The 57,671-nt window shown below is 38.6% G+C and carries 58 protein-coding genes and 3 pseudogenes (2 of these 61 running past the window's edge); 38 read left to right on the top strand and 23 right to left on the bottom strand.

Going from position 1 to position 57,671, the window contains the following annotated elements:
• From rpsA to MKP09_RS15965, 8 genes are all read left to right on the top strand, one after another.
• Nucleotides 1-1,843 carry the 3' portion of a 30S ribosomal protein S1 gene (rpsA, locus tag MKP09_RS16000; RefSeq protein WP_240831055.1) on the top strand. 125 nt of this gene lie to the left of the window's left edge, so only the last 1,843 of its 1,968 coding nucleotides appear in the window; the start codon falls outside the window, past its left edge; its stop codon occupies nt 1,841-1,843.
• 161 nt (nt 1,844-2,004) lie between these two features.
• Nucleotides 2,005-3,105 carry a putative sugar nucleotidyl transferase gene (locus MKP09_RS15995; protein WP_240831054.1) on the top strand — a complete coding sequence of 367 codons (1,101 nt, stop codon included), beginning with the start codon at nt 2,005-2,007 and terminating at the stop codon, nt 3,103-3,105.
• Nucleotides 3,102-3,863 carry a triose-phosphate isomerase gene (gene tpiA, locus MKP09_RS15990; protein ID WP_240831052.1) on the top strand — a complete coding sequence of 254 codons (762 nt, stop codon included), beginning with the start codon at nt 3,102-3,104 and terminating at the stop codon, nt 3,861-3,863. The genes MKP09_RS15995 and tpiA overlap by 4 nt, the downstream gene beginning before the upstream one ends.
• 136 nt (nt 3,864-3,999) lie before the next feature.
• Nucleotides 4,000-4,269 (top strand): hypothetical protein, encoded by a 270-nt coding sequence (locus MKP09_RS15985; protein ID WP_240831050.1) that lies wholly within the window; start codon nt 4,000-4,002, stop codon nt 4,267-4,269.
• A gap of 185 nt (nt 4,270-4,454) precedes the next feature.
• Nucleotides 4,455-4,886 carry a hypothetical protein gene (locus tag MKP09_RS15980; protein WP_240831049.1) on the top strand — a complete coding sequence of 144 codons (432 nt, stop codon included), beginning with the start codon at nt 4,455-4,457 and terminating at the stop codon, nt 4,884-4,886.
• Nucleotides 4,829-5,209, top strand: a complete 381-nt coding sequence (locus MKP09_RS15975; RefSeq protein WP_317235391.1) for a glycosyltransferase — start codon at nt 4,829-4,831, stop codon at nt 5,207-5,209. The genes MKP09_RS15980 and MKP09_RS15975 overlap by 58 nt, the downstream gene beginning before the upstream one ends.
• A gap of 1,516 nt (nt 5,210-6,725) precedes the next feature.
• Nucleotides 6,726-7,481: a methyltransferase domain-containing protein gene (locus MKP09_RS15970; protein ID WP_317235390.1), complete on the top strand. Its 756-nt coding sequence runs from the start codon at nt 6,726-6,728 to the stop codon at nt 7,479-7,481.
• A 67-nt stretch (nt 7,482-7,548) separates the two neighbouring features.
• Nucleotides 7,549-8,661, top strand: a complete 1,113-nt coding sequence (locus MKP09_RS15965; protein WP_394801091.1) for an NAD-dependent epimerase — start codon at nt 7,549-7,551, stop codon at nt 8,659-8,661.
• A 23-nt stretch (nt 8,662-8,684) separates the two neighbouring features.
• Here MKP09_RS15965 and MKP09_RS15960 read toward each other — a convergent pair whose 3' ends face one another.
• From MKP09_RS15960 to pyrG, 8 genes and pseudogenes are all read right to left on the bottom strand, one after another.
• Nucleotides 8,685-9,551 carry a sugar phosphate isomerase/epimerase family protein gene (locus tag MKP09_RS15960; protein ID WP_240831041.1) on the bottom strand — a complete coding sequence of 289 codons (867 nt, stop codon included), beginning with the start codon at nt 9,549-9,551 and terminating at the stop codon, nt 8,685-8,687.
• Nucleotides 9,552-9,786: 235 nt separating this feature from the next.
• Nucleotides 9,787-10,176 (bottom strand): TIM barrel protein, encoded by a 390-nt coding sequence (locus MKP09_RS15955; RefSeq protein ID WP_394801086.1) that lies wholly within the window; start codon nt 10,174-10,176, stop codon nt 9,787-9,789.
• Nucleotides 10,167-10,667 carry a twin-arginine translocation signal domain-containing protein gene (locus MKP09_RS15950; protein ID WP_240831039.1) on the bottom strand — a complete coding sequence of 167 codons (501 nt, stop codon included), beginning with the start codon at nt 10,665-10,667 and terminating at the stop codon, nt 10,167-10,169. The genes MKP09_RS15955 and MKP09_RS15950 overlap by 10 nt, the downstream gene beginning before the upstream one ends.
• The gene (locus tag MKP09_RS15945) at nt 10,660-11,751 is read right to left on the bottom strand and encodes an MFS transporter (RefSeq protein WP_262915436.1); all 1,092 of its coding nucleotides are present in this window, start codon (nt 11,749-11,751) and stop codon (nt 10,660-10,662) included. The genes MKP09_RS15950 and MKP09_RS15945 overlap by 8 nt, the downstream gene beginning before the upstream one ends.
• A gap of 55 nt (nt 11,752-11,806) precedes the next feature.
• On the bottom strand, nt 11,807-11,863 hold the full coding sequence (locus MKP09_RS26375) for a hypothetical protein (protein WP_262915472.1): 57 nt from the start codon (nt 11,861-11,863) through the stop codon (nt 11,807-11,809).
• A 105-nt stretch (nt 11,864-11,968) separates the two neighbouring features.
• Nucleotides 11,969-12,199 (bottom strand): hypothetical protein, encoded by a 231-nt coding sequence (locus MKP09_RS15940; protein ID WP_240831037.1) that lies wholly within the window; start codon nt 12,197-12,199, stop codon nt 11,969-11,971.
• A complete protein-coding gene (locus MKP09_RS15935; RefSeq protein WP_240831035.1) occupies nt 12,183-13,241 on the bottom strand; it encodes an MFS transporter in 1,059 nt (352 codons plus the stop codon). Before MKP09_RS15935 ends, MKP09_RS15940 begins: the two co-directional genes overlap by 17 nt.
• Nucleotides 13,242-13,481: 240 nt before the next feature.
• Nucleotides 13,482-15,124 (bottom strand): annotated as a pseudogene (gene pyrG / locus MKP09_RS15930) (CTP synthase).
• 407 nt (nt 15,125-15,531) lie between these two features.
• On the opposite strand from pyrG, the gene MKP09_RS15925 reads away from it, so the two are divergent.
• The 6 genes from MKP09_RS15925 to MKP09_RS15900 all read left to right on the top strand — a co-directional run bounded on the left by MKP09_RS15925 (nt 15,532) and on the right by MKP09_RS15900 (nt 20,894).
• Nucleotides 15,532-16,833 (top strand): spondin domain-containing protein, encoded by a 1,302-nt coding sequence (locus MKP09_RS15925; protein WP_240831033.1) that lies wholly within the window; start codon nt 15,532-15,534, stop codon nt 16,831-16,833.
• A 105-nt stretch (nt 16,834-16,938) separates the two neighbouring features.
• On the top strand, nt 16,939-17,784 hold the full coding sequence (locus MKP09_RS27465) for a helix-turn-helix domain-containing protein (protein ID WP_240831030.1): 846 nt from the start codon (nt 16,939-16,941) through the stop codon (nt 17,782-17,784).
• Between the two features lie 22 nt (nt 17,785-17,806).
• A complete protein-coding gene (locus MKP09_RS15915; protein ID WP_240831029.1) occupies nt 17,807-18,445 on the top strand; it encodes a peroxiredoxin-like family protein in 639 nt (212 codons plus the stop codon).
• Nucleotides 18,446-18,688: 243 nt separating this feature from the next.
• A complete protein-coding gene (locus tag MKP09_RS15910; protein WP_262915435.1) occupies nt 18,689-19,645 on the top strand; it encodes a PAS domain-containing protein in 957 nt (318 codons plus the stop codon).
• Entirely contained in the window at nt 19,630-20,484 is an 855-nt protein-coding gene (locus tag MKP09_RS26365) for a sensor histidine kinase (RefSeq protein WP_262915434.1), read from the top strand. Before MKP09_RS15910 ends, MKP09_RS26365 begins: the two co-directional genes overlap by 16 nt.
• Complete coding sequence (locus MKP09_RS15900) at nt 20,481-20,894, top strand: response regulator (RefSeq protein ID WP_240831027.1); 414 nt, start codon at nt 20,481-20,483, stop codon at nt 20,892-20,894. Before MKP09_RS26365 ends, MKP09_RS15900 begins: the two co-directional genes overlap by 4 nt.
• Nucleotides 20,895-20,911: 17 nt before the next feature.
• On the opposite strand, the gene proC is transcribed toward MKP09_RS15900, so the two are convergent.
• The gene (gene proC / locus MKP09_RS15895) at nt 20,912-21,709 is read right to left on the bottom strand and encodes a pyrroline-5-carboxylate reductase (RefSeq protein WP_240831025.1); all 798 of its coding nucleotides are present in this window, start codon (nt 21,707-21,709) and stop codon (nt 20,912-20,914) included.
• A 142-nt stretch (nt 21,710-21,851) separates the two neighbouring features.
• Complete coding sequence (purL, locus tag MKP09_RS15890) at nt 21,852-24,083, bottom strand: phosphoribosylformylglycinamidine synthase subunit PurL (RefSeq protein WP_240831013.1); 2,232 nt, start codon at nt 24,081-24,083, stop codon at nt 21,852-21,854.
• A 392-nt stretch (nt 24,084-24,475) separates the two neighbouring features.
• On the opposite strand from purL, the gene MKP09_RS15885 reads away from it, so the two are divergent.
• Nucleotides 24,476-25,591, top strand: coding sequence for a formylglycine-generating enzyme family protein (locus MKP09_RS15885; RefSeq protein WP_240831012.1), 1,116 nt, complete (start codon nt 24,476-24,478; stop codon nt 25,589-25,591).
• Nucleotides 25,592-25,743: 152 nt separating this feature from the next.
• Here MKP09_RS15885 and ubiE read toward each other — a convergent pair whose 3' ends face one another.
• Complete coding sequence (gene ubiE / locus MKP09_RS15880; RefSeq protein ID WP_240831010.1) at nt 25,744-26,508, bottom strand: bifunctional demethylmenaquinone methyltransferase/2-methoxy-6-polyprenyl-1,4-benzoquinol methylase UbiE; 765 nt, start codon at nt 26,506-26,508, stop codon at nt 25,744-25,746.
• A 301-nt stretch (nt 26,509-26,809) separates the two neighbouring features.
• On the opposite strand from ubiE, the gene MKP09_RS15875 reads away from it, so the two are divergent.
• The 4 genes from MKP09_RS15875 (at nt 26,810) to MKP09_RS15860 (ending at nt 29,668) form a co-directional block, all read left to right on the top strand.
• Nucleotides 26,810-27,751 carry a substrate-binding domain-containing protein gene (locus MKP09_RS15875; protein ID WP_240831008.1) on the top strand — a complete coding sequence of 314 codons (942 nt, stop codon included), beginning with the start codon at nt 26,810-26,812 and terminating at the stop codon, nt 27,749-27,751.
• Between the two features lie 83 nt (nt 27,752-27,834).
• Nucleotides 27,835-28,485, top strand: a complete 651-nt coding sequence (yihA, locus tag MKP09_RS15870) for a ribosome biogenesis GTP-binding protein YihA/YsxC (protein WP_240831005.1) — start codon at nt 27,835-27,837, stop codon at nt 28,483-28,485.
• A 116-nt stretch (nt 28,486-28,601) separates the two neighbouring features.
• The gene (locus MKP09_RS15865; protein ID WP_240831002.1) at nt 28,602-29,267 is read left to right on the top strand and encodes a hypothetical protein; all 666 of its coding nucleotides are present in this window, start codon (nt 28,602-28,604) and stop codon (nt 29,265-29,267) included.
• The gene (locus MKP09_RS15860; RefSeq protein WP_240831000.1) at nt 29,246-29,668 is read left to right on the top strand and encodes a DUF4856 domain-containing protein; all 423 of its coding nucleotides are present in this window, start codon (nt 29,246-29,248) and stop codon (nt 29,666-29,668) included. The genes MKP09_RS15865 and MKP09_RS15860 overlap by 22 nt, the downstream gene beginning before the upstream one ends.
• On the opposite strand, the gene MKP09_RS15855 is transcribed toward MKP09_RS15860, so the two are convergent.
• From MKP09_RS15855 to MKP09_RS15845, 3 genes are all read right to left on the bottom strand, one after another.
• Nucleotides 29,663-30,799: a MutS-related protein gene (locus MKP09_RS15855; protein ID WP_240830998.1), complete on the bottom strand. Its 1,137-nt coding sequence runs from the start codon at nt 30,797-30,799 to the stop codon at nt 29,663-29,665. The genes MKP09_RS15860 and MKP09_RS15855 overlap by 6 nt on opposite strands.
• A complete protein-coding gene (locus tag MKP09_RS15850; RefSeq protein ID WP_240830996.1) occupies nt 30,784-30,981 on the bottom strand; it encodes a hypothetical protein in 198 nt (65 codons plus the stop codon). The genes MKP09_RS15855 and MKP09_RS15850 overlap by 16 nt, the downstream gene beginning before the upstream one ends.
• Nucleotides 30,982-31,222: 241 nt before the next feature.
• The gene (locus tag MKP09_RS15845; protein ID WP_240830994.1) at nt 31,223-32,509 is read right to left on the bottom strand and encodes a dihydroorotase; all 1,287 of its coding nucleotides are present in this window, start codon (nt 32,507-32,509) and stop codon (nt 31,223-31,225) included.
• A gap of 169 nt (nt 32,510-32,678) precedes the next feature.
• Here MKP09_RS15845 and MKP09_RS15840 point away from each other — a divergent pair, with 169 nt between their 5' ends.
• A complete protein-coding gene (locus MKP09_RS15840; RefSeq protein ID WP_240830988.1) occupies nt 32,679-34,373 on the top strand; it encodes a hypothetical protein in 1,695 nt (564 codons plus the stop codon).
• Nucleotides 34,374-34,461: 88 nt separating this feature from the next.
• Nucleotides 34,462-35,043, top strand: a complete 582-nt coding sequence (locus MKP09_RS15835) for a DUF922 domain-containing protein (protein WP_240830986.1) — start codon at nt 34,462-34,464, stop codon at nt 35,041-35,043.
• Between the two features lie 6 nt (nt 35,044-35,049).
• Here MKP09_RS15835 and MKP09_RS15830 read toward each other — a convergent pair whose 3' ends face one another.
• From MKP09_RS15830 to MKP09_RS15815, 4 genes are all read right to left on the bottom strand, one after another.
• A complete protein-coding gene (locus MKP09_RS15830) occupies nt 35,050-36,411 on the bottom strand; it encodes a pyridoxal-phosphate dependent enzyme (protein ID WP_240830984.1) in 1,362 nt (453 codons plus the stop codon).
• Between the two features lie 86 nt (nt 36,412-36,497).
• Complete coding sequence (locus tag MKP09_RS15825; RefSeq protein ID WP_240830982.1) at nt 36,498-37,094, bottom strand: DUF8443 domain-containing protein; 597 nt, start codon at nt 37,092-37,094, stop codon at nt 36,498-36,500.
• Nucleotides 37,091-37,690: a S41 family peptidase gene (locus tag MKP09_RS15820; protein ID WP_240830980.1), complete on the bottom strand. Its 600-nt coding sequence runs from the start codon at nt 37,688-37,690 to the stop codon at nt 37,091-37,093. The genes MKP09_RS15825 and MKP09_RS15820 overlap by 4 nt, the downstream gene beginning before the upstream one ends.
• On the bottom strand, nt 37,690-38,082 hold the full coding sequence (locus tag MKP09_RS15815) for a S41 family peptidase (protein ID WP_240830978.1): 393 nt from the start codon (nt 38,080-38,082) through the stop codon (nt 37,690-37,692). Before MKP09_RS15815 ends, MKP09_RS15820 begins: the two co-directional genes overlap by 1 nt.
• 200 nt (nt 38,083-38,282) lie before the next feature.
• Between MKP09_RS15815 and MKP09_RS15810 the strand changes: the two genes are divergently transcribed.
• From MKP09_RS15810 to MKP09_RS15785, 6 genes are all read left to right on the top strand, one after another.
• Nucleotides 38,283-38,462, top strand: coding sequence for a hypothetical protein (locus MKP09_RS15810; protein ID WP_240830976.1), 180 nt, complete (start codon nt 38,283-38,285; stop codon nt 38,460-38,462).
• 291 nt (nt 38,463-38,753) lie between these two features.
• Nucleotides 38,754-39,128, top strand: coding sequence for a hypothetical protein (locus tag MKP09_RS15805; RefSeq protein ID WP_240830974.1), 375 nt, complete (start codon nt 38,754-38,756; stop codon nt 39,126-39,128).
• Nucleotides 39,129-39,261: 133 nt separating this feature from the next.
• Nucleotides 39,262-39,489: an N-acetylmuramic acid 6-phosphate etherase family protein gene (locus MKP09_RS15800; protein WP_240830973.1), complete on the top strand. Its 228-nt coding sequence runs from the start codon at nt 39,262-39,264 to the stop codon at nt 39,487-39,489.
• Nucleotides 39,453-40,073, top strand: a complete 621-nt coding sequence (locus tag MKP09_RS15795) for an N-acetylmuramic acid 6-phosphate etherase (RefSeq protein ID WP_317235389.1) — start codon at nt 39,453-39,455, stop codon at nt 40,071-40,073. The genes MKP09_RS15800 and MKP09_RS15795 overlap by 37 nt, the downstream gene beginning before the upstream one ends.
• Before the next feature lie 119 nt (nt 40,074-40,192).
• Entirely contained in the window at nt 40,193-41,353 is a 1,161-nt protein-coding gene (locus MKP09_RS15790; protein ID WP_240830972.1) for a Gfo/Idh/MocA family protein, read from the top strand.
• A gap of 14 nt (nt 41,354-41,367) precedes the next feature.
• A complete protein-coding gene (locus MKP09_RS15785) occupies nt 41,368-41,598 on the top strand; it encodes a hypothetical protein (protein WP_240830965.1) in 231 nt (76 codons plus the stop codon).
• 59 nt (nt 41,599-41,657) lie between these two features.
• Here the strand turns inward: MKP09_RS15785 and rpsT are convergent, their stop codons facing one another.
• Nucleotides 41,658-41,915: a 30S ribosomal protein S20 gene (rpsT, locus tag MKP09_RS15780; protein WP_240830963.1), complete on the bottom strand. Its 258-nt coding sequence runs from the start codon at nt 41,913-41,915 to the stop codon at nt 41,658-41,660.
• Between the two features lie 265 nt (nt 41,916-42,180).
• Between rpsT and MKP09_RS15775 the strand changes: the two genes are divergently transcribed.
• From MKP09_RS15775 to MKP09_RS15765, 3 genes are read left to right on the top strand one after another with little or no spacing between them, the layout of a single operon-like run.
• Complete coding sequence (locus tag MKP09_RS15775; RefSeq protein WP_240830962.1) at nt 42,181-43,845, top strand: thiamine pyrophosphate-dependent enzyme; 1,665 nt, start codon at nt 42,181-42,183, stop codon at nt 43,843-43,845.
• Entirely contained in the window at nt 43,746-44,642 is an 897-nt protein-coding gene (locus MKP09_RS15770; RefSeq protein WP_240830960.1) for a hypothetical protein, read from the top strand. The genes MKP09_RS15775 and MKP09_RS15770 overlap by 100 nt, the downstream gene beginning before the upstream one ends.
• A complete protein-coding gene (locus MKP09_RS15765; protein WP_240830959.1) occupies nt 44,603-44,935 on the top strand; it encodes a hypothetical protein in 333 nt (110 codons plus the stop codon). Before MKP09_RS15770 ends, MKP09_RS15765 begins: the two co-directional genes overlap by 40 nt.
• A gap of 82 nt (nt 44,936-45,017) precedes the next feature.
• Here MKP09_RS15765 and MKP09_RS15760 read toward each other — a convergent pair whose 3' ends face one another.
• The gene (locus MKP09_RS15760; RefSeq protein WP_240830958.1) at nt 45,018-45,665 is read right to left on the bottom strand and encodes a response regulator transcription factor; all 648 of its coding nucleotides are present in this window, start codon (nt 45,663-45,665) and stop codon (nt 45,018-45,020) included.
• Nucleotides 45,666-45,830: 165 nt separating this feature from the next.
• On the opposite strand from MKP09_RS15760, the gene MKP09_RS15755 reads away from it, so the two are divergent.
• The 8 genes and pseudogenes from MKP09_RS15755 to MKP09_RS15715 all read left to right on the top strand — a co-directional run bounded on the left by MKP09_RS15755 (nt 45,831) and on the right by MKP09_RS15715 (nt 55,792).
• Nucleotides 45,831-46,508, top strand: coding sequence for a biotin/lipoyl-containing protein (locus MKP09_RS15755; RefSeq protein ID WP_240830957.1), 678 nt, complete (start codon nt 45,831-45,833; stop codon nt 46,506-46,508).
• Between the two features lie 23 nt (nt 46,509-46,531).
• A complete protein-coding gene (gene sucB, locus MKP09_RS15750; protein ID WP_317235388.1) occupies nt 46,532-47,392 on the top strand; it encodes a dihydrolipoyllysine-residue succinyltransferase in 861 nt (286 codons plus the stop codon).
• 187 nt (nt 47,393-47,579) lie between these two features.
• Nucleotides 47,580-48,728, top strand: coding sequence for a methyltransferase domain-containing protein (locus MKP09_RS15745; protein ID WP_240830956.1), 1,149 nt, complete (start codon nt 47,580-47,582; stop codon nt 48,726-48,728).
• A 130-nt stretch (nt 48,729-48,858) separates the two neighbouring features.
• Nucleotides 48,859-49,865: pseudogene (locus MKP09_RS15740) on the top strand (DUF1549 domain-containing protein); the annotation flags it as partial.
• A gap of 36 nt (nt 49,866-49,901) precedes the next feature.
• Entirely contained in the window at nt 49,902-51,584 is a 1,683-nt protein-coding gene (locus MKP09_RS27460; protein WP_317235387.1) for a DUF1553 domain-containing protein, read from the top strand.
• A gap of 140 nt (nt 51,585-51,724) precedes the next feature.
• Nucleotides 51,725-53,232 (top strand): annotated as a pseudogene (locus MKP09_RS28230) (DUF1501 domain-containing protein).
• A 155-nt stretch (nt 53,233-53,387) separates the two neighbouring features.
• Nucleotides 53,388-54,320 carry a sugar phosphate isomerase/epimerase family protein gene (locus tag MKP09_RS15720; protein WP_240830952.1) on the top strand — a complete coding sequence of 311 codons (933 nt, stop codon included), beginning with the start codon at nt 53,388-53,390 and terminating at the stop codon, nt 54,318-54,320.
• Between the two features lie 53 nt (nt 54,321-54,373).
• On the top strand, nt 54,374-55,792 hold the full coding sequence (locus MKP09_RS15715; RefSeq protein WP_240830950.1) for a c-type cytochrome domain-containing protein: 1,419 nt from the start codon (nt 54,374-54,376) through the stop codon (nt 55,790-55,792).
• Nucleotides 55,793-55,800: 8 nt separating this feature from the next.
• Here MKP09_RS15715 and MKP09_RS15710 read toward each other — a convergent pair whose 3' ends face one another.
• The 3 genes in view from MKP09_RS15710 to MKP09_RS15700 are tightly spaced (at most 2 nt apart) and all read right to left on the bottom strand, a layout consistent with a single transcriptional unit that may run on beyond the window.
• Nucleotides 55,801-56,202, bottom strand: coding sequence for a response regulator (locus tag MKP09_RS15710; protein WP_240830949.1), 402 nt, complete (start codon nt 56,200-56,202; stop codon nt 55,801-55,803).
• A complete protein-coding gene (locus tag MKP09_RS15705) occupies nt 56,199-57,329 on the bottom strand; it encodes a sensor histidine kinase (RefSeq protein ID WP_240830948.1) in 1,131 nt (376 codons plus the stop codon). Before MKP09_RS15705 ends, MKP09_RS15710 begins: the two co-directional genes overlap by 4 nt.
• Nucleotides 57,330-57,331: 2 nt before the next feature.
• Nucleotides 57,332-57,671: the end of a PAS domain S-box protein gene (locus tag MKP09_RS15700; RefSeq protein WP_240830947.1), read on the bottom strand. It continues 971 nt past the right edge of the window; the window shows 340 of its 1,311 coding nt (coding positions 972-1,311); its start codon lies off the right edge, out of view; the stop codon is at nt 57,332-57,334.

The following is a 57,671-nucleotide window of genomic DNA, read 5'->3' as shown; positions in this document are numbered from 1 at the left end:
AGAACCAGCAAAAGCTCCTGAAGTTGAAACTGCGCACGATGATTTTGATTGGAGCGTAGACAAACGTAATGTTTCTTCTTATTCTAAAGAAGAAAAAGAAAAGTACGACAAGGTTTACGAAAACACTTTCATTCAATTGAATGATGGCGAATTGGTAAACGGTACTGTAGTGGGACTTACTAATACCGACGTTGTTTTAAACATTGGTTTTAAAAGTGATGGTCTTATCTCATTAAACGAGTTTCGTGATTTGCCAACCCTGGCGATCGGTGATGAAGTTGAAGTGATGATCGTTGAGAAAGAAGACAGGGACGGACATCTTAACCTGAGCCGCAAGCAAGCCCGCACTACACGTGCATGGGAAAAAATTGTTGAGGTTAACAAAACAGGTGAAGTTGTTACAGGTCTTGTTACATCTAAAACCAAAGGCGGTCTTATCGTTGATGTATTTGGAATGGAAACCTTCCTTCCAGGTTCTCAAATTGACGTTAAGCCTGTTACTGATTACGATCAGTTTGTTGGTAAAACAATGGAGTTCAAAGTGGTTAAAATTAATGAAACCATTAAGAACGCAGTTGTATCTCACAAAGCGCTTATTGAAAGCGATATGGAAGCACAGCGTGCTGAGATCATTGGTAAATTGGAAAAAGGCCAGGTACTTGAAGGAACAGTTAAGAATATCACAGACTTCGGTGCGTTTATGGACTTGGGCGGCTTAGACGGTCTTCTTTACATCACTGATATTTCATGGGGACGTATTTCTCACCCGAACGAGGTGTTGAAAATGGATCAGAAAATAAACGTGGTAGTATTGGATTTCGACGACGAGAAAAAACGTATCAGCCTTGGTTTGAAACAATTGACTCCACATCCTTGGGATGTATTACCAGAAGATATTGCAGAAGGTAATACTGTAAAAGGTAAAGTAGTTAATATTGAAGATTACGGTGCATTCCTTGAGATCTATCCTGGTGTTGAAGGTTTGGTTCACGTAAGTGAAATTACATGGGCTAACACACCTATCAATGCTAAAGATTTCTTCAAATTAGGAGATGAGCACGAAGCGAAGATTGTTACTTTAGATAAGGATACACGTAAAATGAGCCTTTCTATCAAACAATTAACTGAAGATCCTTGGAATGATATCGAAAGCAGATTTGCTGAAGGTACCAAACACGAGGGCGAAGTTAAAAACATCACCAACTATGGTGTGTTTGTTGAATTAGCTCAAGGCATTGGTGGTATGATCCACATCAGCGATTTAAGCTGGTTGAAACGCTTTAACCACCCTGGTGAATACACTAAGGTTGGCGAAAAGATCGATGTGATCATCCTTGGTATCGATAAAGAAAACCGCAAGCTTCAGTTGGGCCACAAACAATTGGAAGAAGATCCCTGGAATACGCTACAGGATACATTTGCTATCGGTAGCGTACATGATGGAACAATCACCCGTAAAGACGATAAAGGTGCTACAATACAGTTACCTTACGGCTTAGAAGGGTTTGCTCCTAGCCGCCACTTGGCTACTAAAGAGGGTAAATCTTTAGGTTTAGATGAAACAGCTCAATTTGTAGTGATCGAATTCGATCGCAATGAAAAGCGTATTGTTGTTTCTCATGCAAGACTTTGGGAACAAGAGCAGTATGCAGAGCGTGAAGGTGTGAAAAAAGCTGAGCGTGCAGAGGCGGAAAAAACCAAGAAAGTGGTTAAAACCATCCAGAGCAAGGTTGAAAAAGCTACTTTAGGTGACTTAGGCGTATTGGCTGATCTGAAAAAGAAAATGGATCAGGAAGCTAGTGCAAAACCTGCATCTGATGCTGGCGCTGAAGAAAAAGCATAATTACTTTTCTTTTAATAGCAATGCCCCGATTTACGTCGGGGCATTTTTTTATTCTATTTGACACCAATCGAATTGACAGTTACATAAGATTGCTAAAATGTTCCTTAGCATTCCTTTGTTCACAAAAAAATATTTCAAATCAGTATCTTAGAGGCTTCATTATGAAAATCGTTTTTTCCAGTGAAAATATTGAGCTTTCTAAATTATACCCATTCTGCCTTACACGCAGACCGGAGGAAATCAGGGTGGGCATATTTTCTATCAGAGAAAAATGGCTGCTCGCACTGGATGGGGAAGGATTTTTAGAAGAAGATGATCTAATTGTTACAGCCAATATAATACCAGGAGGAGATTTGATAGCTAAAGCGAAAGATCTTAAACCGGGTGAACGTATATGTGATGAGATAGGCAATATATTAGTGCAATATGCATCAGATAAAACAATAGCTAAAAATATTGTAACAGATAACTTTTTAAGGATAGAATTTAGCTGGAATATTTTTCAGTATAATGCCAAAGCGATCGAGTGGGATTTTGATTTAGCGAAGCGTGGTCGTCTGAAAGCAACACCACATGATCATGTTCTTATAAGTAATGAGGGGCATGTATTTATTGAAGAAGGAGCTGTATTAAAACATGTTATTATTAATGCAGATGATGGTTCTGTTTTTATTGAGAAGGGAGCATTAGTGATGGAAGGGGCCTTGCTGAGAGGGCCGTTGTATATTGGCGCCGGCGCAGTAGTAAAAATGGGGACTAAGATATACGGCGCGTCAACTATTGGTCCGGGGTGTACAGTTGGTGGAGAAATAAAAAATGCGGTGCTTTTTGAAAATTCCAACAAAGCACATGATGGATATTTAGGCGATTCTGTAATTGGTGCCTGGTGCAATCTGGGAGGTGGAACCAGCAACAGCAATCTTAAAAATACAGCAGGGGATATTACAGTACATTTGCATGATAAGCAATTTATTGCTGGAAAAAAATGTGGCGTACTAATGGGCGATTTTTCAAGAACAGCTATTAATACCAGTATTAATACAGGTGCAGTTATAGGTGTGGGAGCGAATGTTTTTGGTAGTGGTTTGACACCTAAACATATACCTTCCTTTAGCTGGGGTTTTTGTGATGTTGTGAAATATAAACTGGATAAGGCTTTGCGCGATGCCGATGCCTGGAAGCGCTTTAAAGGCCAATCACTGACAGCGCAGGAGATTGAAACACTTACAAATATTTATAAAAGTAAAACAGAAATAAAATGAGAAAGCAAATTGCAGCAGCAAACTGGAAAATGAATTTAACTTATTTAGAAGGACAACAACTTTTAGGAGATATTTTGGAAAATGATCTCGGTAGTAAAGATCATCATGAAGTAATATTTGCAGTTCCTTTCCCCTACCTGATTATGGCAAAGGAAAAAACTACATCATTGAAAAATTATTTTATTGCTGCACAAAATTGCAGCAACAAAAAGTCAGGTGCTTATACAGGCGAAGTGTCTGTTGATATGCTTGATTCTATCAACATCAAACATTGCATTATTGGTCACAGTGAAAGAAGAGAGTATTTTAACGAAAGCAATCAAATGCTGGCAGAAAAGCTGAACCTATTACTTGAGAAAGACATAACGCCTATATTTTGCTGTGGAGAGCCTTTAGATATTAGAGAGGCTAATACACAAAATGATTTTGTAGAAACACAGTTAAAAGAATCTTTATTCCATTTGTCAGCAGATGATTTAAAAAAAGTTGTGATTGCTTATGAGCCAATCTGGGCTATTGGTACTGGTAAAACTGCATCTACCGAACAGGCTCAGGAAATGCACGCGCATATACGCTCAGTTTTGGCCAATCAATATGGGGCAGATGTAGCTAACGAAATATCTATTTTATATGGTGGAAGTGTGAAGGCTAACAACGCAAACGAAATCTTTGCAAGTCCTGATGTTGACGGTGGTCTTGTAGGCGGTGCATCATTAGTTGCGCTTGATTTTATTGAGATTATAAAGGCGTTGAAATAACAATTAGACAGTTAGTCATACGCTATTAAATAGCTGATTATTTTTGAGGCTAGTGTTGTGTCAACAATATTTCTAAGGGCCGGCATGACACTAGTTTTTTTATTATAATTTATTTTATAAAGATTAATCCATCTTTGTGTCGCAGTTAAACCCGCCAGTCATATGCATCATAGCCGACAAACATGATCTTTATGACGACCGTGCCTATTGGAAGCAGGCTTTATCCCTTCTGGAAGAGGGATTTTTGGTGCACTATATTGTGGTAAATAGCGATGAAAGTAATCAAGGTGTAACAAAAGAAGGTGTAAGTTTTTATCTTATAAAACGAAAACAGTATATACCATCTATCATTCTTAACTACCTTATTAAAAAAGCTTTCCTCTTCGCAATGAATATGATGAAGTAATTGAATTGTGTAGGAAGATAAATGCTGACATATTCCAGATTGTTGATCTAAGAATAAATCGTATCATTTCAAAACTGAGAAACCAACATCCTTCTGCCAAATTTATATATGACATTAGAGAACCCCGCGATTATAATCTGTTATATATAACACTGAAAAAATGGCCGGTTCCTTTTTTTATAAAAATGATGTATGCTCGTCACATACAACAATGGGAGTATAGTAAAACTAATTACTATGATTATTTAATTGGTGTAGACGATGAAATTGAAAGACGGGTTAAGGAGAATTGTAAAATAGATTATACAACCATTTATAACTACACCAATTTAAAAGACCTTAGGAAAAACAATCCGCTTTCGATGAAAGTATTTGATGCCGCGTATATTGGTGGTATATCAGAGGTTAGAGGCGCTTTAGTAATTGCAGAGGCGACAAGAATATTGAAAGAAGAATTTAGTGGTATCAAAATTTTTCTTTTAGGGAACATACATGACATACGCCTGCGAAACTATTTAGCTGATTTTATTGCCAAACACGATCTCAAAAAAATCTTCTTATTAAAGAACATGTACCCTATTCTGAAATATCTGATTATTATAATCAGATTAAAATAGGGCTTAATCCACTTTCACATATTAAGGCTCATGAAACGATTATTCAAATAAAATTATTTGAGTATATGAATTTTAGCTTGCCTATAATCGCAGGCAATTTTGGTTATATGAAAAAGTATGTTGAAGAAAATGGCGTTGGAGTTTGCGTGCCACCAGATGATCCGGTTGCTTTGGCAAATGCCATAAAAGATCTACTGCTTCAACCTGAAAAAATAACTCAAATGGGCTTAAACGGAGTAAAGGCTGTTGATGAGAAATATAACTGGCAACTTATGAGCCGCTCTTATATAAACATTATTAACGGTCTGATAAATCGGGTGTAGCAATTCTTTTTCTCATTATGGCATAATAAATCCCTAAAAATATTATTCCTTCAATTATTGCAAAAACAATCTCAGCATCGGGAACGTAATAAAGTTTAATACCGTAGTGTATGACTGTTTGCAACAAGAGTACAACAATGCCTGGCAAAAGTTTTTTTAAATCATTAAGGCCTATATAATTTTTTAAATCTCTCAAATAGTATATCAGGAAAAAAAGACTGAAGAGAGCAAGGTCGCAATAGCCGCTACTTCAAATGAAAATAATTGCAGCAGAATCACATTTAATAAAATATTACAGAATAATACCGATAAATATATCCGATATAGCTGCTTTCGCATGTTCTGAAACTTATCTTTCGCTTCGCAAAAAAACGTTATTCCCAAAAATAGATTGCTAACTGCGATAGGAGGTAAAATATAATAATAGCCTTCAAACTCTTCTCCCAGAAGGATTTCACAAATCTCTTTAGAATAAATACACAGATAAAAACATAAAGGAAGGAATATAGCTAGGTAAAGATTTATTAGTTTCCTATATCTTGAACGAAAGGCATCGGTATTATTTTCTGTACTTAAAAGGCGTATAAAGTATGGATTAATAGCCGAGAAAAAATTTGTATGGCCGCGAACATACCTATCTGCGCTATATTATATACCTGGTTATAAATACCAGTGGCTGCGGCCCCTTTGAAAAAGTTGATAAGATACCGGTCTACATTTATAAGTAATGAAAAACTTAAATTGACGACAACAATAATTTTTGTGTAGTTGATTATCTCTTTTCGTATCGACGTATTAAGTGGGGAGAACCGGCCTATTGTGTTGCCGCCGAATATCGTATAAAACAGCATTATCAAAACATTGCTGCCAATTACGCTAATAAAAAAGCTTCAATTCCAAAATTGAATATAAACGTTAGCAATAGCAGAATGGCAAATGCGAGTAGTACCTGAAAACAGGTTATAATTGTATATAGTTTTGAACGTTGGTTTATTTTCAAATGGCTTAAAGCGATATTAGCCAGCTCTGTTGAAATAAAGCTAATGCCGCCAAAAAAGATCAACTTTTTAAGAAGTGGGTCTGTTAAAAGAAATGATACAATAAGGGACGCAAGAAATAAGCTTGTAGCAAGTATTAAAAAGAGCTTGAAAATTGTTGAATATAACTCCCTTAGTCGGCCTTCTTCCTTTCGTATGATATAGAATCGCCATAATGATAGCCCCGCCCAATTTAAAAATGCAATTGATATAAAACTATAACCTATTGAAACTAATGAATAGTATCCAAAATTCTGTGGAGAAAAATGGGTGGTATAAAGCGGTAGTTTTATAAATCCAATACAGAAACTAAAGATGGATGAAATCGAATACCAAAAAAGATGTTTTTTTAAAGCCAAACTCAAACAATTTAGTTACTTTAGGATTTAGCGTTTCACCAAATGAGATAGCAAAGATAAATTAAAAGGTATCTTTAAATTCAACAAGAAAATAACTGATGTCAAGTTCTCGAATCCAAAATATATAATAAAGACTTTTTTACTCAATCGATAGACAGTTACCATGCTGCAAAAATTATCATACCTATTCTTAAAGATTTAATAAGTCCATCTTCGGTATTAGATGTTGGGTGCGGCGTAGGCTCCTGGCTCAAAGCCTGGCTGGAAGTATATCCGGATATTGAGATTGCTGGAATTGACGGCCCGTATATAATGAAGAAAGATTTAGTTATAGACCATAAACGCTTTCAAAAGTATGATTTAAAGTTTCCTTTCAACCTAAACCGGACTTTTGACCTGGTAACAAGTTTTGAAGTTGCCGAACACTTGCCTGAAACGAGCGCTGATAGTTTTGTAAGAAGTCTGACCGAGCATGGCTCCATAATTGCTTTTTCTGCATCAATACCTTATCAGGACGGTACCCATCATATAAACGAACAATATCCTGAATACTGGGCTCAAAAATTTATGAAATATGGTTTTCATGCGGTGGATATTATAAGAGAAAAAATATGGGACAATGAGCAAATTCCTTATTGGTACAAACAGAATATATTGATTTTTATAAATAGCGCGGCGTTAGAAAAGTATCCGATTTTGCAGCAGCAAGCTATACAAACCAATCCTGCATTTTTAACTAGAATACACCCTGATAAATGGGAAAGAAAGAATAAGCATCTTCAGCATATATCAAAATCAGTATTTAATTTTGTGCGCTGGAAATACCTTTCCAGGGTAAAAATGTTTGTAATAAAACTTGTGAGAAGCAGAATATAACACCATCGCAGTACACAAAATTGAACTATGAAACGCGTATGATGATATTTATAGCACAGAGTTGTAAATAGAAGCGTTCCATTCGACAAAAAAATTAGCGGTAAAGCCGCACACTAAAAAACACACGAATGAAAGTATTAGTTACTGGAGCGCCGGATTTATTGGCTTTCATCTTGTACAAAAATTAATTTCAAATAATGTTGAAGTAATAGGAATGGATGTTTTAAATGACTATTACGATGTAAAATTAAAAGAGGACCGGCTTAAACAATGCGGAATAAACATTAAAATAAACGGAGATGTAGAATTAAATCAAAGCACAGTTTATGCAAATTATAGCTTTAAAAAGATTGGATTAGAAGATTGTACTGCACTGGAAAAACTGTTCGAAGATCATCAGTTCGATATGGTTTGCCATCTTGCCGCGCAAACAGGGGCCAGGCATTCTGTCGAAAACCCTCATATCTATATGGCATCTAACGTAGTTGGGTTTTTAAATGTACTTGAATTATGCAAAGCTTATAAAATAAAGCACTTAATATACGCCAGTTCAAGCAGCGTTTATGGTTTAAATGAAAATGTTCCATACAAAGAAGAAAGTAATACAGTTCATCCTGTAAGCCTTTACGCTGCTACTAAAAAATCTAATGAACTGATGGCTCATGTATACAGCAGCATATATGGGCTACCCACAACAGGACTACGTTTTTTCACTGTTTATGGACCATGGGGAAGGCCAGATATGTCGCCATTTTTATTTACAAAGGCAATTCTTGAAGGAAGCCCCATTAACATATTTAACGAAGGCGATATGATCAGGGACTTTACTTATATAGATGATATTGTAGAAGGAATCTACAAAACATTACTAACAATACCGCAGATAAATCCTGAATGGAACGCAACCATTCCTGATCCTTCTTATTCAAAAGCTCCTTACAAAATCTATAATATAGGTAACGGCCAGCCCATTAAACTTATGAATTTTATTGAGGAGTTGGAACAGGCACTAAATACTAAAGCGCTGAAGAATATGCTACCTATGCAACCTGGCGATGTTTATCAAACAAATGCAGATTGCAGCAAAATTCAAAATGACATATCTTTTTCTCCCAATACAAATTTGAAGATAGGAATCAAAAAATTTGTTGATTGGTATATTAAGTATTATAATATTTAAAATAATTTCTGCCGAATTGATGCTTAAAACACCAACTGATTCAAATACGCTGCTCCTTCTTTTACACATTCAAGCGGTGCTTTTTCATAAGCCTCTTGCTCCAAAATATAGTGCTGCATTCCCAGTTTTTTTGCCTGGCTAAGAATAGTCTTATAATCGATCGATCCTTTACCTACAATGCAACTTTGGTTTTCTTCACCTTCTTTAAAAGGCGTGTCTTTTTTACGGTCTTTTACATGGCAAAGTTTAAAACGCCATCTGTATTTTTCCATCCATTTTGCCGGATCTTCACCTGCAGTAACGACCCAATACATATCCATTTCAAAGTCTACAAGGGCCGGATCAGAATTCTTCATCATTATATCCTGCGGAAATTGTCCGTTTTGCAAACGGAAAGAATAATCATGATTATGATAAGCAAATCTTAACCCGTTTTTCTGACAAATAGCACCAGCTTTGTTGAAGCTATCGGCAGCTTTTTTGTAGTCATCTAAATTTCGCTGTTTACCCAACCATGGGCAAATCAAATATTTCATTCCAATCTCACCAGCCTCAGCCGCCTTTCTTTCAAAATCTTTAGTATGGTCGCAATGACTACTAACAATGGTCATTCCAAGGTCGGTCATGTATTTTTTAAAATCGGTATTTTTCATTCCCCAAAACATGCCATCTGCGCCTTCATAACTTTCAATTTCCTTATATCCAAATGACGCAACTTTCTTTAAAATGCCTTTAGGATCTTTGGGTAAATCGTCGCGAAGCGAGTACAACTGAATTCCAAGATTTTTAATGGTGCCGCCGCCTGCCGACTTTTTACCGCCAAAGCATGACGAAAATGCCAAGCCAGCAGCAGCGCTGCTACTTAACTGTAAAAAATGTTTTCTATCCATTGTTATGAATTTAATTTTCGAATTTTTATTTTATTGTACCGGCTGATAAATATATGGCATCAGCCTTGCGTCGCACTCTTGTGCTGTTGTACATATCTCATCCTAATCACCCACATCAGGCTATCGCTTTCTGCCCCTGAGCCATTCACAAACTTTAAACTTTCAGCCATTATCACTCGTCCGACCGGAGTTCATCCGGGCGGGCATCATTACATTAGCTAATCGGCTAATTAACTCACACATCACATACATGCACTGCTTCTTCCAATGCTTTAAATTTATCTGCATCTGTTTTACCTGTTGGAATAAATTCCTGCGCTACATATCCTTTAAACCCTGTATCTAAAATAGCCTGCATGATCGCAGGGTAATATAGTTCCTGCTTATCGTTTAATTCATGTCTGCCCGGCACGCCAGCTGTGTGATAATGCGCAATATATTGATGATTGGCTTTAATATTAGCTATAACATTGCCTTCATCAACCTGCATGTGATAAATATCATAAAGCAACTTAAAGTTTTCACTGCCTAACCTTTTGCAAAGTTCTGCACCCCATGCAGTATGGTCGCACATATAATCTTTATGATCAACCTTACTATTCAAAAGTTCCATCACTAAAACCACCTTATGTTTCTCAGCAAGCGGTAATATTTTTTTAAACCTTCCACACAATTCTTTAATCCGGTTTCGTCATCCATACCACGACGGTTGCCGCTGAAGCAAATAAGGTTTTTATAACCTGCTTTCGCTACAAGAGGTATACCTTCTTCATAATCTTTTACAAGAGATCCATGAAATTCCGTTCCTGCGAAACCGTCTGTCAGGCTCACTTTTCCGGGAATATAACACATGCTGCAGGTGATGCCATGTTTTTGAATGGTCGGCCAGTCTTTTGGGCCAAGCAGGTCAATAGCTGACAAGCCCATTTTTTTAACTACAGTACATAATTCCTCCAGTGGCACTTTGCCAAATGTCCATTGGCAAACACTGTGATTAATATTTCCTTTTAATTTTCCCATCAATTTTTGTTCGGTGGCTAAACTACTTAACGGTGAAAGACCCGCTGCTAGCGATCCTGCCGCAAGCGTTTTAAGCATATTACGTCTACTATTCATTAACTGCTACTTTTTTATCGTTCTTAAATATTACTGCAAACAAAAAACATACTACAGCTGCAATGCCTGCTGGAACAAGCCATACATTTTGCCAATAGCTATCAGAGTTACCAGCGGTTTTATAATGCTCTGTTACAAATCCGGCTACCCAAAAGCCAATTAATTGCCCGATGCCATAAGTGGCAAGCGTAATTAAACCCTGAGCAGAACTTTTGTATTTTTCACCAGCTTTTGCATCAGTATAAATTTGTCCGGATACAAAAAAGAAATCGTAACAAATACCATGCAATGCTATTCCTATAATTAACATAAATGTAAGCTCGCCCGCATTTCCATAAGCGAATAATAAATATCGAACAGCCCAGGCAAGCATCCCTATTAGAATAGTATTTTTAAATCCAAAACGTTTAAATAAGAATGGAATTAATAAAAGAAAAATTACTTCCGAAACCTGACCGATAGCCATCTTGGCCGTGGGGTTTTCAAGTCCAATTGTGGTTAAAAAAGGATTCGCCTGTTGATAATAAAAGGCAAGGGGTATGCAAATAAGAACGGAAGCAATAAAAAAGATTAAAAAGTTTTTGTCTTTTAATAGTTTTAAAGCATCTAAGCCTAATATCTGACTGACCGAAGCGCCGCCTTTTTCATTAATCTTTTTAGGCGGAGTTTTGGGGAGTGTAAAGCTGAACAAGCCTAAAACAACCGATGCTATCGCCGCCATCAAAAATGTATTTCTAAGCGTGTCATTCGTCGTATTGTTTTGCTCATTATCCCAATGGAAAGCATAGCTGATAATAAGCCCGGCAAGAATCCAACCAATGGTGCCAAATATTCTTATCGAAGGAAATTCTTTTTCAGGGTTCGTCATTTGCCTGAAGGATACAGAATTAACTAAAGCCAAAGTTGGCATGTATAATATCATGTATACTAAAACGTATGGATAGAAAACGGCTACATTTTCTGACTTGAACATCATATACATAAGCGCTGCACCAATAAGGTGAAGGATACCTAAGATTTTTTCAGCATTAAAAAACCTATCAGCGAAAGGCCTATAATAAAAGGAGCTATTATGGCTCCCCATGATTGTGTCGAGAACACGTTTGCTATTTCGAGGCCACTTGCTTTTAGGTTGGTTCCTAAAAAGTTCCTAATGTTACAAACCATGCACCCCAAATGAAGAATTCGAGAAACATCATGAAGGATAACTGTAGTTTGATACCAGATTTCATATTAAATTGTCTTTAAGATTTAGAGTTGATAAATGTACAATATTATATGTATTGAAAAAGATCAAATACTTATAATGCTAACTTAGTTCTTTTACGCATATATATATTCAGTCCAATAAAAGCCACAATCAATATTACAGGAATGATCAATGTTGTATTAATGATTTCAGGTCCGGCTGCTTTGTTGGCCTCAGCTAATGCTGTTTTCATTTCAGCAGTTGCTTCCGCAGAATTATAAACTTTCAGATCGGCTCCTGTTGGTAATTTTTGAGCAATTAGTCGGTCATAGAATCCACCCATAAACATCATATAAACGGAAACAGCAAACATACCGGCTCCGCCCATTAAATTGAGGCCCACGGCGCCTGTTTTGGGTAAATATTCTGCTACAAAGCCCAGCATGAGGCCAGAAATAGCAAACGCCAGCACCGAATATTAAGGCGCCTGCAAATATGGTATTACCGCTGCTATTACCTAACAGGTAAAGCCCTAAAGTAGCTATAATTGCAGACATTAATAATACACCCTGTGGCGCTAATTTTTCTACAATGGGTCCGGCAAAGGCACGGCCTACCACCATTACGCCTGTCGACACAGTGAGTACCAACAACGCATTGTCTGTTACATTTCTTAAAAGAATATCTATCCATTGTCCTGTAAATAATTCGGTGATAGCGGTTCCAAACATGCAAATGAGCATAAAGATGAATAGGGGGTTTGCAAGAGAACGATACATTTCTCCTGTTGAAACACCACTGGCCACGCGCTCTGTAACAGGAAATTCTCTTTTGGAAAAAAGAAATCCATATATAAAAGCAGGAATCAACATCATGGCCATTTGTATTTGCCATCCAATTGCGACCTGATTAAAGAAATAAACGATAAGCGTGCCTAGTACAATACCTCCTGGAAACCAAAGATGGAAATGGTTTAGCTTGGTTGTTTTGTTTTCGGGGTAAAGAGCCGTCACCAAAGGATTGCAGGCGGCTTCAACAGTACCGTTTGCAATTCCTATAAGCAGGGTTGAGAAGAATAGATTCCAAAAAGGATTGCCAAACTCTCCAGCAAAAATGGTTAGTACAATTCCTAATAAATGAAAGATAAACGCAAATACCAGCAACTTCTTCATGCCGATAATATCGACCACGATACCTCCAATAACCACTGCTAAAGGAAATCCCCAGAATGCCGTAGCGGCAATGGTTCCCAGTTCAGCATTATCAAGTCCAAAATCAGTACCTAACTGGTTTAAGATGCCGGCTCTGATTCCAAAAGAAAGGGATGTAACTAATAGCGCTAAACAACTGGCTACAAAAAGTTGAGACCTGTTTATTGATTTCATGTGTTGATTTTATTCTTTTAATTGCCACATGTTATTCGCAAAGAAAAATATTCATCGCTTGTGTATAATGAATATATTTTTATGCTCATTTCATATTTGCTTTCGTTATGCGTGATTTATGGATAAATGTAACAATTATATACATAAAAAATATATCGGCTTACAGATTTTATTATGTATATAAAAATAAAGAGGTTCCTTTTTGAGAACCTCTTGTGTAATATAAAGTATGATCTGGTATTATAATTTAGCCATTTCTGCCTTATGTTCTATTGGAGTGGCAGTGCTGCGTGCTATTGCGGCTTTAACAAAGTGAACAAAAATAGGCTGGGGGTTTTCTACCGTGCTTTTTAATTCAGGGTGGTATTGTGCTCCAACAAAGAAAGGGTGATTGGTCAATTCAATAAATTCAACCAGTCCGCTATCAGGATTCTTACCGCTTGCCACCATTCCTGCTGTTTCAAACGCATCCAGATATTTATTGTTGAACTCCCAACGGTGCCGGTGCCTCTCAGTAATAGTTTCCGCCCCGTAAATTTTGTAAGCAAGGCTATCTGGCTTGATAGCACATTTGTAAGAGCCAAGTCTCATGGTGCCGCCTTTTTCTGTCACCAGTTTTTGTTCTTCCATCAAATCAATGACAGGCTCTTTCGTGTTTTCATCCATTTCAGTTGAGTTAGCATCCTCTATTCCCAACACATTCCTGGCAAATTCGATGGCAGCCATCTGCATACCCAGGCAGATGCCGAAGAAAGGCAATCCGTTTTCACGCGCATATTTTACAGCAGTTATTTTTCCTTCAATGCCGCGCATACCAAAGCCCGGCGCTACTAACAAGCCTTCTAGCCCGGCTAGTTTTTCTTCTACATTTTCATCTGTAATATATTCACTATGCACATTCACAATTTGTACCTGGCATTCGTTCACTGCACCAGCATGAACAAACGATTCAAGTATTGATTTGTAAGCATCCTGTAATTCAAGATATTTTCCTATCAAACCAATACGCACCACTGTTTTAGGGTATTTAAGTTTATCAAGGAATGTACGCCATTTCGAAAGTTCTGGTTCTTCGTAACCTATTATATTCATTTTTTCAAACAAATTACGTCCAGCTTTTCCCGAAGCATTGCTAACGGAACTTCATAAATGGTGGATTGATCGGCAGCCTCAATCACCGCTTCCTGTTTTACATTACAGAAAAGCGCGATTTTTCTTTTTAACTCGGGTGTTAAAGGTCGCTCTGTTCTACATACAATAATATCGGGGCTAACACCTTCCTGGCTAAGCATCCTTACACTATGCTGCGTAGGTTTTGTTTTTAATTCTTTCGCTGCTTTTAAATAAGGAATATAAGTAAGATGAATGACAACCGTATTTTCTTCGGGCAATTCCCATTGTAACTGGCGTATAGCTTCTACAAATGGAAGGCTTTCTATATCACCGATGGTTCCGCCAATTTCTGTGATCACAATATCATAATCGCCGGTATTACCCAGCTCCATCATGCGGCGCTTAATTTCATTTGTTATGTGTGGAACCACCTGAACCGTTTTTCCCAGGTAAGCGCCTTCTCTTTCTTTGTTAATAACGGTTTGGTAAATGCGGCCTGTAGTAACATTATTGGCCTGCGATGTGAAAATATTTAGAAATCTTTCATAGTGGCCAAGATCAAGGTCTGTCTCAGCGCCATCTTCTGTTACATAACATTCGCCATGTTCATAAGGATTTAAAGTTCCGGGGTCAATATTAATATAGGGGTCGAACTTCTGGATTGTTACCCTAAGGCCACGTGCCTGTAAAAGCTTGGCTAGCGAAGCTGCAATAATGCCTTTTCCTAAAGAGGAAGTTACACCACCTGTAACAAAAATATACTTGGCCATACTAAAAATGATTTTAGTTATATGATTTTGAAGGCTTACCAGGAAGGCAGTCCCGTATCATACAATCAATTACTATATCTTAAAAAAACTAAATGAAAAAACTCAAAGTGACCGACAGAAATAATCGATGTGAAAAATTTTTGAGGTCGCACAAAGGTATAGATTTCCTTTGTATTATCGGATGTAGCATATCGCTTTTTTATGCAATCATGACACAAATCATTTTTGTATTACAAAATTGGCGTTAGCAAAATCATTAACAGAACTAAAGACAACCGTAAGTACTTAAGGAACCATTAAAAAGTGTAATAGGGAAATATTGGCATGGAAAAAGGAATTTCAGGTATTCTTTCGACCAGCTGTACCCGGTAGCTTTGTCTGAAGTAATTCAATCAAAATTAAAACATATGACTTATCAAAGAAAAAATTTATTGCGTGAGTTGTTTATGATGTTGCCTGTATTGGCTATCATCATAACATCGTGTGAAAGGCAAGAGGTAGAGATGCCGGAAGCAAAAACGATAACTATCGAAAATGTACTGGACAGTCGGCCATTGGTTCAGTCGGGAACTTTTAAAGGTGCTGGAAATCCGCCAGTGATATTTCCCGGTCAATCAGTTACCATTACATTTTCAGCAGCAAAAGGTCAGGCGTTAAGTTTTGCAACCATGTATGGCTGGTCTAACGACCTGTTTTTTGCACCTGAAAATCCTGGTATAAAATTGTATGAAGATGATGGCACACCCATTACCGGCGATGTGTCGGATCAAATAAAATTGTGGGATAATGGAACGCGCATTAACCAGGTGCCTGGCAGTACTGCAACGCATCCAGGCACAGCAGAAACTTCACCAAAAAATATAAAAGAAGTTGATCTGGTAGATGATCAGGGAAATGTTTATTTAGAGGCTTCTAAATTGATGAACCTGTCTTTGGCTTACGACGGCAAATCCATGTTCACGTTAACGATCAAAAATAACAGCGGAGGAACGATCAATGAAACACCATTTAGTCCGGGTGTTTGGTCCGTTTCATATATTGTAGGTGGTGATCTGTTAAATGAAAAACCTATTTATGAAGAAGGTAAGCCAAGCGCTAATGGGCTTACAAATATTGCAGAAATGGGCGATATAGCTACAATGAGCGCTCATCTTACCAGTTTGACGGGTATATTTACGCCCTTATCGCCTATATTAGTTGTGGTATATAATGGCAATGAAAATCCATTTTATAAAGCAGGCGAAAAAGACAGAGGCGAAGGGTTGAAGGAGCTTGCTCAAACAGGTAACGCTGATGTGTTGGCCGCTGCATTAAAAACAAAAGCAAGCGTAAAAGATGTATATATATTGAAAGAATCTGTAACAACACTTTTGTTGCCGATGATCAATGGAAATGCAGGAGGAAAAGTGTCGCAGCAACTGAGTTTAAAGAAAGGTGATAAGATTGCTTTGGCAACCATGTATGGACTTTCAAACGATTGGTTCTTTGCAACAACCGCTGAAGGCATTAGTGGGGCTACAAAAGGGGATGTTTCTTCCCAGATCAAATTATATGATAATGGCACATCAGTAAGCCAATATCCGGGTGCAGGTATTTCGCAAGCGGCTTTGGGAGGAACACCAATGGTGGAAAGCAAAGTGATTGAAGAAGTGCCCAATCCAAATGCGTTTACCACACTTCCTCCAATTATAAAAGTCAATATAAATTAATCACGAAGCAGGTTTGTAACAAGTCTGATACAAACCTGCTTATTTGTTAATGGGGAGATTTTTTTGTACCATTGTGCATAACTGCGTATAAAAAAATCTATTAAAGTGCCACACATTTTCCGGAATAAAAACACCAACGGTTTGTTTCTGATTCATAAAGGAGGTGATGGACATGCATTAAAGGGTGAAGGTATTTTGAAAGATGACACCATCAACAGCATTGTTTATAATGGTGGCAAAAGTCAAACAGTAATAATTGATGAAGTGCCGTATGCGTTTCCATCAAAATCCGTATTGCCGCTGATGGTCAATCAGCACTTTGTTTTTGAAAGTCCGGAAACACTAACCGCGTGGCAATTTAACCGGGAGTTTTATTGTATTGTTGATCATGATAAGGAAGTAGGATGTGTTGGTTTTTTATTTTATGGAATCAGGCATCCTTTGTTTATAAATTTAACAGATGAAGAAGTAGCAGACATTGAGATAATTGAAAAGATGTGCTTTTCAGATTTACAGGTTATAGATAGTATGCAGGGCGAAATGTTGCGCACTTTATTAAAAAGATTGATCATTGGCATCACAAGGGTTGCGCGCAGACAGACTTTAAATGAAGGACATTTAGATGATGAAAAACTGGATGTGGTACGGATGTTTAATCTTACACTTGAAGGGCATTTTAAAACAGAACATTCGGTAAGTTTTTATGCGAAGGTATTGAACAGGTCGCCCAAAACATTGAGCAATCTTTTTGCAGCATTAAATTATCCGCCACCTTCGAAAGTAATACAAAACAGAATTTTGTTAGAAGCAAAACGCTACTTCAATTATTCAGGAAAAACGGCAAAGGAAATTGGTTATGCATTAGGCTTTACAAGTCCGGCACATTTTAGTCGCTTTTTTAAACAGCATAGCGGAAAAAGTATTTCCACTTTTAAAGGCGGTCGACTCTAAATATTAATTATAAAAAATATAAATGAAATTTATTAAAATAGTATCAGTTATCTGTGCTTTACTATTTTCTGGTATGATTATGCCAGAATCAGTACATGCACAGAGTTATGGAGCACCCGAAAAACCTCAGGATGTGAGCCCGTTGTTAGTTGGCGAAACTGTTCCTGATTTAAAATTACCTGATGCGTCAGGAACGCAGATCGATCTTAAAAAAGAGGTCAGTAAAAAACCTGCAATTCTTGTATTTTACAGAGGTGGGTGGTGTCCTTATTGCCAGGTGCAACTTGCAGGGTTGCAAAAGGCTGCGAAAGAATTGGAATCGTTGGGATACCAGGTAATGGCAGTGAGCACCGACAGTCCTGATAATTTAAAAGAAACTATTAAGAAGAGAAAGTTGACTTATACATTGCTTTCTGACGCTGATCTTTCTTTGTCGAAAGGTTTCGGCATCGCATTTGCCGCACCTAAAAACTATCACTCTTTTTTAGGTGCGTCTTCAGGAGGAAAAAATATAGACAATCTTTTGCCGGTGCCTGCAATTTATATTTTGAATAAAAAAGGGGAGATCAAATTTGAACATATTGATCCTGATTTTAAAACGAGGATGGGCCCGGACTTGCTTATAGCATTAGCTAAAGCGTATGCTTTGGAAGTGAAATAAGGAATGTGAATTTTCATGTATTAAAGAGAGCTGTCTTTTAGATAGCTCTCTTTGTATTACACGGTTTAACGGCGACATTGGACTATTTATCAGGAAGGCTGAACAGGATCGTTTATGTAGGATCCTGTATATTCTACAGTTGAATTGAGCGTAGCAAGATGGATGCTATCTATTTATTGATGGCTTAACAATTTGTAATAAAACCACTATCTTGCTGCAATTGTTCCAAACTTAGCAGGCTTTATGAAAAATCATATTGTAGATTCCGCAACCGACAGTATTCTGGGAATTAGCTTAACAGGTAAAGTACTGTACGCTAATCATGCTGCAATAGCGTTATTTCAGGATAGTGATCAACCTGATTCTTTACAAGGGCGTTCGTTTATATCACTTTTAGCACCCGAATACAAAGATGCTTTTGAGGTAAGCCTGGAACGATTGAAGTTTAATGAACATTTAGAAATAGTCAAATCGGAAATTGTAACGTTTTCCGACATAAAAAAATCTGTGTTTATCCAATATTCTTCTATTCTGGATGAGAATGGAAGGATCATTGGCGTTTCTGCTGTTTTAAGATTGGCCAGCCAAACTTATAAGGTTGCCAGTAAAGCGCAGGCGCTGTTGGAGACAGCTCCGGATGCAATGGTGATCGTTAATAAACAAGGACAAATTGTTCTTGCTAATGCACAAACGGAAAGTTTGTTTGGATATACTAAAGATGAACTGTTGGGCCAGGAAGTAGAAGTGCTTATTCCTGATTCATTTTTGAAGTATCATAAAAGTCATAGGGAAACTTATTTTAAACAGCCTACTACCCGAAGCATGGGTAAGGGAATAGAATTGTACGCAAAGAGAAAGGATAGCTCTACTTTTCAGGCTGAGATTTCATTAAGCCCTTTAATAACTGAAGAAGGGACTTTTGTGTCGGCTGCAATAAGAGATATTACTGAACGAAAACGTGGTGAACAAATGTTCAGAGGGCTTTTGGAAAGTGCGCCTGATGCTATGGTAATTGTAAGTAAAGATGGCATTATCCAACTAGTAAACACGCAAGTGGAAAATATTTTTGGTTATAATAAAAGCGAACTAATAGGAAAGCGAGTAGAGATTTTAATACCCGATCGCTTTCGCGGAAACCACACTTCGCACCGGGATGGTTTTTTTCAAACCCCAAAGCCCGCCCAATGGGAGCTGGGTTAGAGTTAAAAGGACTTCGAAAAAGCGGCGAGGAATTTCCGATTGAAATATCTTTAAGTCCTTTGGAAACAGATGAAGGTATCATTGTAAGTGCTGCTATCAGAGATATTACTGATCGGATAAAAGCTCAAAATGTATTGAAGGCGTACAATCTGGAGTTGGAAAATAAAAATAAAGAACTTGAACAGTTTGCATACATTGCTTCGCATGACCTGCAAGAACCACTTAGAACAGTAATGAGTTTTGTTGAACTTTTAGAAGAAGATTATAGCGATTTTTTTAATGAGCAGGGAAAACAATATTTGGATTTTATAAATGAGTCTACTCAAAGAATGAGTAACCTTATTAAGGCCTTATTAGATTACTCACTTATCGGTAGAAATATTGAGCTTTCTGTTACCGACTGCAATTCGATTGTGTCGTCAGTTATTAAAGATCTTTCAACAAAAATAAATGAGTCTAATGCAAAAATCGTTGCTGATGAATTGCCAGTGATCAATGCTTACAAAACCGAATTGAGATTGTTATTTCAAAATCTTATTATTAACGCATTAAAGTTTAAAAAGCCCGGCAGAGATCCGGATATTAAAATTGAATGTATTGAACAAGATAATTATTGGAGATTTTTTGTAAAAGATAATGGAATTGGTGTGGAAGAAGAATACGGGGAAAAAATATTCAGGATATTTCAACGGCTACATACCAATAGTAATTATGAAGGTACTGGAATTGGTTTGGCGCACAGTAAAAAAATTGTGGATTTGCACGAAGGAGAAATAAATGTAAAACCTAACCAACCTTACGGAAGTATTTTTACCTTTACCATTTTTAAACATTTATGAGTGCAATCAAATTGAATTGTATAGTCCTTATTGATGATAACAGGGCGGCTAATTTTATCAATAAAATCATATTAGATAAAATTGATTGCGCCGAACATGTGATTGCTTTTGATAGTGGCGAGGAGGCTTTTAAATATTTAACAAACAAGGATGTTGAAAGCTATATTAAACCTGATCTGATTTTCTTAGATATTAACATGCCCAAAATGGATGGATGGGAGTTTGTTGCTAAACTTTCGGACGATTCTAAAACACTATCGCTTCATATTCCAATTATAATTCTAACAACATCTTCTAACCCAACCGATTTAGAAAAAGCTCATAATACACCCGAAGTAAAAGAACTTATTAATAAGCCGCTGAAAAAGGAAACGGTTTTAAAAATATTAGAAAAGTATTTTCCAGCATAACAAGTTGCTGCGCAATATCAATCCTTTGCTATTTTTTTATAACTGGTAATAACGCCACGTATCAACGAAGAGCTAAAACCTCTGTGTTCCATTTCGTTCAAGCCCACAATGGTACAGCCTTTAGGTGTAGTAACCTTATCAATTTCCTGCTCAGGATGACTATTATTAGTAAGCAATAATTCTGCCGCACCCTTTACTGTTTGTGCCGCAATCAGACTTGCAGTTTTGGCATCAAAACCAATTTCTATACCTCCTTGTATATTCGCCCTTACGTAGCGCAGCGCAAAAGCTGTTCCGCATGCACCTAATACTACTGTTGCTGCATCCATTAATTTATCATCAATCACAGCAACTTTACCAACTGTGTTAAACATTTTAGTAACCAGCTGTACCTGCTTCTCTGTCGCATTATCAAAGCTGATACAGGTCATACTTTCCTGGATAGCTACCGCTGTATTGGGCATAGCGCGAAATACAGGCAATTCAATTTGCGCCATTTCTTTCAGATCAGTTACTGTTACACCCGTAATTACTGAAATAAGAATATGCTTTTTAGTTAAGGCGGATGCAATTGTTTTCATTACACCTTCGATCTGATAAGGCTTTACCGCAAGAATAATCACTTCGCTTGTGGCAGTTGCTTTAACATTATCGTCAGTAATTTTTACAGCTTTAGGAAGGTCTCCTTTAAGTGTTGAAATATTTCTTTTCGTGATCGTAATATCCGAAGAATTCGAAAAATTACTTTTTATCAAACCTTGCGCAATGGCCGTTCCTAAGTTGCCGCCACCTATAATTGCTATTTTTTGAGCCACAATAATTTTTTATATGTTATCAACAATAAATATAACTGATCGGTATTGCCACGCTCGCTTCAACAGCGGTACACAGCTCATCCTATTTATTCACTGCCTGCAAAAATGGTATTCATGGTCAGACCGACACAGTCAGACCATGTTACAAACTTCCTAATGCCTCAGCCGCCGTTTCTTTACTTAAATATTTTTCAATGGCGGTATCGTAAGCGTCCTGCCATTTGTCAATATCACCCCAGTTTTGGCCATCTACATTAATAATGTTGCCGGTAACAGCACCCACTTTGGCAAAAGGCGCATTACCAACTGCCGATTCAAATTCGTTCACCTTATCTGCTGCAACCGTTACTATCACCCGGCTTTGGCCTTCTCCAAATAAAAACGCGTCTTTGCGAAGGCCGGCAATGTGCGACACACTAAAGCCCAAACCATTTACAAACCCGCTTTCGCAAAGGTTCACAAACACACCGCCTTCGCTTACATCGTGCGCAGAATTGATAAGTTTTTGGGAGATCAGTTTGGTAACTAATTGTTGTAGTTCAAATTCTTCTTCCAAATCGAAATATGGTGCAGGCGATTTTGTTACTCCATGAACATGATATAAATATTCAGATGAATTAATATCGTCGTTTTGTTTACCTAATATATAAATGGCATCGCCTTCCTGTTTAAAGCCGAGTGTCATTTTATCTTCAATATTTTCCAAAAGTCCAACCATTCCAATTGTTGGAGTCGGATTCACCGGTCCATCCGGATTCTGATTATAGAAACTTACATTACCGCCAGTTACCGGCGTATCAAACTTGCGACACGCATCGCCCATGCCTTTCACAGCATTTACAAACTGATAATATAATTCAGGAATATAAGGGTTGCCAAAGTTGAGGCAGTTGGTAACACCCAAAGGTTGTCCACCGCTACAAACAATATTACGTGCAGCTTCGCTTACCGCTATCATCGCACCTTTATAAGGATCAGCATACACATAACGGCTGTTACAGTCTGTAGTTACTGCAAGTCCTTTTGTCGTTCCCTTTACCGTTACAATCGCTGCATCCGACGGCGCATTAGTTGATGCGTTAACGGTACCCACCATGCTATCATACTGATTAAAGATCCACCTTTTTGAAGCGATGGAAGGAAGCGCAATTATTTTTTCCGCAACGGTTTTTAAATCTCCGGGCTGTTTGATGGTTGATGCATCAAATGCGTTAATTTCTGCCAAATATTTTGGTTCTGTATATTCTCTATCGTATTGAGGAGCTCCGCCGCCTAAAACTAATTCTTCAGCAGGAAGAGATGCTTCCAATTCTCCATTCATATAAAAATTAAGGATGCCATCATTAGTAACATGTCCGATCACAGAACATGGCAGATCCCATTTTTCAAAAACAGCTTCCACTTCTTTTTCACGTCCTTTTTCAGCCACTAATAACATACGTTCCTGGCTTTCGCTTAGCAACAGTTCCCAAGCCTTCATATTTTGCTGGCGTGTAGGAACTTTTTCCAGATCGATTTTCATTCCCACACCACCTTTGGCACTCATTTCTGCGGTAGAACAAATAATACCAGCCGCCCCCATATCCTGCATACCCACAACAGCGCCTGTCTGAATTACTTCAAGACAGGCTTCTAACAATTTCTTTTCCTGAAAAGGATCGCCCACCTGAACGGCTGGTAATTCCTGCACACTATCTGATGTAATATCAGCAGATGCAAAAGAAGCACCGCCAATACCATCTTTGCCAGTTGCACTTCCCACAAACATTACAGGGTTTCCTTCGCCTTCGGCTGTTGCAGAAACAGTTTCACCTGTTTTTACAATGCCTACGCTCATGGCATTTACCAAAGGATTGGTATGATAACATTGATCGAAATATATTTCTCCGCCAACAGTTGGTACGCCAAAGCAGTTGCCATAATGGCCAATGCCGTGTACAACACCCGCCAGCAAATGCTGCGTTTTAGCTTCTTCCAATCTTCCAAAGCGCAAAGAGTTTAAAGCGGCGATTGGTCTTGCACCCATTGTAAATATATCACGATGGATACCGCCCACGCCAGTTGCTGCACCTTGAAATGGTTCTAATGCGGAAGGGTGATTGTGCGATTCAATTTTGAAAACAACACCCAAGCCATCGCCGATGTCCATAAGACCAGCATTTTCTTCACCAGCGGCTACCAACATTTTACCTCCATCACGAGGTAAAGTTTTTAACCATTTGATGGAGTTTTTATAACTACAATGCTCGCTCCACATAGCTGAAAAGGCGCATAGCTCGTTAAAATTCGGCATGCGTCCCAGTTTTTTTTGTATTAGTTCAAATTCTTCTGGGGTTATTCTTAATTGCTCGGCGGTTTTTACTGTTATTTCCATGAATTGTTGCTTAAAGCGTAATGCTAAAAACGTGAAGGAGTCTTTACTTTCCGTTTTAGCTTTAAAAGCAGCAAATCTACAAACTACTGAGAAAACAAATGGTATTAGTTAAGATTTAGTTGAGAAAGAAATTGTCGATTACCTAATGTAATGCCATAATTAAAATAAGGTGCCACTTATTTAGCGTGTCATAGCTCTTTACAATAAATAAGAAAGTACAAAAAACATGAGCTTTTGCAGGTGCCAATCTCTTTAATCAATACATTCGGGGATGTTAAATTTGAGCGATAGAGGAAACCTTAAAGTGAAAGCTCGGGATATTCAGAACAAAAAATATTAGGATAAACGTCTAAAAATGATGTCTGATAACAAGAAACTGGTATTTTTATACAATGATCTCTCTAAAAAGTATTTTGGCTCCGGCAGGTTTGTTGTGCCTGCTGCTGGCTTGTAAAAATGGCGGAAAAACAAGTGACCCATCTAATAAAGATTCTGCTCATTCTTGTATGAAAGTGCCTTCCCGTTTTGGTAGCTCAGATTCAACTAATATAGCGTTTGGAGGTGACACTTCGGTTGCCGGAATGGTTTTAATTCCGGGTGGCGTATTTGATATGGGAGGAGATAACAAACAGGCAAGTGATGATGAATATCCTAAACATAAGGTGGAAGTATCTCCTTTTTACATGGACGTAACAGAAGTTACCAACGCTCAGTTTAAAAAATTTATAGATGCAACCGGATATGTAACTACCGCTGAGCGCAAACCAGATTGGGAAGAAATCAAAAAAACGGTGCCTCCAGGAACACCCCGGCCACCGGATAGCCTGCTGGTAGCGGCGTCGCTCGTTTTTCGCCAGTCTGGCGGACCAGTTGATCTGAATGATTACAGCCAATGGTGGAGCTGGGTTAAAGGAGCCGATTGGAAACACCCGCAAGGTCCAGGCAGCAGTATTGATGGAAAGGATAACTATCCTGTTGTGCAGGTAAGCTGGGATGATGCACAGGCGTATTGCAAATGGGCTGGAAAGCGTTTACCAACAGAAGCTGAATGGGAATTTGCCTCGCGTGGAGGACTCATCAATAATATTTATCCATGGGGTAATGAACATGTAAACCAGGGTACACCAAAGGCCAATAGTTGGGAAGGAAAATTTCCGTATTTAAACGAAAAGAAAGACGGTTATGTAACTATGGCTCCTGTTAAATCCTTTGCTGGTAATGGTTATGGATTGTTTGATATGGCTGGAAATGTGTGGGAGTGGTGCAGTGACCTATACAATTACGATTATTATAAACAATTGGAAGGCAAACTTACTGTAAATCCGCAGGGACCAGACAAATCTTATGATCCGCAAGAGCCTTACACTTTAAAAAGAAGCCTTCGTGGAGGAAGCTTTTTATGTAACGATTCTTATTGCAGCGGTTATCGTACAGCTCGCCGAATGAAAAGCAGTCCGGACACAGGTTTGGAGCATACCGGCTTCAGATGTGTGAAAACTGCGAAGTAATAAAACTGATATTTTTATTGAGCCAGCAATGAATAAGTGGCATCTTCGTTGTGTCACTCTCTTGTACTGTAGAATAAATAGCATCCTATATAAAGATACAGACCTTCGAGGTTTTTAAAACCTCGAAGGTCTTGCACAGACGTAACCTGCACCTATTTCGAAGCCGAATAAATACAGCACATGCCGAAAGTCAGCGCTTTGTAGCCGGAGTTCTTAAATCCAACTTTATCAAGTATGGCTGTGAAATCTTTTCTTTCAGGAAATGCCTTTGCTGATTTATTTAAATATTGATAAGCTTGTTTGTCCTGCTTAAATGCCTTGGCAATTTGCGGAGCTACAACGCTCATATAAAGCTGGTATAAACTATTAATAAATGCGGGCTTGGGGCGGGAAAATTCAATAATACATAATTGACCGCCTGGCTTTAATACGCGGCGCATTTCTGAAAGGCCTTTTTCAAGATTTTCAAAGTTACGAACACCGAAAGCTGCCATTACTGCATCGAAAGATGCGTCTGCAAAGTGAAGGTTTTCAGAATCACCTTTTTCTAATTTGATATGTTGGCTTAGCCCAAGTTTTTCAATCTTTTTCCTGCCTTCTTCCAGCATTTGTGTAGAAATGTCAACACCGGTTATTTGCTTAGGATTAAGCATTTTGAAGGAGCGGATCGCCATGTCTCCGGTTCCGGTAGCAATATCAAGTATATATTGAGGCTGATGCTTTTTAAGGGAATTGATCGCTTTTTTACGCCAGCTTACATCAGTTCTTGCGGATAAAAAACGATTCATGAAATCATATTTCCCTGCAATTTTATCGAACATTTCAGCAACCTGCTCTTTTTTAGTTTTCTCAGATTCACTGAATGGTATGATATGATCGTGTGGTTGTGCCGGCATGGGCGCAAAGATAGGGGGCATTTCAGATTTTTGATTTGTTTTTTGGCAAGACAAGCGGTATGGTTTTCGTATAAATTGAAGTTGAGTTATATTAACATCTGAAAGGCTGGTGGATTGAAGCGGAAAGGCGAATCCACCAGCTGGCGGACGGTTAATAGCTGAGCATTACAACTGCTGACAGGCCCAAACCATTAATAATTTGTCGATAAATATTGGAGGGAGTAGCTTTGTGATAACTTAGAGGCATAATTAGTTGGCTAATGAAGGATTTTTTAAGAATATAGAACTAGATGAGCTTTCGTCAACACCAAAATATTTACAGTTGGCCCAATCGGTTATAAAGGCTATAGCGCTGGGGAAAATTGAACATGACGATGTGATGCCGTCGATAAATGAAATGAGTTTTGAATTTGATATATCGAGAGACACTGCAGAAAAGTCATACAAATATTTGAAAAAGTTAGGTGTGCTGGGATCGGTGCCGGGAAAAGGGTATTATGTTAAAACGACGAATGTAAAAAATGATGTAAAAGTATTTTTGCTGTTCAATAAACTAAGTGCGCATAAAAAAATCATTTACGACTCGTTTGTAAAAGCGCTTGGAGATAACGCCACTATCGACTTCTACATTTATAATAATGATTTTAATTTCTTTAAGCGTTTGCTGACCAATGCAGGAAAGCACTATTCGCATTTTGTAATCATTGCACATTTTTTGGAGAGCGGCGAAAATGCTTACGAGATATTGAATACCATTCCCAAGGAAAAGTTGGTGTTACTGGACAAGCTAGTGCCTGGTGTAAGTGGTGATTTTAGTGCGGTGTATGAGAATTTTGAAAATGATATTTACAGCGCTTTGGAAGATGCACTGGAACGCCTTAAGAAATATGAGCGGCTGAAGATCATTGTTCCTTCGTATACTTATTTTCCAGACGAAATAACAAATGGTTTTAAAAGATTTTGTCACGAGTATGCTTTTACCGCATCGGTTGTTAACGATATTTCGAAAGAAAAAATGGAACCTGGTGCGGCCTATATTAGTTTGATGGAGGACGATCTTGTAACGCTGATCGAAAAAATAAAAGACTCAAAACTTAAGATAGGACAGGATATTGGCGTAATAAGTTATAATGAAACTCCGCTGAAAAAGCTGATATTGCAGGGCGTTACGACATTTTCGACCGACTTTGAAGAAATGGGCAGACAGGCTGCATTGTTGATATTAGACGGCGCAAGAAAAAAATCGAAATTCCTTTTCATTTAAAATTGAGGCCGTCGCTTTAGCTGGTTCATGTTTCATAGGTACTTTTATATTCTAAATTTCATATTTAATATTTTTCATTTCTCATGCAAATAATTTCCGCATCTTATATAAAAAGTAGCGCCATTTATACTCAATGCCCGCCAGCCGATAAAGCTGAGTATGCGTTTATTGGACGCAGTAACGTTGGTAAATCATCTCTGATAAATATGTTATGTGATAAAAAGGGATTGGCTAAAATTTCGTCAGCGCCCGGTAAGACACAATTGATCAATCATTTCATCATTAACGACCTGGCAAAAGACAATACCAAAGCGAAACAGGGCAAAAGCTGGTATCTTGTGGATCTTCCAGGTTATGGATATGCAAAAGTTTCGCAAAAGCAACGAAAGAGCTGGACCTCGATGATTGAAGATTACATACTCAAACGAACAAACCTGGGTAATTTATTTGTATTAATTGACAGCAGGCATGAGCCGCAAAAAATTGATCTGGAATTTGTTGATCAATTAGGGGAATGGCAGGTTCCGTTTGCGATTGTGTTTACTAAGGCTGATAAAAATAAACCCGGCGCTACAGTGAAGAACGTTCAAATGTTTATGGATGCTTTAAATGAAAATTGGGCGGATGCTCCACCACATTTTGTTTCGTCTGCAATAAGGGGAGATGGTCGCAAAGAGGTGCTTGATTTTATAAGTGATTTGAATAAGGAATACGCTGCGCTACAAGGAAAGTAAAGAGTGGCTCACGCAAACACGAATAAATACAGAATGTTTCAGTGAAATCGGGTGCGTTCTGTGAGAAAATATTAAATACTATTTTTGATTTTTATCTGTATCCCAAAGTTTTAAAGATGAAGTTGTTTTTAAGATTAAGCATTGGTTTTATTATATGTGTTCTGGCATCTTGCGTAAAGAATGAACCTTTTTTGCAGGCGTATACAGTTCCGCCAACCTATAATTTCGAAAACAAAGATTCCTCTGCTACGGCGCGCCTGATTATGATGCATGGAATAAAGAATTACCTAAATAAAGGAGCAAACAGTCAATTAGATTCGGCTATGATTGACTCTTTGTGGAATAACAATGGTAGAGAGTTTACAAATGAATTGATATCGGGTTTTGTGTATTCTGCTGAGCAGCTGAATAAGATGACTTCGGTGGATCTTGTTTCAGCCACCGTCAAGGCAGATTCAATTATTGCGTTTGCGGATTCGGTAGTACTTAATAGTCCATTTTATAATAATGCAGCAAGTAGTGGCACTCCAGGTACAAGTCCAATTTCACAGCCCGTTTCCACTAAAAAGCTTTTTAGTAAAGATGGGGTTGTGTTTGATGAAGTTTGGTTCCATGCAATGCTTGGAGCCATGGCTATGGATAATGCTTTAGCACAGTTAACTGCTACAGGAACCACTGCTTCTCAAGCCTGGAACCTTGCTTTTGATTATACCGGGTTGCCCAAGAATATGATCCATCTTTTAATTATGAGACAACGCCCGTGCGTGCTGACAGGCCGTTAGGTATAGCCGCTTATTTGGGAGCAACTGGTGCAGGTGCAAAAGTATATGAAGAATTCAGAAGAGGCAGAAGTGCGATCGGTGCCGGTGACGGGCGTATAAGCGGTATTTCACTTAACATTATCCTGCTTAATATTGAAACAACTTTGGCTGCTACAGCAGTGAATTTTCTTGATGATGCGAAAGAATTTACGGATGTACCCTCAAAGCTTAATGCATTGTCAAAGGCTTACGGGCTGGTGATTGGTTTAGAAAACAGAGCATTGAGCGATTTGTTAACCAGTGAAAATTACAATGCGATTAGGAATGTGTTTAAAGATCGGTTTTATACTTTAGTGCAAGATGCTTCTTATACTAAAATTAATACAGCGAGATCCTTGCTGGCAGGGGCTTACGGGTTATAACCTTTCCAACATCTCTACTACTTTTTCACGCTTCAAAATAACGTAGCCCAATCTGTCTTTGCTGATTCCTTCTTTTAGTTGATAACTAAAAGAAAGCGCTTCTTCTGTCACAGTTGTTTCAAAATGACGGAACGCAATTGTTGGTAGGTCTTTTAATTCTTCTCCAATTTCATACAAATGTGTAGAAAGGATAAATAAAGATGTTTTTACTTTTACCAAACCTGTAATAACGGCTAAAGAGCATCGCATAGCATCTTCCACATTAGTACCTTTAAACAGTTCGTCAATCAGCACCAGCCATTTTTTCCCATCGTTAATTTTTAGAACTGTATTTTTTATACGTTGTACTTCGTTAAAGAAGAAACTTTCTCCTTTTGCAATATTATCTACAACATTGATATTGCTGATAAGCCCATCAAAAAGTGTAAGCTTCATTTCTGTTGCAGGAACGCCCATGCCTATATGCGCCAGAAAAACAGAAGATCCAACCGACTTTATCAGTGTGCTTTTGCCAGCCATATTTGCCCCGGTCAAAAAAAGAAAATTATGTTCGGGGCTCATTTGCAAATGATAGGGAACAGGATTGTGTAGCAATAAATGGTATAACCCTTTAGCTTCAAAAAAGGGATGCTCGCTTTCAACAAATTCAGGGAAATGCAAGTTGTACTTTTTTACTGCTAACGCCATGGAGTACCATGCATCTAACCTGCTATATATCTCTATCAGTTCCTGAACTTCAGTTTTATAATTTCCACGAACATTAGCAGCAAAATATAAACTTTTATGTTGTGGAACAACTTCATCTGTACCAATATTAGCCATTTGTCTGAATGGCTCGATACTATTGATCAGATGATGAATGCGATCAATATATTTGCTAAAGTTGGAAGGCATGTCAACGCCGCTTAGAATTATTTCGATCTTTTTGAGCCCTCTGAAAAAATCAGTAAAATGCTTAACAGAAAACTTAGCCATGGAATAGTCAGCGCTGTGAAGCAGCCGATACATAAAAGCATCTACAGCCGAAGGGTTATCGCCAATAGTATCCAGCGCATAATCTAAAAACTTTACCATTACCAGCACCGTTCCGTTCGATATCTCTTCAGGCCAGTCATCTATGTAATCAACCAATTTTTTGAGAATATTTTGTGTTCCGGTAATTTTTTTGATATCATTAAAAGGCGTGGAAAAAAATGCCGTAACCATTCTTTACCGCCTTCTGTGCGCGTAAAGTTGAGTTTATGAAAAATAGAATAGCCTTCTTCCGGATGGAAGATGGAAATGTCGTTAAAAGAAATATTATCTATTTGCATGGTTTTAAAAGTTGACGGATGGCAGATGAGAGTTGACAGACGAGTTCGACCAAAAAATGGAAGAGTTGATTGGCAGTAGCATTTGTAATTGATAAAAATTTTAACCTATTTTAGGCAGATGCGATGCATAAACTGTCATTTGTCAACTATCAACTGTCATCTCAAGATTACCTTTCAAACAAAAGTCTTTCTCCTTTTACAGACTCATTCCATTGCCCATTTCCATAAACTAAATTGCCATTTACAAAAGTATGTGTAATACTTGCCGGAAAAGTAAAAGGATTTCCATTTTCACCAGCCTTTTCAAAAGGACTCCATCCGCATTTGTAAAGAATATTTTTTTGTTTACGGTTAAAGATTGTTGAAGGTCTGCAACTACAAGATCAGCAAAAAAACCTTCGCGTATATAACCTCTTTCTTTAATTGAAAAACAATCAGCTACCGCATGGCTCATTTTTTCGACAATCTTTTCTAAAGATATTTTCCCAATGCTATTATAATATAACATCAACGGCAATGCATGTTGCACCAATGGTAAACCCGCATGAGCTTTTAAATAAGGTTCATTTTTTTCTTCAAAAGTATGTGGCGCATGATCGGTGGCTATTACGTCCAAACGATCGTCCAGTAAGGCTTTCCAAAGGGCTTCTTTATTATGTGCCGCTTTAATGGCTGGGTTACATTTAATAAAATTGCCTTGTTGTGCGTAATCATCGGCAAAAAAATGAAGATGATGTACACATACTTCGGCGGTAATTCGTTTATCCTTTAATGGCAACATATTGCTAAACAGCTGCAATTCTTTTTCAGTAGTGATATGCAGAATGTGCAGGCGCGCATTGTGTTTTTTTGCGAGTTGAACAGCATAGAAAGAAGATTCAAAACAAGCTTCTTCATTTCTGATGATGGGGTGATCGGCTGCGGTAAGCTCGCGATTTTCGGCCAGTGCCTTTTGCATATTGGCTTTGATGATCTTTTCATCTTCACAATGAGTAGCAATCAGCATTTCGCTTTCACCAAATATTCTATCTAAAACCAATGGATTATCAACCAGCAGATTACCGGTACTGCTGCCCATAAACATTTTAATGCCACAAATCCGGTCTTTGAATTTGTTAGCGGCTAAAGTGCTGTCTGCATTTTCGTTGCTGGTGCCAATATAAAAGGAGTAATTGGCAAGGGCTGTTTGCGCTGCAATATTGTATTTGTTTTCCAGCAGATCGAGTGTGAAGGCGGGAGGAACAGTATTGGGCATTTCCATAAAGCTGGTTACGCCACCGGCAACAGCTGCTTTGCTTTCGGTATAAATATTAGCCTTGTGTGTAAGGCCGGGCTCGCGAAAATGCACTTGGTCGTCTATCGCTCCTGGCAATAAATGTTTTCCTTCGCCATTGATTTCCACCACATTTTCTTTGGTATTAATTTGATTGCCGATTTTTTCAATACGTCCGTTTTTTATTAAAACGTCTTTAGCGTCCGTTTTTCCTTCGTTTACTACCTGAATGTTTTTAAAAAGATATATTTGCATAGTTTTTGTCTTTATGTTCGATTAACTTTTTGGCGTACATCTAATATCGTATGTCGTACATGTGCTGATATATATTCTTCAGTACAAGAGTGCGACGCAAGGAAGATGATAGAAGTACTTCGGGGGAGCATAAAAATAAAAGTAGTTTATTAAACCTTATCAACAAACTATGAAATTTAAGAAATACCTGCCTGTGCTTGCAGTTGTTTTGTGTCCTTTTGTGTCTTTTTCGCAAACGACCAATTTGCCTCGCGGTGATAAACAGGAAATATTACTGGACCGGCTTGAAATAAAAGCACAGCGCGACCCGGCGCTGAACCTTAGTAAAATAAAGCCTTATAGCAGGGAAACGTTTGTGCCAGCCATGAAAAATTATCTGAACGTTGATTCTTCTATGGATGCTAACCTAACCAACGTTGATAAATATTATTTGAAGAGCCTGCTGGCTAATAACCTGGAATGGTTACCTGAAAACGAACGTGAACAGTATATGAGTAAGAAGCGAGTAGGAAATACTTTTTATCAGTATCCTGCTGGATTGTTTGAAACACACGTTAAAGATTTTGACCTGGTAATAAATCCGGTACTGAATATTGGATTTATGAAAGAAACAGGTAATGACCAAAACCTGTTTTATAATACACGCGGTATTTCTATACGCGGGCGCATTGCCAATAAAATCGGTTTTTATACTACACTTACCGACAACCAGGAGCGTTACCCATTGTATGTACAGGATTGGATGAATGAACGTAATGCAGTACCCGGCGCAGGATACTACAAAAATTTTAAGGGTGCAGGTGGAAGAGATTACTTTGATGCACGCGGTTATGTAACTTTTGGTGTAACCAAATATATCGATGTGGCTTTTGGTTATGATAAAAACTTTATTGGCAATGGGCAGCGCAGTTTGTTTCTGAGCGATTTTGGAAATAATAATTTGTTTTTGAGATTGAACACTAGGATATGGAAGTTTAATTATCAAAACTTATTCATGGAATTGACCCATGCTCATCAAAAGCAAAGTGACGGATTATTGGGAAAGAAATATGCTGCCATGCACCATTTGGATATCAATCTAACAAAATGGCTGAATGTTGGGATTTTTGAAGGCATCGTATTTGGTCGCACTAATCGTTTTGAATTTGGTTATCTGGTTCCTGTTATTTTTTACAGATCAGTAGAACATAACTTAGGTAGCCCAGACAACGCTGTGGTAGGAATGGATTTTAAAGCAAACGTAGCAAGAACGGCACAAGTTTACGGACAATTATTATTTGATGAACTCAAAACTTCTGAGCTAACAGGAGGCAATGGCTGGTGGGCCAATAAATTTGGTTACCAAATAGGTGCTAAATATATAGATGCTTTTAAAGTTAAAAATCTCGATCTTCAATTAGAGTTAAACCGAGTAAGGCCGTACACTTATTCTCATAAAGATTCTGTAGCAAATTATTCTCATTATAATCAACCTTTGGCACATCCATTAATGGCGAACTTTAACGAATGGATAGGCGTTGCGCGATATAGGCCAGCTCCGAAATGGATGATTGAAGGACGAGCGATGTATTATACACAAGGGCTTGACAGTACAGGATCGGTAAACTTTGGTAGTAATCTGTTTTTACCAAATACAACCAGAACCGGGGATTATGGACATGATATCAACAGCGGCTGGAAAACGAACACCGCAATGGCAAGCTTGCTTTTGTCGTATGAAGTAAAAGAAAATCTTTTCCTTGAGTTTATGGGTATGTTTCGTAAGCAACGCTATGATGCTCCGCCAATTAAGCCTACTAAAAACAGCACGGTATTTAATCTTGGTGTAAGGTGGAATATTGCGCGGAGGGATTTTTATTTTTAACGATATTCTGATATGTAAGGTGGTTATCTTTGTTCCTATTATCAAAATTAAATTTATTCATCCAGGCACTATATACTTAGTTTTTCTGTTGCAGTTGTTCAGCGTTTCAACTTTCGCACAAAAGGCAAGCGCCAATGCGATCATATTCTGGACAGAGAGTAGAAAACTTCAATTACAGGATTTTAAGGTAGTGAGCGATAGTGTGGCGGCTGTTGATGAAAATGTTGCTGCACTAACCCGAACGGGCATCACTTATTATCTGACCACCGATAAAGTAAATGGAAAACCCGTCAGCATTCGTATAACCGTACAGGCAACAGTTCACAAGGAGCACACTTTTATTAAAGAGCGAGTGCTTGATTTTTCACCTTCTGTAAAACAACGCCTGCTAATGCATGAGCAAAAGCACTTTGATATTTCAGAAATATTTGCCAGGGAAGCAACACGGGAATTACAGAACCTCAAACTGACAAAGGAAGATTATCAGAATGAGATAGCTAGCTTTGTACAAGAGAAGTTTAAAGCCGCTGAAGAGTTTCAAAGGTATTATGACCTTGATACACGGAATGGTGAAGATTTTGCAGCCCAGGATGAATGGGATGAAAGAATAGCCTTGCAGTTAGAGGCCTTGGATAGATATAAGAAGAAAGTGCTGGTGAAACGGTTGTAGTGTATGCTATCCTCCCAGCGCCTGTATCACGTCGTACTTCGTCACGATATGGTAGACGCCTGCATCATCTTTGCTCATTACAGCACCATTCTCTTTTGTGATTAGTGATTTTAGTTTTTCAACAGATACATTAAAATCTACAAGAGGAAACGGTCTTTCTAATGCATTCGCGATCTTTTCATTTTTAATATCAGGACTGCTAAAAACCTTCTGGAACAAACCTCCTTCAGTGATCGAGCCAATAATTTCGTTATCCTTTACTACAGGGATGTGTTCAATGTCATAACGTTTCATTAGCTCTACGGCTTCGTACACGGTTTTGTTTTCATTTATGGTAACCAGTTTTGGCGATCCTGATCTGCCGCTGACGATATCTTTAAAAGTTTTTACTTCCAAAAAGCCGCGTTCCATCATCCATTGATCGTTATATATTTTTGCTACATAGCGGCTTCCATGATCGTGTAAAATGCAAACTACCAAATCGTCTTTGGTTAAAGTTTCTTTCAATTGCATTAAGCCTTGTAAGCAGCTGCCAGCACTATATCCACAAAAAATACCTTCCTCCTTTGCAAGTTTGCGTGCCATTATAGCACCATCTTTATCGGTAACTTGTGTAAATTCATCGATCACACTCATGTCATAATTCTTCGGAAGAAAATCTTCACCAAAGCCTTCACTGAAGTAGGGATATACTTCCTTTTCATCCAGTTCGCCGGTTTTAAAATATTTGGTTAATAGTGATCCATAAGCGTCCACAGCCCAGATTTTAATATCAGGATTTTTTTCTTTTAGATACATCGCCACACCGGTAATGGTTCCGCCTGTTCCAGCGGTGCAAACTAAATGAGTTATTTTACCATCTGTTTGTTTCCATATTTCAGGACCAGTTGTTTCATAATGAGCCAAACGATTAGCAAGATTATCGTATTGGTTCATGTGATAGGAATTGGGTACTTCCTTTGCCAATCTTGCTGCTACGCTGTAATAGCTTTGCGGATCATCAGGTTCTACATTATTAGAGCATACAATTACTTCTGCGCCCATGGCCTTTAAAACATCTGCTTTTTCTTTGGATTGTTTATCGGTAGTTACAAAAATGCATTTGTAACCTTTTACAATTGCCGCTAAAGCCAATCCCATACCGGTATTCCCACTGGTGCCCTCAATGATGGTTCCACCCGGTTTCAACTTACCTTCCTGCTCTGCCACTTCCACCATTTTCAATGCCATGCGGTCTTTTATACTGTTACCCGGATTAAAATAATCCACTTTTGCTAAAACGGTACAAGGCAGGTTTTGAGTGATTTTATTTAACCTTATGAGTGGGGTATTACCAATGGTTTCTAAGATGTTGTTTTTGATGTCCATGGTGTAAAGTTTCAAGTTTCAAGTTACGGGTTTCAGGTTATTGGTTTTAGAACTTACCACTTGCTACTTGCAACTGCAACCCGAAACTATTTTTCCAACTCTTGTATTGCTCTCAGTACTACGGTATCTCTCAGATTGATTACTTGGTAAAATCCGGAATCGCGCCATTTAAAACGCGCTAACTGAGCTTCCATGCGGTCTTCAAGCCTTTCTTTTTCAAACGCAGGTACTCCCGAAAGGTTTACTGTATCTTTTTTAGCCCAGGTTGTAAATTGAGTCCACATGTCCTTTGCAGGGTCAAAATCCTTTGTATATACTTGTGGATTAGGGTAAGGATCCAGTATTTTTTTATTATCTAAATAATAGTGAAAAATGAAGTTGTTAAAAGATCCGTTCAGTAAAATCTTATTGATCTCTCTGGAATAGCTCGAAGTATCTAAGCCTACAAAAATATCAGGCATAATGCCTCCGCTACCGTAAACGGTTCTCCCTCCATGGGTTTTATAAGCCTTGCCATTGTTTATTTTATTACTATCCGCATAATAAAGTTGCCCCGAAGCGTAGCGCGCCCATACTTCATCCATGTACACTTTTTTACCATTGGTGTAAGGTTTCTGTATACTTCTTCCGATGGGGGTATAGTAGCGGGCTACAGTTAATCTCATAGCCGAGCCATCGCTCAATAAAAAGGTTCCTGCACCAGGCCCTTGCCAAAAGTTCTCCGACCAATTATGGTAGCCCTGTCCCAGTCCTGAAGGGCTCCCGAAATAATTTCGCTGGCGCTGGCGCTCAACTCATCTACTAACAACGCCAATTTTCCGGTTTCAAAAATACCGGGCCTTTTACACCTGTATTCAGTTTTAGGGCTGTTAACGCCTTGCGTATATACAATCAGTTTATCGCCGCTTAAAAATTCATCAGCTATTTCAATCGCCTGGTCCATATAACCGCCGCCATTGCTTCTCAGGTCAAAGATCAACTGCTTCATACCTTGTTTTTTCAGCGCTTCCATCGCTTCCATAAACTCGCGGTAAGATGTGCTGGTGAATTCGCTTAGCTTGATAAAACCTGTAGATTTATCAAGCATATAAGATACGGATATTGAAGGTTTAGGGATGTTATCTCTTGTTACAGTTAGCGGTATATTTTTCCCGTTTCTGAAAATGTCCAATTTTATTTTTGAACCTTTTTCGCCACGGATGGCTTTCATTATTTGGGTTGATGTAATGTCTTTTCCGGTAAGGTTTTGGCCATCGGCTTTTATGATCTGGTCTCCCATTAAGATTCCGGCTTTTTCACTTGCCCATCTTTAAATACATGCAAAATATTTATGGTATCGCGAATCTGGCTAAACTCTACCCCAATTCCTTCGAAGCTGCCAGAAAGGTCTTCATTGGCCAGCTTTAATTCTGCCGGAGGCAAATAAACAGAATGCGGATCAAGCTCGCTCATCATTTCCCTGATAGCATTTGCTTCCAAAGTATCTAATTTTACAGAATCAACATACCTTGTGCGAATAATATCCAATGCTTCTTGCAAAGCGGTGCCTTTATCGCGTTGAAATATTTTTTTATTGGGTTGCCCCGTGGCGAACCTATAACCAATATACATTCCCAATATCATCACAAGCGACAACAAGAGCGGTAACCAAACCTCAAATTTCCTTTTCATCTTTATAAAATAGGTTTGCAAAATAGACAAAATTGTCTGAAAGGCAGTTGAGAAGTTGCAAGTTTCAGGTTGCAAGTTTCAGGCACAGGATCCAGATAACCAGCCATGCGTAACCTGAAACCAGCAACCAGTAACTTTACATCCATGACATTGGTTCAGACTACTTATATTAGCGTATTATTTCTTAAACCTGAACTTTAATGTCAAGCACAATTTTAATCGCCGATGCCGGAGCTACGAAAACAGAATGGAGCCTTTTAAGAAATGGTAAAGTAAAGTCTGTTGAAACACTTGGTATCAGCCCGTATTTTTTAGGAGAGGAGCAAATTGCTGAGTTGGTCAGAAAAGAATTATTGCCTTCTTTAAAAAAGCAGAAATAGATAAAATCTACTTTTATGGAACAGGGTGTTTAAATCCAGCTAACAATAAATTAGTAAAAAACGGAATAAGGAAAGTTTTTCCTGAATCAAAAGTAAGTGTCACTCACGATGTGGAGGGCGCTGCTATTGGTTTGTGTGGGCGTGAAAAAGGAATTGCATGCATATTAGGTACAGGAGCCAGCAGCTGCTTTTTCGATGGAAAAAAATAAAGAAAAACAATCCCGGTTTGGGTTACGCACTGGGCGATGAAGGCAGTGGCGCTTATTTGGGAAAAAAGTACTTCAATATTATTTGTACAATACTTTTGATGAAGACCTGCGCGCCCGTTTCGATGCAACTTATGTCACCACTCCAACCGAGATCCTTGAAAATGTTTACAAAAAACCTTTACCCAACAGGTATCTCGCTTCTTTTGCCAGGTTCTTGGCAGAAAATCGCGGCCACTACATGGTTGAAAATATTATAGAAGATGGACTGAATGATTTCTTTTTTACCCACCTTGTTAAATATAATGAGGCCTGGAAATATAAGATCAACTTTGTTGGTGGTATAGCTTTTGGGTTTAAAGATATTATCAGGGAACTTTGCAATACCTATAATTTTGACTTAGGAAAGATTTTACAAAAACCTATGAAAGGATTGATCGAATTTCATAAAAGTGAATAACAGTTTCAGCATTGTATAAACTGAGACACAGGAAATAAGAGAATGATATTTGAGCTTACCTAAACGATGAATATTTAATATGAATCCAAAAATTTATCGGATCCATCGGTTAAAAGAATGAAAAAGTAAACACATGAATCAAAAAGTAACGGAGCAAGCCAGTCGCTACGATGATCTCGAAAAAATGAGTATCAAAGAGCTGTTGGTTTCAATTAATAAAGAAGATCAAACAGTACCTGTTGCGGTAGAAGCTGTATTAGAAAAAATTGAAAAACTGGTAGATGCAATCGTTGATAGAATGCTTTCCGGGGGCGCTTATTTTACATCGGAGCCGGAACCAGCGGAAGGCTTGGTATTTTAGACGCAAGCGAAATTCCACCCACCTATGGTATGCCGCCCGGCGTTGTAATAGGCGTAATTGCTGGAGGCAACAAGGCAATCACAACACCTGTTGAAAATGCGGAAGATGATGAAGAGCAGGGATGGAACGATTTGAAAGAACATAAAATCACAGAAAAAGACGTGGTGGTTGGCGTTGCTGCTAGTGGTACCACTCCTTACGTAATAGGTGCATTAAGGCATTGCCAGGAAAATAATATAGTTACAGGAAGCATTGTATGTAATCCGGATGCTGATGTTAGCAAGGTTGCTAATCACCCTATTGAAGTGATCGTAGGTCCTGAATTTGTAACCGGCAGCACAAGAATGAAAAGCGGAACAGCTCAAAAGTTAGTGTTAAACATGATTTCAACTTCCGTGATGATACAATTGGGAAGGGTTGAGGGTAACAGGATGGTAAATATGCAATTGACCAATGATAAACTCATTGACCGCGGCACCAGAATGATAATGGAAAGAACTGGAATTACAGACTATGAAAAAGCTAAAAAGCTATTAATTGAAAAAGGCAGCGTAAAACTTGCTATTGATGCGGTCTTGATCTGAGCGTTATAATTGATTCATATTTTTCATTCTATCAAGTCTGTTTTTTTGCACAATCGTTTGCATAAAATTGCAGCGTTATTTTGGGTTAAATTCACAGTTCAACCCAAAATAAAAATCAAATGAACAACAAACGCAGAAGTTTTCTTAAGAATTTCGCATTGGGTGCTGGAGTGCTTGCCGTAGACCTGCCAGCTTTTGCTATAAGCGATGACGAAATGCATCGCTCTGCTATTGCCCAAAACCGAGCAACTAATTTTAATATGAGTGGCTATGCTGCACCAAAATTAGAGAAGGTGCGCACCGCCTTTATTGGTGTAGGTAACAGAGGTAGTGGTGCTGTTAGCAGGATGAGCCATATTAAGGAAGTAGAAATTGTAGCTATTTGCGACCATCGCGCAGAACGTGTTACGCGTGCGCAGAAAACATTAGAAAAAGCGGGCCTTCCAAAAGCAAAAGAATACACGAGTGAGGAAGGATGGAAGCAACTTTGTCAAAGCAATGATATTGACCTGGTGTATATCTGCACACCTTGGTCAATGCATACACCAATGGCGGTTTATGCTATGCAAAATGGCAAACATGCCGTTACCGAAGTGCCTGCAGCTGTCACCTTAGATGAATGCTGGCAATTAGTTGAAACATCCGAAAAAACCAAAAAGCATTGTATGATGCTGGAAAATTGCTGCTATGATTTTTTTGAATTAATGACACTAAATATGGCACAGCAGGGCGTTTTGGGCGAATTAGTTCATGCCGAAGGCGCCTATATACACGATTTGCTGAATATGAACTTTGAGAAAAATTCTTACGATCAGATGTGGCGCCTGGAAGAAAATGCAAAACGTAACGGGAATCTTTATCCAACCCACGGTTTAGGGCCAATTGCACAATGTCTCAACATTAATCGTGGCGATAAAATGGATCATCTGGTAGCCATGAGTACCAACGATTTTCAGATGCACGATCTGGCTGTAAAAAAGGCCAGCGAAGATGCTTTTTATAATAAGTACACAAGCAAGAAGTTTCGTGGTAATATGAACACTTCTATAATTAGAACAAATAAGGGGAAAACTATTATGTTACAGCACGATGTTACTTCTCCAAGGCCTTATTCACGCATACATATATTAAGCGGAACTAAAGGCTATGCGCAAAAATATCCCGAACCGGGCAAAATTGCTTTTGGCCATGGTTGGGTTAAAGAAGAAGAAATCAAAGAATTAGAAGCAAAATACACCCCGCCAATAGTTAAGCATATTGGTGAGCTGGCCAAAAAGTAGGAGGCCATGGAGGCATGGACTTCATTATGGATTGGCGTTTGATAGACTGTCTGCGCAATGGCCTACCGCTCGATCAGGACGTATATGACGCTGCATTATGGAGCGCAGTAGGCATTGTTAGCGAACACTCTGTAGCGAAAAATTCAAGAACAATCGATATTCCTGATTTTACCAGAGGAAACTGGAAAACCAATAAGCCGGTGAACTTATCATTGACCGAAGGTGCAAACACAACCACAAGATAACAGAAACAAATAAAGGAAGGCACAAGCCTTCCTTTATTAATATAAAAGATCTTTAAAGATTATTTTGCTGTTTCAGCGTTCAGTTTCTTAGCCAGCTTGCTTTTTAAATTAGCTGCTTTGTTACGATGAATAATACCGCGTTTAGCCAATTTATCAATCATGCTTTCAACAGAAGATAATTTGTCAGTCGCTTCTGTACCGCTTGCAGCTCTTAAATCCCTAATGGCATTACGCGTAGTTTTACCATAGTATTTGTTTCTTTCACGACGTTTTGTTGCCTGACGTGCATCTTTCTTTGTAGCTTTATGATTGGCCATCTATTTTAATTTTTGGACGGCAAAGGTAGGTTTTTTTGTACAAGACCAACATTTTTTTGATTTTTTTGAAAGGCTTCTTTTCAATCACAAATAATACTTTTATTATTGAAAATTGCAGACATCTTTTAACGCTTTCTATGCATCAATATTGTGTATGAGTCGAAATATGCCTTAATTTCGCGGAAATATAGTTAAAGCAATGTCTTTAAACTCTCGATTCATATTAAATTAAAAACATTTTTTATATATTAACGATTCATTTATAATGAAAGATTTTTCCTATATCACAAACTCATCTCCGGCGTTTATTGAGAACATGTATAATGAGTTTGTTGCTAATCCAGAAAGTGTAGATGGCGAGTTGCGTAAATTTTTTGAAGGTTTTGATTTTGCTGTAGGCAATGGCCAGGCTGAGAAAAACGGCACTTCCGCTATGACCAATGGTAATCTCTCTTCACTAAATTCGAAAAATGGATGGAGAAAAGAACTTGCGGTTTACAGGCTTATTTTGGGTTACAGAAATAAAGGCCATTTATTAGCTAATACCAACCCGATAAAAAAGCGCAAAGACCGTGGCGCAAATGTTGAACTTTCTTTTTATGGATTAAGTGAAGCCGATCTTAATACCGAATTTGAAGCGGGTAATTTAATTGGTTTAGGAACCACGTCTCTTAAAAATATTTTTACACATCTTCAGAACTGCTATGCAACACACGTGGGAGTGGAGTTTAAGTATATCAGCGATCAGCGAAGGGTTGACTGGATCACAAATGAAATTGAACGGAACTTCTCAAATTCATTACCACTTAAGCAGCAGAAGCGGATATTAGAAAAGTTGAACCAGGGGGTTATGTTTGAAAAATTCTTACATACAAAATATGTGGGACAAAAAAGATTTTCGCTTGAAGGTGGTGAAACAACTATCGCAGCATTGGATGCAATGATAAACAAGTCGGCAGAGTTAGGTGTTAGAGAAGTTGTTATTGGAATGGCTCACCGCGGCAGGCTTAATATACTTGCCAACATTCTTGGAAAAACTTATGAGCAGATCTTTAGCGAATTTGAAGGTACCGGCGAAATAAACCAGACCATGGGAAGTGGTGATGTGAAATATCATCTGGGTTTTGGAAGCGAAGTAGAAACATCAGGAGGCGATAAGATACATTTAAAATTAATGCCTAATCCCTCACATCTGGAGGCGGTGGATCCGGTGGTGATAGGCTTCGCAAGAAGTACCGCTAACGTGTTGCATGATGAACAATATGATAAGGTGTTACCTATTTTAATACATGGTGATGCAGCAATTGCGGGACAAGGTGTTGTTTACGAATTATTACAAATGTCGAAACTACCAGGTTATGCTGTGGGTGGTACCATACATTTTGTGATCAATAATCAAATAGGTTTCACTACCGATTTTTCTGATGCCAGAAGCTCAGATTACTGTACATCTTTAGCTGCAATGACACAAAGCCTGGTGCTGCATGTAAATGGAGACGACCCTGAAGCTGTAGTTAAATGTGCAGAAATTGCCAGTCGCTACAGGAGCACATTTCACGATGACGTATTCATTGATATGGTTTGTTACCGCAAACACGGTCATAACGAAGGCGACGATCCTAAATTTACACAGCCAGCTATGTATGCTTTAATTGACAAGCATCCTAACCCGCGCGAGATGTATGTAAAATACCTATTGGATAAAGGAGAAGAAGACGCGAAAGGGCTTGCCAAAGAAATGGAAACGAAATTCTGGGCTGATCTTCAGGATCGATTGGATGATGTAAAGCAAAGGCCTTTACCCTATACTTATCAAACACCTCAGTTGTTATGGAAGCAATTAAAAAAGCAACAGACGACGATTTTGATAAAAGCCCTTCCACTTCAGTGTCTGAAGAAAATTTCAAAAAAGTTTTTGATGCTATCATGACATTGCCCGAAGGCTTTACTCCTTTAAAAAAGGTTGATAAGCTGTTAAGGGATAAAGTAAAGCTATTCAATGAAGAAAATAAAGTTGATTGGGCTACTGCGGAATTAATGGCATTTGGAACTGTAATGTTAGATGGTACTGATGTGAGAATGAGCGGGCAGGATGTGGGACGCGGTACTTTCAGCTCCAGGCATTGTGTACTGAGAGATGAAATAAATGATACACCTTACAATCGGTTGGCGAGTATTCCGGGAGCGGAGGGGAAAATAAGAATGTTTAATTCTCTTTTGAGTGAAAACGCTGTACTGGGTTTTGAATATGGATATGCATTAGCATCGCCTAATGCACTGGTTTTATGGGAAGCGCAATTTGGAGATTTTGTAAATGGCGCTCAAACCATCATTGATCAATTTATAACCGGTGCTGAGCAAAAGTGGAACAGAATGAATGGCCTTGTAATGTTGTTACCGCATGGTTATGAAGGACAGGGTCCTGAACATAGTAGCGCACGCATGGAACGTTTTTTAATTGCATGTGCTGAACTGAATATTGTAGTAACAAATATTACAACGGCAGCCAACTATTTCCATGCTTTAAGAAGGCAATTGGCCTGGCCTTTCAGAAAACCGCTGATCAATTTCGCTCCTAAGGCAAATTTGCGACACCCAGGTACTTATTCTCTCAAGGAGGAATTTACAACAGGCGGATTTAAGGAAGTGATTGACGATACTTATGTAAAAGCCGGCGATGTAAAAAAGTGCTATTCTGTAGCGGTAAAGTTTATTATGATTTATTAGAAAGGCAGCAAAAAGAGAACAGAGGTGATGTAGCGGTAGTTAGGCTTGAACAAATTTATCCTTTACCCGGGAAACAGCTGGAAGCGTTATATAATAAGTATAAAAATGCAGTATGGTATTGGGTACAGGAAGAACCGTTGAATATGGGAGCAGCTTCGTTTTTACAAATGAACCTTAAGCATATTAACTATGGCATTATCGGTAGAAAAGCAAGCGCGTCTACAGCTTCTGGTTTCATGAAAGTGCACAAAGCAGAGCAGGAAGAAATTGTGAGCACAGCGTTTACGATCTAATTGTTCAAAACATACTTGGTTTGAAAATATCGGGCGGAATAGACATTCCGCCCTCTTATATTCAAAACTAAACATGAGATATTTATATTAATTTTTGGTTCAATGCCTTTACTACAGCCTCTGCAACCGAGTTTACCTGTAGTTTTTCGTATATCTTTTTAATGTGTGTATTCACTGTATGGATACTTAATGTACATGCGGAAGCCACCATTTTATGGCTGTATCCTTTTACCAAAAAGCCCAACACTTCTTTTTCTCTAGGGGTTAACGATATTTCCTGGTTGTTTTCGTAAAACACATTTTTTTGAAAAGCTGTCAATACCTTTCTGGCTATGGATGCGGTCATAGCAGCATCTCCATTGTACACATCTTCGACTGCCTGTAATAATTGTACTGGTGTAGATTTTTTTAGAATATATCCTGATGCTCCGGCACAAATAGAGGCAAATATTTTATCATCATCTTCAAACACCGTTTGCATTAGTACCTGAACCTTCGGGAAATTTATACTTATCAGTTTTACACCTTCAATGCCATTTACATTTGGCATATCAATGTCCATCAATACAACATCAGGTGCAGTTTTTCTAACATCAGCAATCACGTTGCTGCAATCAAAAAAAGTTCCCGCACAAGTCATTTTGGGAGAAGAATTGATGAGCATAGACAGGCTTTCTCTGCGGTATGCATTGTCATCAAACACAGTAACTTTAATGGGTAGGCTACTCATCTTACAATCAAAGATAGTTTAAGGAGTAGTAGTAAATTATCACTAATTCAAGCGATATTTTTACTGCCTTATAATTTAAACCAACATCCGATTCTATTTAAGGCTGGTTTTTTGTCATTTTTACGTAATTTGCCAAACTATATTCTATAAAAATCATTTGTATTTATGGCTGTCGATATTAAGGTGCCTACGGTGGGCGAGTCTATAAGTGAAGTAACGCTTTTAAAATGGGTAAAAAAGACCGGCGATTATGTGGAACGCGATGAGGTAATAGCAGAGCTGGAAAGTGAAAAAGCTACTTTCGAAGTGAACGCAGAAAAAGCTGGTGTTTTGACAACAAGTGTTGGTGAAGGCGATTCCATAAATATTGGCGATGTAATTGCGAGTATCGACGATACTGCAGCTAAGCCTGAAGGTGAAAGCGACAGCAAACCCGCTGAAGAAAATACGGAAGCTCCTGTTGAAAAAGAAGCAGAACCTGCAAGCAACGATGAACCCATAAAGACAACCGGCAAAGAGGTTCCGGTTAAAATACCAACCGTTGGAGAATCGATAAGCGAGGTAACGCTTTTGAAATGGGTAAAACAATCGGGCGATTATGTGGAGCGCGATGAGGTAATAGCCGAACTGGAAAGTGAAAAAGCAACTTTTGAAGTGAATGCAGAACTGGCCGGGATTGTTGAAACTTCGGTAGCAGAAGGAGATACGCTTAAAATAGGCGATACCATTGCGATCATAAAAGAAACCTCCGGAAAGCCAGCTAAACCGAAAGCGGAAAAACCTGCCGCTAAAGCTGAAGAAAAAGTGGCAGCGCCTCGAAACCAGCAGCCGCAAGCGATGTAAAAGCAACGCCCGTAGCATCAGCAATTATTGCAGATAAAAAAGTCGATCCCAAAACTGTTAAACCTTCTGGTTATGCCGGCAAAATTTTTAAAGAAGATGTGTTAGCTGCATTGGCCAATCCGGGTAGAAAATCATTTGATGGTGGTGAATTATTCGGTCGCAATCAGCGTCCGGAAAAAATGACCAACCTGCGCAAAACAATCAGCCGCAGATTGGTGGAAGCAAAAAACACAACGGCTATGCTGACTACTTTCAACGAAGTAGATATGCAGCCGATCATGGACATACGCAGCAAGTATAAAGATAAATTTAAAGAAGCGCACGGTGTTGGTTTGGGCTTTATGAGTTTCTTCGCGAAAGCCTGTGCCATCGCGCTTTCCGAATGGCCAACTGTAAATGCTTATATCGATGGTGATCAGATTTTATTTCATGATTATGCCGATATCAGCATTGCTGTAAGTACGCCACGAGGCTTAACCGTTCCTGTAATCAGAAACGTAGAAAGCCTTGGCATGGCAGAAATCGAAAAAGCAGTTATTGATGTAGCTAACAAAGCGAAGAACAGCAAACTTACTGCCGACGATCTTACCGGCGGAACATTTACTATCACCAATGGCGGCGTATTCGGATCTATGTTAAGCACGCCCATTATCAATATTCCGCAAAGTGCTATTTTGGGAATGCACAATATCATACAACGTCCTGTTGCCATCAACGGACAAGTTGTTATTCGCCCCATGATGTATGTGGCACTTAGTTACGATCACCGCATCATTGACGGCCGTGAGTCAGTAAGCTTCCTGGTTCGTGTTAAAGAATTACTTGAAAACCCTGCATTGCTGTTGGTTCAGAAAGATCCCGTAAAGGCTTTGTTGGAATTATAGTTTTTTGTAACCAGCTTTAGTGCATATGGCAACGGTATTGCGTCGCACACTTGTACTGTAGCTATAGCTCATCAACACTTCCCAAAAGACCTCCGAGATTTTCAAAATCTCGGAGGTCTTAACGTTCTTGGTTCGTGGAGACATGAATCAAAGTTGCGGTCTTAATATTTTTATATTGACTTAGTCTATGAACGATCAATCATCAACCATCAATCATTTTAAGCGTTTCTATTCGCATGTAAATACAGCAAACACTGTGTTGCAAGCCTATAAAGGCGAAGCACCCTTCGCACATTATATTCGAAGTTTCTTTTCTCAACACAAAAAATTTGGAAGCAAAGACCGCAAGCAAATAACCGAGTTATGTTATTGTTTTTACAGATTGGGAAAATCTTATCCGCAGCTTTCTATAGAACAAAAAATCCTGAAAGGCTACCAGCTTTCAAAGAAAGAATGGCCGGAAGAATGGCTTTCTTTTTTTGAACAATATCAATTACCAAAACAAACACCTGAAAATATCTTTTCTTTTAAAGATCATTTAAGCGAAAGTATTGATACTGCTGCATTTGAGCAATCTCATCTGTTACAACCAGATTTGTTTTTACGCATACGTCCTCGGCAACATAAAGTGGTGTCAGAAAAATTACAATCAGCCAATATCAATTTTATTATAACTGAAAATACGGTTCGCTTACCCAACGGATCGAAAATAGATGAAGTGTTAATTTTAAATAAAGAAGTGGTTGTTCAGGATTACAGTTCGCAAAGGGTAAGCGAGCTACTCAATATTTATAAATCTAAAATCTCTCATCTAAAATCTGTCATATCTATCTGGGATTGTTGCGCTGCCAGCGGTGGTAAATCCATTTTAGCTAAAGATGTTTTGGATGATATTAAGTTAACAGTTTCCGATATCCGGTCTTCAATTCTTGCTAATTTGAAAAAGCGCTTTGCCGAAGCAGGAATTAAAAACTATAATTCTTTCGTTTCAGATTCAACAATTGCTGCTCCGGATCAAAAATTTGATTTGATCATTGCTGACGTTCCTTGTAGCGGTAGTGGCACTTGGGCGCGAACTCCAGAACAGTTGCTTTTCTTTCAGGAAAGTAGAATAGCTGAATACGCAAAACTCCAGCAAAACATTATCTCAAATGTCATCAAATATTTGAAACCCGGAGGTTACCTGCTTTATATTACCTGTTCGGTATTTGCTGAAGAAAATGAAGAGCAAACCAGCAATTTAACAAAACAAGGGCTAGAATTGATTGCAGAATCTGTTTTAAAGGGCTATGATCAGCAAGCAGATACAATGTTTGCGGCTTTAATGCGAGCTTGAGAATTACGAAGGAATGGCTGGTTTCGCCTGGCCTGACGCTAATTTAACCATTAAGGTTAAAAAAGTGTAAGAATTGGATAATTCTATTGCATGATTGCGCAATAGTTTTTTTAAATTTGATGATCGCTATATGATTACCTCAAACTACAAAATATTAATTGCCGTTTCTATATTGGCCGCTGTTGCCGGTGGATGGTATATGCTTTCTAATGAAAAGAAAGTAGATTTCAATACGCAGGTAAAACCGATACTGAATAAAAAATGTATAAGCTGTCACGGTGGCGTAAAGCAAAGCGGCGGCTTTAGTGTGCTTTTTAGAGAAGAAGCTTTAGCTAAAACAGAAAGTGGTAAGCCTGCTATTGTTCCCGGCAAGCCGGAAGAAAGCGAATTTATTCGCAGGTTAACCATTAACGATCCTGAAGAAAGGATGCCGTACAAACATGACCCTCTTCCGAAGGAAGAGATCAAAATTCTCAAAAACTGGGTAAAGCAGGGCGCAGAATGGGGGAAGCACTGGGCTTATATTTCGGTAGAAAAAGAAGAAATACCCGATGAGGATGACGACTGGATTAAAAATGATATTGATCGGTTTATATTTCAAAAATTGGACGAAGAAAATCTAACTCCATCAGATGAGGCTGATAAGTCAACACTTTTAAGGCGTGTAAGTCTTGATTTAACAGGCCTTCCCCTTCAGAAATAATTGCCGATAAGTTTTTAAAAGATTCATCCGATAAAGCTTATGCAAATCTGGTTGATGAACTGCTGGCTTCTTCAAATTATGGCGAACGCTGGGCTTCGTTATGGATGGATCTGGCGCGTTATGCTGATACAAAAGGATATGAAAAAGATATTTATCGTTCTGTGTGGCGTTACAGGGATTGGCTGATCAAAGCTTTTAACGAAAACAAACCTTACGATAAGTTTTTGATAGAACAAATGGCTGGCGATTTGTTGCCTAACCCCACAGATGCGCAATATATAGCCACTGCTTTTCAAAGAAATACTTTAACCAATGACGAGGGTGGTACTGATAATGAGGAGTATCGTACGGCTGCTGTTATAGACAGGGTTAACACCACCTGGGAAGCATTGATGGGAACTACATTTGCCTGCGTACAATGTCATGCCCATCCTTACGATCCGTTTAAGCATGAAGATTATTACAGGTTCATGGCGTTTTTCAATAACACAAGAGATGAAGATACGTTCGAAGATTTTCCTTTGTTACGTGAATATCGGGGTGGCGACAGTACAAAGCTCGAAACATTGAAACAATGGCTATCACAAAACACTACATCTGCAGAATATAATCGGGTTCTTCGGTTCCTTAAAACGGGCCAGCCTGTTATCAATTCTGTAGTTACGGATCAAATGACAAACAGTGCCCTTGCTGATACTAAATGGCTGTCGCTTAGAAATAACTCATCTTGCCGGATTAAAAAGGTTGACTTAAGTAACAAAAACGAACTTATGTTTCGTTATTCTTCAGGCATAGATGGCGGTGTATGGAAATTGCATTTAGATTCTGTAAAAGGGCCTGTGTTTGCAACGGTTGCTCTTAAACCTACACAAGGTTGGCAAGTAGCTACAATTGATATAGCGCCAACGGTTGGTGTGCATGATGTTTGGTTGAGTTATCAAAACGCTTCACTTAAAACAGATGATGAAAATGGAGCTATGTTTAGTTGGTTCTATTTTAAACAACCCTTCCCAGGAGCAGATAAGCCGGGTTTCGATTCAGCATATAAGCATTATAACGAATTGATCGAATCTGACAATTTTATCGCTACGCCCATACTTGTAGAAAATCCTTCAGACCTTTTCAGAACTACCAATATTTTTGAAAGAGGTAGCTGGTTGTCAAAGGGAGATGCTGTACAGCCAGGCGTTCCGGCGGTATTAAATAAAATGCCTGTGGGCGCCCCTAAAAACCGTTTAGGACTTGCTATGTGGCTTACTGATAAGAAAAATCCACTTACAGCGCGTACGATGGTGAATCGCCTGTGGGAACAATTATTTGGTATAGGCATTGCCGAAACGTTGGAGGATATGGGAACACAGGGCGTTGCGCCAACACATAAAGAATTACTCGATCATCTTGCCTGGAAATTTATGAATGATTACAAGTGGAGTATTAAAGATCTGCTTAAAGAAATAGTAATGTCTGCCACTTACCGTCAAAAATCAGAAGTGTCTGATGAATTACTTCATAAAGATCCCAACAATAGGTTGTATGCAAGAGGGCCGCGCGTGCGCCTTTCTGCCGAGCAAATCAGAGACCAGGCTCTTGCCATTAGTAATGTTTTAAGTAATAAGATGCTCGGCAAAAGTGTGATGCCATTTCAACCCGCAGGTATTTGGAAATCGCCTTACAGTGGTGAACAGTGGAAGCAGAGTGAAGGCGAAGATCAATACAGGCGCGCCGTGTACACATATTGGAAAAGAACCGCACCATATCCTTCGATGATCGGCTTTGATGCTGCTATGCGGGATGTATGTCTTCCCAGAAGAATAAGAACTAATACTCCTCTACAGGCGCTTAGCACTTTGAATGATTTTGCTTACTGGGATATGGCAAAACATTTTGCGCAACGGATGAATAAAATGGCCGGAAATGACGTAAAGAGCCAGATACAGAAAGGATATCAGGCTATGTTATATAAACCTATTGCTCCAGGTAAATTAGAAACATTGATGGGACTATATAACACATCACTTCAGTCATTCTCGAAAGGAAGTTCTGATGTGCAGGAGATTTTAGGAAGCAAAGAAAATGCAGATCCTAAAATGGCAGCAATGGTTGTGGTGGCTAATGCAATGTTGAATTTGGATGAGTGGTTGAATAAAAGTTAAGTAGTGAATAGTTAAGTAGTGAATAGTGAATAGAGTGAATGAATACTGTTTTATCAATCGACTCCGAGGTAGTCAAATAATAATAATCGGATGCGCAGCTTCCGGTACCGTCCATCGACTATGAACAATGAACTTTTTTTATGACACAAAAAGAATTACATAATGACCGGTTGAAAGTGGAAGCAGCAAATGCTCAACTTCAGATGCACACGCGCCGGCATTTTCTCAAAGAAAGTGCTTTCGGGTTGGGTGCGTTGGCGCTTGGTTCTTTATTTGACAGTTGTTCAGGTAAAAAAACAAAAGCCTCAAACGACCTTTTTGATCCGGTCAATCCCTTAGCTGCAAAACCTCCAATGTTTCCCGGAAAGGCAAGGGCTGTCATTTACATACACATGGCTGGAGCTCCGTCACAATTAGAGATGTTTAATTATAAACCGGAACTTGCTAAACTGGACGGATTAGATTGCCCACAATCATTATTAGAAGGGAAGACATTTGCCTTTATCCGTGGCGTACCCAAAATGTTAGGTCCGCAGGCAAAGTTTATGCAGCACGGCGAAAGCGGTTTATGGATGTCAGATAATTTGCCACATCTTTCTACCGTAATAGATGATATGGCTTTTATTAATACAGTTACTACCGATCAGTTTAATCATGCACCTGCGCAATTATTGATGAACACCGGGTCTGCGCGTGGCGGAAGACCCAGCATGGGTTCGTGGGTTACTTATGGTTTGGGAACCGAAAATAAAAATTTGCCTGGCTTTGTAGTGCTTACTTCCGGGGAAACAATCCGGATGGTGGTAAAAGCCTTTGGGGCAGCGGGTTTTTGCCTAGTGTTTACCAAGGTGTGCAATGCAGAAGCGAAGGTGATCCGGTTTTATTTATTTCGGATCCAAATGGTATGAGCCGCGATCTTCGTAAAGCTTCTATAGACGCCATTAATAAAGTAAACCAGGAAGAATATAAGCAGTATAACGATCCGGAAATATTGAGCCGTATTTCACAATACGAAATGGCGTATAAGATGCAGATATCGGTGCCGGAAGTGATGAATATTAATGATGAACCGCAATACATTCACGAAATGTATGGTACGAAGCCTGGCGAAGCTTCTTTTGCCAATAATGTTTTGCTTGCCAGAAAGCTTGTAGAAAAAGGGGTTCGTTTTGTACAGCTGTTTGATTGGGGTTGGGATGCGCATGGAACCAATGCTGCCGGTTCGGTAGATATTGGTTTAGTGAATAAATGCCGGGAGGTTGATAAGCCAATAACTGCGTTATTGCTGGATTTAAAACAACGGGGCCTGCTTGAAGAAACATTAGTAGTATGGGGTTCGGAATTTGGCCGTACACCAATGCAGGAAAACCGGGATGGTAAAACAATGGCCTTTAAAGGGCGCGATCATCATGGTGATGCATTTACAGTTTGGATGGCAGGCGGAGGTGTAAAAGGCGGGACTTCGTATGGTGAAACTGATGAAATTGGATATAGTGCCATAAGTGGAAAAACAGAAGCATTTGACATACAGGCAACGATATTGAATCAATTGGGTTTTGATCACGAACAATTTACTTACGATTTTCAGGGAAGGCCGTTTCGCCTTACTGATGTGAGTGGTAAAGTGATACAGGATATTTTGGTATAGGGAGTAGTAAGTAGCGAGTGGGAGCAGTCTGACTGGATTTGCGAAGATTCTGGTTGTGATCGTATATGTACGATGCCATATATTCTTATGTTGAAGGGAGCGTCGCAAGATCGATGATAGTAGCATCATAGCTGGTTCAATAATTAATAATAGAAATGAAACAAAACAGGAGAGAATTTATAGGAATATCGGCAGCAGCCTCTGCTGCTTTATTTTTTTCTAAAATGGAAGCATTTGCTTCAAATATTAAAACGGGAGAAGGAATGAAAGGAACCGAGATTAAGATTATGCAAACTAATTGGGGGTTTGAGGGTGATATGGATGCATTTTGTGCAAAAGCAAAAAAGTCGGGATATGACGGTGTAGAGCTTTGGTGGCCGGGGGATGTAAAAGCACAGGAAGCGATGTTTACAGCGCTTGATAAGTACGATCTTGAAATAGGCTTTTTATGCGGCGGTGGACAAAAAGATCCTGAAGTACATTTAACTGCTTTTAAAAAAATGATTGATGCTGCTGCAAAACAAAAGAGAAAAAAGCCACTCTATATTAATAATCACAGCGGAAAAGATTACTTCAGTTTTGATGAGAATGCAAAATTCATTGAGCATACCACAGCTTTATCAAAAGAAACGGGTATTACGATTTGTCATGAAACGCACAGAAGCCGTATGCTTTACTCAGCACCTGTTGCAAAAGAGTACATTAAAAAGTTTCCCGAACTTAAACTGACACTTGATATTTCGCATTGGTGTTGTGTGCATGAAAGTTTATTAGTCGATCAGGCAGAAACTGTTAACATGGCTTTGGAGAGAACTGAGCATATACATGCGCGCATCGGCCACCCGGAAGGGCCTCAGGTAAATGATCCACGAGCGCCGGAATGGGAAAATGTAGTGAAGGCTCATTTTGCCTGGTGGGATAAAATTGTAGAACGAAAAACAAACAAAGGAGAAACGATCACTTTCTTAACAGAGTTTGGCCCTCCCGATTACATGCCTACAATGCCCTATTCCCGGAAGCCGCTGGCAGAACTTTGGGAAGTAAATGTTTACATGATGCAGTTGTTAAGAAAAAGGTATGAAGGATAATTTTAGCCAAAACTAAACGAGATAGTCACCAGCCAGTGACGACTAATTTGACTATGATATTTTATTTGAGCATTTTCGATTTTGCAGGAAGAATGCACCCGGTTTTGGTTCATTTGCCAATTGGTATATTGATGCTGGTATGCTTATATTTTATTTTTGTGAAAATAGAAAAAAGACAAGAGCAACGACATTTTATAAGTGCAGCTTTGTTTTGGGGCATGCTCAGTGCAGTTGGCGCTTGTGTGTCGGGTTTGGCGCTTGCCAACAGCGGAGATTATGAAGCGTCGGCTGTTGCAAATCATCAATGGATGGGCATTGCAACGGCAGTTGTATCCATCGTTTGTTATTTCATTCATAAACAACAATGGCTTTATACCAAATGGGCTATGCTGTTATTGTTTATTTTTATTACCATTGCCGGACATTTGGGAGGATCGATCACACATGGAGAAGATTACCTGACAGCGCCGTTTACCTCAGATGGTGCACAAGGAGGAAAAACGGTTTTTAAACCCATGCCCAATGTGCAGGAAGCTTTTGTGTATAATGATATCATCAAACCCATTCTTTCTTCCAAATGTTATAGTTGTCATGGAACAAGCAAGCAAAAAGGAAAACTAAGATTGGATGAACCTGACTTTATTTTGAAAGGAGGAAAAGATGGTCCTGCTATTGCCTGGGATCATGCTGATGAAAGTAAATTAATAAAGTTGATACTGTTACCGGAAACTGATGAAGACCACATGCCGCCAAAAGAGAAGCCACAGCTTACAAAAGTAGAAATGGATCTGTTACAATGGTGGGTGAATAGCGGTGCCAGGTTTGATAAAAAAGTAAGTCAGTCCAAACAAACCGATAAAATAAAACCTACGCTTCTTGCCTTACAGAACGGAAGTATGAAGGAAGAAGGCAAGGTGAATATTATTCCGGAAAAAGAAGTAAGCGCCGCAGATGCAAAAGCGATTGTGGCATTGAAAGAAAAAGGAGCAGTTGTTATACCAGTTGCGGCGAATAGTAACTACCTGTTGGTGAATTTCGTAGGCGCAGATAAAGTTGGTTTAGAAGAGTTGAAATTGCTTGAGCCACTGAAGGATCAACTATTGTGGTTGAAAGTGGCCAATGAAAATTTGAGCGACAAGGATATGGAACCAATTGGGAAATTAACAGCGTTGATGCGTCTTCATGTAGAAGGTAACCCCATAACAGATGTGGGTTTACAACATTTCAAAAATCTGTCAAACCTGCAATACATCAACCTTTCAGGTACAAAAATTACACAACAGGGATTGTTAGGGTTGAAAGGATTGAAAAAACTGGAAAAAATTTATCTATACAAAGTTGGTACGGCAACGTTTGATAAACAACTGCTGAAAAAAACGATGCCGAAAACCTTAATAGACACTGGTGGATATATTGTGCCCACATTGGAAGGCGACACAACTATTTATAAAGTTGAAGCGGCTCCTATGTAAATCAATTTTTATGAAGCTTCAGCAATGTCTTTAATAATATCAAGCGTAAGTGGTTTTGTTATATAAGCTTTGATTTGCGAGTAAGAAGCGGTTTTGTTTTTATCCTCCTGGGCTATTGAAGAACTAACAGTATAAACAGTAATATTTTTCGTTTTTTCTTCAGGTAGTTTAATGAATTCTTCCATGAACCCCCAGCCATTCATAATAGGCATTTCTATATCTAAAAGAATAATGTCTGGAATTTCAGCTTCATTCGTATTAATAATATTTTTGAGTAGCTCAATTGCATCTAAACCATTTTCAGCAAAAACTACATTAAATAAATCTCCACTTCTTTCAAATAACTTACGGGCTATTAATTTGAAAACCGGGTCATCATCCACCACCAACACATTCTTTTGATTTATCATTTAAAATAAATTTTAAAAGTAGTTCCTACATTTACTGTACTTTCTACTGTTATTTTCCCGCCAAGAGCTTCTATCTGCCTTTTGGTTATGTATAGTCCAACTCCTTTTGATTCCGGATTATGTGTGAAAGTTTTGAACAACCCAAACAACTTGTGTCCGTTTTTTTCAAGATCAATACCTATGCCATTATCGTTTATGGTAAGAATTTTTGCTGAATTCTCATCACTATAAGTAACGCTTACAATTGGGCAAACGCTGGGCTTAGAATATTTAAGGCTGTTCGAAATCAAATTTAGTAAAATACTTTCTATATACGCTTTATTGTAAAAAATACTTGTGTCTTTCGGTATATTATTTAGAACAACAGCCTCTTTTTGTTTTATTCTATCTCTAAGCACATTGATGGTTTTACCTACCGTGTCTCTCAGAGCTATTTTCTCTCGTGCAACGTCTAGGTCAGCATTAATATTAACCAAATCATTTAGCGCTTCAATAGTGCTGCTTAAGATGCTCACAACTCTATGCAAATGGATGATCAGTTCATTTTTTTCCTCGATCGAGTTGGATGATAAAATAAGATCGCTGAGCGATTGTATATTACTGGTATGAGATCTTAAATTGTGAGATACGATATAGGAAAAGTCCAGAAGCCGTTTGTTTTGATGATCCAGTATCTCCATCGATTTATCTAAATCTTCTTTAGATTTCTTCAGGTCGGTAATATCAACTGTGGTCAATATAACCTGGTCGTAAATCTCTTCATTTCCTGGAATTACCTGCCACGATAAAATGGAATTCCGAAGTTCTCCATTTGCATTGTAAAAAGAACTTTCCGATTTCAGATGATGTCTGCCAGCACAAATAGCAGCAAGCGTTTTCTTGATTACATTTAAATTTGGTTCTTCGGCAATGGTTTTATGAAAGTTTTTGAACAGTTCTTCTTTACTTGTGTAATTGTATTGCCGGAAACATTCATCATTTATTGACTTGATCTTTACCAGATTGATGTACTTATGAAGCAATTTTGGTTGCTTGTTGAAATACTCAATCACCTCTTGTTCGGGCTTGCCTAACAAACCCTGCTTAGACAATTCAACAACCACATCCGAAAAATCTTCTTCCCACAATGCTACCGGTGATTCGTCAAATAAATGTTTGTATTTTTTTCCGACTCTTTAATTTTCCGTTCAGCGGCTAATTTTTCGGTTACATCCTCTGCAATTACTACATATTTATTATTTTCTTCTGATGTGGCGGGTAGTGCAAATAATTTGTAGTTGGTCCATATTTCATCACCATACGGACTAACATGTTTATACACACTCGATATCTGGATATTATCTTCATGTGATACTTTCGGAATTTTATCAAATATATCAGGGAAAACATCTTGCGTTGTGCCTTGCATGGTATTACGGACATTTCGTTCATCAAGGCCAAATATCTTTCTAAACTTACGATTGGTATTC

The sequence above is a fragment of the Paraniabella ginsengisoli genome (assembly GCF_022513635.1).
Taxonomy (GTDB): domain Bacteria; phylum Bacteroidota; class Bacteroidia; order Chitinophagales; family Chitinophagaceae; genus Niabella; species Niabella ginsengisoli.
The sequence above is the reverse complement of the archived record's forward strand: the minus strand, read 5'-3'. Positions and strand labels throughout refer to the sequence as shown.

Excerpts from the sequence above, each read along its gene's own strand:
- MKP09_RS15995 (WP_240831054.1), top strand. The coding sequence starts at position 2,005 with ATGAAAATCGTTTTTTCCAGTGAAAATATTGAGCTTTCTAAATTATAC.
- tpiA (WP_240831052.1), top strand. The coding sequence starts at position 3,102 with ATGAGAAAGCAAATTGCAGCAGCAAACTGGAAAATGAATTTAACTTAT.
- MKP09_RS15980 (WP_240831049.1), top strand. The coding sequence starts at position 4,455 with ATGATGTATGCTCGTCACATACAACAATGGGAGTATAGTAAAACTAAT.
- MKP09_RS15960 (WP_240831041.1), bottom strand. The coding sequence starts at position 9,551 with ATGGATAGAAAACATTTTTTACAGTTAAGTAGCAGCGCTGCTGCTGGC.
- MKP09_RS15950 (WP_240831039.1), bottom strand. The coding sequence starts at position 10,667 with ATGAATAGTAGACGTAATATGCTTAAAACGCTTGCGGCAGGATCGCTA.
- MKP09_RS15945 (WP_262915436.1), bottom strand. The coding sequence starts at position 11,751 with ATGGGGAGCCATAATAGCTCCTTTTATTATAGGCCTTTCGCTGATAGG.
- MKP09_RS15940 (WP_240831037.1), bottom strand. The coding sequence starts at position 12,199 with ATGGGTGGATTCTATGACCGACTAATTGCTCAAAAATTACCAACAGGA.
- MKP09_RS15935 (WP_240831035.1), bottom strand. The coding sequence starts at position 13,241 with ATGAAATCAATAAACAGGTCTCAACTTTTTGTAGCCAGTTGTTTAGCG.
- MKP09_RS15925 (WP_240831033.1), top strand. The coding sequence starts at position 15,532 with ATGACTTATCAAAGAAAAAATTTATTGCGTGAGTTGTTTATGATGTTG.
- MKP09_RS15915 (WP_240831029.1), top strand. The coding sequence starts at position 17,807 with ATGAAATTTATTAAAATAGTATCAGTTATCTGTGCTTTACTATTTTCT.
- MKP09_RS15910 (WP_262915435.1), top strand. The coding sequence starts at position 18,689 with ATGAAAAATCATATTGTAGATTCCGCAACCGACAGTATTCTGGGAATT.
- MKP09_RS26365 (WP_262915434.1), top strand. The coding sequence starts at position 19,630 with ATGGGAGCTGGGTTAGAGTTAAAAGGACTTCGAAAAAGCGGCGAGGAA.
- MKP09_RS15900 (WP_240831027.1), top strand. The coding sequence starts at position 20,481 with ATGAGTGCAATCAAATTGAATTGTATAGTCCTTATTGATGATAACAGG.
- purL (WP_240831013.1), bottom strand. The coding sequence starts at position 24,083 with ATGGAAATAACAGTAAAAACCGCCGAGCAATTAAGAATAACCCCAGAA.
- MKP09_RS15885 (WP_240831012.1), top strand. The coding sequence starts at position 24,476 with ATGATCTCTCTAAAAAGTATTTTGGCTCCGGCAGGTTTGTTGTGCCTG.
- ubiE (WP_240831010.1), bottom strand. The coding sequence starts at position 26,508 with ATGCCCCCTATCTTTGCGCCCATGCCGGCACAACCACACGATCATATC.
- yihA (WP_240831005.1), top strand. The coding sequence starts at position 27,835 with ATGCAAATAATTTCCGCATCTTATATAAAAAGTAGCGCCATTTATACT.
- MKP09_RS15865 (WP_240831002.1), top strand. The coding sequence starts at position 28,602 with ATGAAGTTGTTTTTAAGATTAAGCATTGGTTTTATTATATGTGTTCTG.
- MKP09_RS15850 (WP_240830996.1), bottom strand. The coding sequence starts at position 30,981 with ATGCAAATAGATAATATTTCTTTTAACGACATTTCCATCTTCCATCCG.
- MKP09_RS15845 (WP_240830994.1), bottom strand. The coding sequence starts at position 32,509 with ATGCAAATATATCTTTTTAAAAACATTCAGGTAGTAAACGAAGGAAAA.
- MKP09_RS15840 (WP_240830988.1), top strand. The coding sequence starts at position 32,679 with ATGAAATTTAAGAAATACCTGCCTGTGCTTGCAGTTGTTTTGTGTCCT.
- MKP09_RS15830 (WP_240830984.1), bottom strand. The coding sequence starts at position 36,411 with ATGGACATCAAAAACAACATCTTAGAAACCATTGGTAATACCCCACTC.
- MKP09_RS15820 (WP_240830980.1), bottom strand. The coding sequence starts at position 37,690 with ATGGGAGACCAGATCATAAAAGCCGATGGCCAAAACCTTACCGGAAAA.
- MKP09_RS15815 (WP_240830978.1), bottom strand. The coding sequence starts at position 38,082 with ATGAAAAGGAAATTTGAGGTTTGGTTACCGCTCTTGTTGTCGCTTGTG.
- MKP09_RS15810 (WP_240830976.1), top strand. The coding sequence starts at position 38,283 with ATGTCAAGCACAATTTTAATCGCCGATGCCGGAGCTACGAAAACAGAA.
- MKP09_RS15800 (WP_240830973.1), top strand. The coding sequence starts at position 39,262 with ATGAATCAAAAAGTAACGGAGCAAGCCAGTCGCTACGATGATCTCGAA.
- MKP09_RS15790 (WP_240830972.1), top strand. The coding sequence starts at position 40,193 with ATGAACAACAAACGCAGAAGTTTTCTTAAGAATTTCGCATTGGGTGCT.
- MKP09_RS15785 (WP_240830965.1), top strand. The coding sequence starts at position 41,368 with ATGGACTTCATTATGGATTGGCGTTTGATAGACTGTCTGCGCAATGGC.
- rpsT (WP_240830963.1), bottom strand. The coding sequence starts at position 41,915 with ATGGCCAATCATAAAGCTACAAAGAAAGATGCACGTCAGGCAACAAAA.
- MKP09_RS15775 (WP_240830962.1), top strand. The coding sequence starts at position 42,181 with ATGAAAGATTTTTCCTATATCACAAACTCATCTCCGGCGTTTATTGAG.
- MKP09_RS15770 (WP_240830960.1), top strand. The coding sequence starts at position 43,746 with ATGGAAGCAATTAAAAAAGCAACAGACGACGATTTTGATAAAAGCCCT.
- MKP09_RS15760 (WP_240830958.1), bottom strand. The coding sequence starts at position 45,665 with ATGAGTAGCCTACCCATTAAAGTTACTGTGTTTGATGACAATGCATAC.
- MKP09_RS15755 (WP_240830957.1), top strand. The coding sequence starts at position 45,831 with ATGGCTGTCGATATTAAGGTGCCTACGGTGGGCGAGTCTATAAGTGAA.
- MKP09_RS15745 (WP_240830956.1), top strand. The coding sequence starts at position 47,580 with ATGAACGATCAATCATCAACCATCAATCATTTTAAGCGTTTCTATTCG.
- MKP09_RS27460 (WP_317235387.1), top strand. The coding sequence starts at position 49,902 with ATGGCGTTTTTCAATAACACAAGAGATGAAGATACGTTCGAAGATTTT.
- MKP09_RS15720 (WP_240830952.1), top strand. The coding sequence starts at position 53,388 with ATGAAACAAAACAGGAGAGAATTTATAGGAATATCGGCAGCAGCCTCT.
- MKP09_RS15715 (WP_240830950.1), top strand. The coding sequence starts at position 54,374 with ATGATATTTTATTTGAGCATTTTCGATTTTGCAGGAAGAATGCACCCG.
- MKP09_RS15710 (WP_240830949.1), bottom strand. The coding sequence starts at position 56,202 with ATGATAAATCAAAAGAATGTGTTGGTGGTGGATGATGACCCGGTTTTC.